Here is a 55,259-nt window from a genome sequence, read left to right as displayed (position 1 = left end):
CCTTGAGCAGGGTCTCGTCGGGGTCGGATTTGGAGAGGCCCATCTCCTTGAAGACGGCCTCGCCCGTGCGGATCATGTCGATGGCAGGGAGGGCGAGTTTCGACTGGGCGTCCTGCAGTTCGGCCAGCGTGGGCGGCTCGTCGAGGTAGCGGCGGATGGTGATGTCGGCGCCGCGCTCTTCGAGCAGGGCGAGGGCCTGGCGCGATTTCGAACAGCGCGGGTTGTGCCAGATGGTTGTCATAGCCAGTCCTTCGTTTTTGTGCCGGTGGCGTCGGCGACGTGGGTGAAGCCGTCCTGTTCGAGCAGGCGGTCGAGGCCGCGGGCGATGTTTTGGACCAGCGAGAGGCCGTCGTAGACCATGGCGGAGTAGAGTTGCACTGCACTCGCGCCGGCGCGGATCTTGGCGTAGGCGTCTTCGGCGGAGCTTATGCCGCCGACCCCGATGAGGGGGATGTCGCCATTGGTGAGCTGGGCGAGTTTCGCCAGCACGCGGGTGGATTTGTCGAAGAGGGGGCGGCCGGAGAGGCCGCCGGTTTCGCCCTTCGCGGGGCTTGTCAGGCCCTCGCGGGAGAGGGTGGTGTTGGTGGCGATGATGGCGCTGAGGCCTGATTGGCGGGCGACGTCGGCAATCTCGGAGAGTTCTGCGTCGGTCAGGTCAGGGGCGATCTTGAGGAAGATCGGGATGGGGGTTGGCAGGGTGTCGCGGGCGGCCATCACCCCGGCGAGGAGGGAGGCCAGCGCCTCGGCGCCTTGCAGGTCGCGCAGCTTCTCGGTGTTGGGGCTGGAGACGTTGACGGTGGCGAAATCGAGATGGGGGCCGCAATGGGCCAGCACGCGGGCGAAATCCTCGGCGCGGTCGGCACTGTCCTTGTTGGCGCCGAGGTTGAGGCCGATGACGGCATCGCGGGGGCGGTTGGCGAGGCGGTGGCCGACTGCTTCCATGCCATCGTTGTTGAAGCCGAAGCGGTTGATGACGGCGCGGTCTTCGGTGAGGCGGAAGAGGCGGGGGCGGGGGTTGCCCGGCTGGGGGCGCGGGGTGACGGCGCCAGCCTCGAGGAAGCCGAACCCGGCACGGGAGAGGGGGCTGAGGGCGGTGGCGTTCTTGTCGTAGCCCGCGGCGAGGCCGATGGGGTTGGGGAGGTGGAGGCCTGCGAGCTGGGTGCGCAGGCGGGGGGAGGTGACGAGGCCGGGGAGGGGCACGGCGCCGAGGCGCAGGGCCTGCAGGCTGAGCCCGTGGGCGGCTTCCGGGTCGAACCGGTGGAGGAATGAGAGGCCCGCGCGCTCGAACAGGTTCATCCGAAGGCCCCGCCTGTCTCGGTGGGTTTGCAGCGGATGAGGCGGGAAGTGCGCACGGCGGCCTGCCGGTGGATCACGGCGTCGCGGTAGGCGGGGTCGGTGACCATTTCGAGGAAGGCGTGGGCCGTGGGGTAGCGGGCGATGAAGGCGTGATCCCACGCTTCCGTGGTGGGGCCGATGAGCATCGTCTGCATCTCGCCCCGCCAGAGGATCGAGGCGCCGAGGCGCTGGATGATGGGGGCGGTTTCGGCGCCGTAGCGGCGGTAGGCCTCGGCGCCGGTGAGGCCTGCGTTTGCGAGGTCGTGGCCCTCGGGGTAGGCGGCGTGGTCGCGCAGGGCCACGAGGTTGAGCATCTCGATCGGGTGGTCGCGGTCGAGATCCTTGAAGAGCTGGAACTGCGGGCGTGTCGGGTCGACATGGCCGGCGAGGTCCTCGGGGAAGACGTGCACGCCACCCGCCAGCGGTAGCGGCTCGACCCGGGCGATATCCGCAAGGTGCAGCTCGCGGTAGAGATGCGGGAAGAGGGCGCCGCCGCGGGAGGGTTCCCATTTCAGGGCATCGCCCAGATCGTCGGCTTCGACCGAAACGAGGACGAGGTCATCGGCATCGGCAAAGTGCTTGGCGGCGGTCTCGGCGGCCTGCTGCGGCGTGGAGAAGTGGATGTACCCGTCGGAGAGGTCGATGGGGGCGCCGGCGGTTTTGCCGTCGCGGCGCAAGACCTGCCATTCGGCGGTGCGGAAAATCTTGAGGATCAGCATGGGGCCGGTGATGCCCCGCCGTCATGCGACGGTCAAGCGGGAAGGCTTTGACGGATGGCGAAAGGGCGGGCAAACTCGGGGACATACCAACAGGAGATTGAAACCATGCTGACCCGTCTTGCCCTTGCGGGCGTTTTCGCAGCAGCCGCCGGGATGGCGCAGGCCGATTACGTGCTGACCATCCTGCACACCAACGATTTCCACGCCCGGTTCGAGCCGATCAACAAATACGATTCGACCTGCGGCGAAGAGGACAACCAGGCCGGCGAATGTTTCGGCGGTTCGGCACGGCTGGCCACGGCGATTGCCGAGTTGAAGGCGGAGGCGGTCAACCCGATCCTTGTCGACGGGGGTGACCAGTTCCAGGGCACGCTGTTCTACACCTATTACAAGGGCCAGTTGGCGGCCGAGATGATGAACCGGCTGGGCTATGACGCGATGACGGTGGGCAACCACGAGTTCGACGACGGGCCGGAGGTGCTGCGCGGGTTCATGAACGCGGTGAAGTTCCCGGTGCTGATGTCGAACGCGGATGTGAGCGGGGAGCCCCTGCTGGCCGACGTGCTGATGAAATCGACGGTGATCGAGCGGGAGGGCGAGAAGCTGGGGCTGATCGGCCTGACGCCGCAGGACACGGACGAGCTGGCGAGCCCGGGGCCGAACATCATCTTCACGCCGCCGGCGGATGCCGTTCAGGCGGAGGTCGACAAGCTGGAGGAGCAGGGGGTCAACAAGATCATCGTGCTCAGCCATTCGGGCTATCGGGTCGATTTGCAGGTGGCCGAGGCCACCACGGGCGTCGACGTGATCGTGGGCGGGCATTCGAACACGTTTTTGGCGAATGACGATGCCTCGGCCGCGGGGCCTTACCCGACGATGGTCGGCGATACGGCGGTGGTGCAGGCCTATGCCTATGGCAAGTACCTGGGCGAGCTGGTGGTGACCTTCGACGACGCGGGCAAGGTTGTCGAGGCGAGCGGTGGTCCGCGGCTGATGGATGCGGGCGTGACCGAGGACGAGGGCGTGAAGGCGCGGATCACCGAGGCCGCGCAGCCGCTCGAGGAGATCCGGAACGAGGTGGTGGCCGAGGCGGCCGCGCCGATCGGGGGCGACCGGGTGAACTGTCGGACCGGGGAGTGCGAAATGGGCAACCTGGTGGCCGACGCGATGCTCGACCGGGTGAAGGGGCAGGGGATCGAGGTGGCCTTCATGAATGGCGGGGGTGTACGGGCCAGCATCGACGCCGGTCCGATCACCATGGGCGAGGTGCTGACGGTGCTGCCGTTCCAGAACACGCTGTCGACCTTCCGGGTGACGGGCTCTGTGCTGAAGGAGGCGCTGGAGAACGGGGTGAGCCAGTTCGAGGAGGGGGCCGGGCGGTTCCCGCAGGTGGCGGGGATGAGCTTTGCCGTGGATCCGACCAAGCCGGTGGGCGAGCGGATCTCCGACGTGATGGTGGGCGGCGCGGCGCTTGACCCGGAGAAGCTCTACGGTGTGGCGTCGAACAACTATATCCGCAATGGCGGGGACGGCTATGCGATGTTCGTCGACGCGCAGGACGCCTATGATTTCGGGCCGGACGTGGCGAACGTGACGGCGGAGTACCTGGCGAAGGTGGGGCCTTACACGGCCTATACGGACGGGCGGATCAAGGTGGGGATGGAGTAGGAGGCTTGCGGCGTTTCCTGGGGGCCAGCCCCCAGACCCCCGGGATACTTGCGGCCAGAAGAAGCAGGGGCTGTGCCTTGCCGTGGCGGGGTGCGCCTTGCGATGATGATTGGGTTGCCATGTGCCGGAGTGAGCGCGTGAAGAAGATACCAATCGACGTTTCCGGGTGCCGGAATGAAGGAGACTTCTATGACCTGCAGTTGTCCGGGCTGAAGGCTCCGGGTTGGCATGGGCGAAACCTGGATGCGCTGTGGGACAGTATCACGAGTGATATCAACGGGGTTTCGCCGCCCTTTCTTGTCGAGGTGACGGGGCACCGACAGGCTTCGGAAGAGGTTGCCTTGCTGGTTTCGCGCGTTCGGTCGGTTTTCGAGGAGGCGCGGGAGGGTCGGCGCGTGGATGTGGGATTCAGGCTGGTCTGACGGCCTGCGCCTATCGCGTGGCTGATGACTTGAGCGGGAACGGTTCCCCAGGTTTGGACGAGAGCATCGGCCACTGAAGAACGCGATTGCGGGAAGCCGTCGCCGCGTTTGAGGCTATGTGGTCAGGTGCGTGACATCGGGGGTCAGCCCCCAAGCCCACGGGAGTATCTTTACCAAAAGAAGCAGGGGGCGGGTGGCTTGTGCCGGGCCGTCAGCCGTCGCGCCAGCGCAGGGTGGCTGCGGCGATGCGGGCGCCGAAGTGGCGGGCGGTTTCGAGGTCGTGCGCGTCGACCATCTGCGTCTTGTCGCGGGAGGAGGTGGCCATCAGGCCGAGGTAGCTGCCCGGGGCGTTGAGGCCGGGTTTGTCGGGGTGGACCGGGGCGCCGATCTCGGCCTGGCCGACCCAGATCATGCCCATCTGCGCCGCGTAGACCGCGAGGCGGATGAGCGTGGAGAGCTTGTCGCCCGAGGGGTAGGTGGCCACCGTCAGGCCGCCCGCGATCTTGTCGCGCCAGGGGAGGTCGGGCCAGCGGTCTGCGGCGTCTTCGAGGAAGCGGTCGAAGCCCGCGGCGGTGGAGCCCATGTAGGTGGGCGACGCGAAGAGGATGGCGTGGGCGTGTCGGAGGGTCTGCCAGTCGGCCTCGGTGATCTGTTCGACGTCGATGAGGGTGGCGCCGCCCGCGCCGTCGGCCACCGCTTCGGCCAGCACGCGGGTGTGGCCGTTGCCGGTGAAATAGGGGATGGCGATCAGGGGCGCGTCTGTCATGGCACGCAGGCTGCGCCGGAACGGGGGCGGGTGCAAGCGCGGGCTTTGCACACTTGTCTTTGCATCCCCGCACGAAACCGGCCTATCCTTCGGCGGGCATTGGATAATCCGGGGGCGGCATGAGCAAGGTCAGGGAGCAGTACGAGGCGTTTCCCTATCCGGAGAGGGACCCGGAGGAGGAGCGCAAGCGGCTGATCACCGGGTCGCCCTCGCTGCCGCAGGAGATCGACCATTTCGTCTTTGGCGGGCAGCGGGTTTGGTCCGAGCCGCTCAGGGTGCTGGTGGCCGGGGGCGGGACGGGTGACGGGCTGATCCAGCTGACGGCATTGCTGACGCAGTACGGCAAGCTCTTTGAGGCGGTCTATGTGGACCTGTCGGAGGCCTCGCGCCGGGTGGCGGAGGCACGGGCCGAAGTGCGGGGGTTGAAGAACATCCGCTTCGTCACCGGGAGCCTGCTGGACGCCGCGGAGTACGGCGAATTCGATTACATCGATTGTTGCGGGGTGCTGCATCACCTGCCGGAGCCCGAGGCCGGGTTCGAGGCGCTGCGGGGCGCACTGGCGCCCGGGGGCGGGATGGGCTTCATGGTCTATGCGCCCTATGGCCGGTCGGGGGTCTACACGTTGCAGGCGGCGTTCGGGACGCTTTATGGCGACCTGCCGCCGGGGGAGCGGATCGCGAAGGCGAGAGAGGTGTATGAGCGGCTGCCGGAGGGGCATCCGTTCAAGGCGAACCGGAACGTCAACGATCACAAGAGCGGGGATGCGGGGTTCTACGACCTGCTGCTGCATACGCAGGACCGGGCCTATGACGTGCCCGCGCTGCTGGACGTGCTGGAGCGGACGGGGTGGGCGTTGAGCGGGTTCACCGTGCCGGCTTTGTATGATCCGAGCCGGTTGGCCGAGGTGCCGGAGGGCTTGAGCGCGCCGGAGCGGATGGCGCTTGCCGAGCAGTTGCTGGGCACGATCCGGACGCATACGGGCTATGCCGTGCCGAAGGCCGAGGCGCGCGGGCCGGCGAGCGGCCGGAACCGCACCCTCGTGCCGCAGATCAAGGGCGTGCAGGCGGCGCAGCTGGCGCGGGCCGTGGCGCAGGGGCAGAAAGTGACGCTGGGCTCGGACGGGCTGAGCGAGGCGCTGGTGCTGCCGAAGGAGGCCGCGCCGCTGATCGGGGCCGTGGACGGGCGGCGGAGCCTGTCCGAGATCGCCGCCGCCTGCCGGGCCGATCCGATCGGGTTCGGAGCGCTGTGGGGAAAGGTCGAGGCGAAGCTTGGGCCCTGGGGCATGCTGCTTTATTCCTCGGTGCTGCGATAGGCGGGTGCGGTCACGCGCTCGTGCGGGGACGTTGATTGATAGGGCCGGGGGTGGGCCCCTAGGCTGAGCGGAGCGACAGAAGGAGAGCCGATGACGGAAGCCGGGGCGCGCAAGGGTTGGATCGACGCGGTCATTTTCGACCTGGGCCGGCAGGTGCGATGGTCGTTCCTGCCGCCGCTGATGGTCTATTTCGCCTACGGGTTCACCGGGCTGACGGCGATCGTGGGCACGTTCTTCGTCAAGGATTACCTCGATCTGTCGGCCGCCTACCTGGCCGGGCTGGCCTTCTGGGCGGGGCTGCCCTGGGCGCTGAAGATGCCGCTGGGGCACCTGGTCGACATCATCTGGAAGTGGAAATGGCTGCTGGTCTGGATCGGCGCCGGGCTTCTGGCGGCGAGCGTCTTCATCATGTACCTCGTGCTGACCGAGCGCGAGATGATGGCGGCGGTGATGCCGCTGAGCTCGTGGTACGTGACGAGCTTCCTGCTGGCGCCCTGTGGCGTGGTACTGCAGGACGCGGTGGCCGATGCCATGTCGGTGGAGGCGGTGCCGAAGGTCGACAGCGCGGGCAACCCGATCTCGGACGAGGACGAGAAGGCGATGCATGTGACCATGCAGACGCTGGGCCGGTTCGCGCTGATTTCCGGCACGGTGGTGGTGGCGGCGCTCAATATCTACATGTTCCGGGGCATCGAGGCGCTGAGCCCGGCGGCGAAGGCGGAGATCTACGCCGATATCTACCTGGCGGCGCTGGCGATCCCGGTGATCTCGGTCTCGGGCGTGGTACTGGCCGGGGTGCAGAAGGCGGTGAAGAAGCGCCGGCTTGAGCGGCAGGGGCTGGCGCGCGAGGAGGTCGAGGCGGCCTTTGCCCGGCCCGACGAGGAGACCAGGCCCAACATGTGGTATTTCATCGGCGGCGGTGCCTTCGTGGCGCTGACGCTGATCTTCGGGCTGGGCCAGGTGCCCTACGGGCAGGAGATCATCTTTGGCGGGTCGCTGATCATCGTGATCCTGCTCATGCGGCAGCTGGTGGCGGTGCTGCCGGAGGCGCAGGCGAGGACGCTGATCGGGACGGCGGTGATCATCTTCGCCTTTCGCGCCGTGCCGCGGCCGGGCGACGGGGTGGCGTGGTTCAACATCGACGTGCTGGGGTTCGACCAGCAGTTCCTGTCGGTGCTGTCGCTGATTACCTCGGTGCTGACGCTGGCAGGGATGGTGGTGCTGCGGCCGCTGATGGCGCATCGGTCGATCGTCTATATCGTGGTGCTGCTGACGCTGGCGGCGGGGGTTCTGACCCTGCCGAATATCGGGTTGTATTACGGGATACAGGATATCACCGCGCCACTGACCGGGGGCGTGGTGGATGCGCGGTTCATCGCGATCCTCGATACCGCGATCGAGTCGCCCTTGGGGCAGATCGCGATGATCCCGATGTTGGCGTGGATCGCGAAGAACGCTCCGGGGGACCTGAAGGCCACGTTCTTCGCGGTGATGGCCTCGTTCACCAACCTGGCGCTGTCGGCGAGCACGCTGGGGACCAAGTATCTCAACCGGGTCTACACCATCCGGCGCGAGGTGACGGACCCGGAAAGCGGGGCGGTGACGATGCAGCAGGACTATTCGGAGCTGGGCTGGCTGCTGATCACGGTGGCGGTGGTGACGGTGGTCGTGCCGCTGGTGGTGGTGGCGGTGATCCAGCGAAGCCGGCTGAAGAGCGTGGATTAGCGCTTGCGGACGGGGCCGTGGTGTCAATACTCCGTCGGCATGATGGGATTGATGAAACGGTACGTGGCCATTGCGCTGGCGGCCCTGCTGGCGGGGCCGGTGGCGGCGGATGAGATCACGGTCTTCGCGGCGGCGAGCCTGAAGAACGCGATGGACGAGGTGGCCGACGGGTTCGAGGCGGCGGCCGGGCACGAGGTGACGGTGTCCTATGCCGGGTCGTCGGCGCTGGCGCGGCAGATCGAGCTGGGGGCGCCGGCGGATGTGTTCATCTCGGCCAATCCCGGCTGGATGGACCGGCTGGAGGAGGCCGGGACGGTCGAGGACGGCACGCGGATCGACCTGCTGGGCAACCGGATCGTTTTGATTGCGCATGGTGCGGCTGACCCGGTGGAGATCGGGCCGCGGATGGACCTTGGCGCGATGCTGGGCGAGGGGCGGCTGGCGATGGCGCTGGTGGATGCGGTGCCGGCGGGGATTTACGGCAAGGCAGCGCTGGAGAGCCTCGGGCAGTGGCAGGCGGTCGAGCCCCGCGTGGTGCAGGCCGACAACGTGCGCGCCGCGCTGAAGCTGGTGGCGATCGGCGAGGCGCCGATGGGCGTGGTCTATGCCACCGATGCGGCCGCCGAGGAGGGCGTGAGCGTGCTGGGCGTGTTCCCCGAGGACAGCCACCCGCCCATCGTCTACCCGGCGGCGGCGATGAGCGGCCGGGTGGGGCCGATGGTGGCGGAATTCCTGGGCTATCTGCAAAGCGGGGCGGCGCGCGAGGTGTTCGAGCGGCACGGGTTCACCGTGCTGGCGGACTAGCCGGCATGGGATGGCTTGGCCCCGAGGAGTGGCAGGCGGTGGCGCTGTCGCTTCGGGTGTCGTTCTGGGCGACGCTGGTGGCGCTGCCGATTGGCATCTTCACCGCCTATGCGCTGGCGAGGTGGCGGTTTCCGGGCAAGCAGGTGGTGAACGGGCTGGTGCACCTGCCGCTGATATTGCCGCCGGTGGTGACGGGGTACCTGCTGTTGCTGACCTTCGGGACGACGGGGCCGGTGGGGGGCTTGCTGGAAAAGGTGGGAATCGTCTTTGCCTTCCGCTGGACCGGGGCGGCGCTGGCGGCCGGGGTGATGGCGTTTCCGCTGATGGTGCGGGCGATACGGCTGTCGATCGAGTCGGTGGACCCGAAGCTCGAGGAGGCGGCGGCGACTTTGGGGGCGTCACGGGCGTGGGTGTTCGTGACGGTGACCTTGCCGCTGATTTTGCCGGGGGTCTTGGCCGGGGCCATATTGGCCTTCGCCAAGGCGATGGGAGAGTTCGGGGCGACGATCACGTTCGTTTCCAACATTCCGGGGCAGACGCAGACGCTGCCCTCGGCGGTCTATGCGTTTTTGCAGGTGCCCGGCGGCGAGGGGCCGGCGATGCGGCTGGTGATCGTGTCGGTGGTGATCGCGATGGGGGCATTGCTGCTGTCCGAGGTCGTGGCGAGGCGGGCGGCCTCAAGGGTGGCGGGCGGATGACGCTGGCGGTGGATATCGGGCATACGCTGGGCGGGTTCCGGCTGGACGTGTCCTTCGACGCGCCGCCGGGGGTGACGGTGCTGTTCGGTCGGTCGGGGTCGGGGAAGACCTCGGTCATCAATGCCGTGGCGGGGTTGTTGAAGCCCGACCGTGGGCGCGTGGCGGTGGACGGCGCGGTGCTGGTCGATACGGACGCGGGCCGGTGGCTGCCGCCGCACCGGCGCAGGCTGGGGTATATCTTCCAGGAGGGGCGGCTCTTCCCGCATATGACGGTGAAGCAGAACCTGTCCTATGGGCGGTGGTTCGCCGGGAATGGCGCGACCGAGAGCATGGATCACGTGATCGACATGCTGGGGATCGGGCATTTGCTGTCGCGGCGGCCGGGTGGCCTCTCGGGCGGTGAGAAGCAGCGGGTGGCAATCGGGCGGGCGTTGCTGGCGGGGCCGCGCTTGTTGCTGGCGGACGAGCCGCTGGCGGCGCTGGACGAGGGGCGGAAGGCGGAGATCCTGCCGTATTTCGAGCGGCTGCGGGACGAGGTGTCGGTGCCGATCCTCTATGTCAGCCATTCTGCGGCGGAGGTGGCAAGGCTGGCAACCACGGTGGTGGTGCTGCAGGACGGCAAGGTCGTCCGGCAGGGGCCGGCGGGCGAGGTGCTGAGCGATCCGGAGGTGATGCCGACGGGGGTGCGGGGCGCCGGGGCGCTGCTGGTGGCCAGGGTGGCGCGGCACCACGACGACGGGCTGACCGAGTTGGAGGCGGGCGGCGCGGCGCTGTTCCTGCCAATGGTGGCGCAGGAGGTCGGGCGCGAGGTGCGGGTGCGCGTGGCGGCGCATGACGTGATATTGGCGCGGGAGAAACCGGTGGGGCTGTCGGCGCTGAACCTGCTGCCGGGGACGGTCTCGGCGATTCGGCCGGGGGACGGGCCGGGCACGCTGGTGTCGCTGGAGACGCCCGCCGGAACCGTTCTGGCGCGGGTGACGCGGCGCTCGGCGCAGGCGCTGGGCCTGGAGGTTGGCGCGGCCTGTCATGCGGTCATCAAGACGGTGGCGATCGCGCCCGAGGATGTGGGCGGGCTTTGACCGGCACGGCGGGCGCCGCACAGTTTTCTTGACGGGTGCCGCCGCGATGACCGACAGTGACAGGACCGAGACTGCCGAAACAGGCGCCGGCCGCAAGGTCAGGCCGTGACCGGCGGGAAGGGCAGATTGCAGGCAAGACAGGGTCGCGGTGGCGATGGTCGCCCCTCCTGTGTTCGGGCAGCGGAACGCTGGCTTGAAACAGGGAGGAACATCATGCGGGTCTTTACGGTTCTCGGACCATCGCAATCCGGTAAATCGACATTGGTGGAGGGGCTGATCGGGCTGGAGGAGCAGCGCGCTCAGGTGCTGGATATTCCCGGCGTGGCGAAGGTGAGCCAGTTCGGTTTCATGGGCGACGACTGGACGGCGGTGGATATTGCCGGTGGTGCGGAAAACCTGTCGACGGCGGGGCCCGCGCTGGCGGGGAGCGATGCGGCGGTGCTCTGCGTCGGGGCCGATCCCGAGGCCGCGGTGCTGGCGGCCCCCTATTTCCGGGTGATCGAAGAAGCAGGGGTTCCCTGCTTTCTTTTTGTGAACCGGGTGGATGCGGCGGCGGGCCGGATGAGCGAGGTGATCGCTTCGTTGCAGGTGTATTGCCGGCACGGGATTGCATTGCGGCAGGTGCCTATTCGCGAGGATGGGCAGATCGTCGGTGCGGTGGACCTGATATCGGAGCGGGCCTGGCAGTACCGGGAGGGGGAGCCGTCGGCGCTGGTCGAGATCCCCGACAGCGTGGCGAGCCGCGAGCAGGAGGCTCGGGAGCACCTGCTGGAGGCGCTGGCGGATTTCGATGACGGGCTGATGGAGCAGCTGATCGAGGACAGGCAGCCGCTGACCGAGGATGTCTATCACACCGCGACGAGCGTGTTGCAGCATCATGACCTCGTGCCCGCGCTGATGGGCTCGGCCGAGCATCGCAACGGGATGCTGCGGCTGATGAAGTCCTTGAGGCACGAGGCGCCGGGGGTCGAGGTGGCCCGCGAGCGGTTGTCTGAAGGGGCGACATCGGTGGCCGTGGGGCTGCTGGCCGATCACGTGAAGCATCTTGGCAAGACGGTGATGGTAAGGGCGCTGGGCGATGGCGTGGGCAATGGCAAGCCGCTGGGCGGCAAGGCGGTGGGGAGCATCACCGGGCTCGATGCGAAGTCGCCCCTGCCGGAGTTGGCGCCGGGGGATGTGGGGCTGACGATGAAGTCGGACCATTTGAAGGCCGGCGAGGTGTACGAGGCCGGGTCGGCTCATCCGCTGCCGGAATGGGCACAGGCGCATGAGCCGGGGTACCGGCGGCTGATCGAGCCGGCGCATGAGCGGGACGAGGCAAGGCTGTCATCGGCGCTGGAGCGGTTGTCGGAGATCGATACCGGGATACGGGTCGAGCAGGATGCGCAGTCGGGTCATGCCGTGTTGTGCGGGCAGGGGCCGCAGCATTTCCGGCGGTTGGCGTCGAAGCTTGCCGACGGGTTCGGGATCGAGGTGACGGAGCATCACGTGCCGCCCGCCTATCGCGAGACGATCCGCAAGCCGGTCACCTGCCATCACCGGCATCGCAAGCAGTCGGGCGGGGCGGGACAGTTCGCCGACGTGGTGATCGACGTGATGCCGTTGGCGCGTGGGACGGGCGTTGCCTTTGACGAGGTGGTGAAAGGGGGCGCCGTGCCGCGCAACTATATCCCGGCGGTCGAGGCCGGGGTGCGGGATGCCCTGACCGAGGGGCCGAACGGCTTTCCGGTGGTCGACGTGAGCGTGACGCTTAAGGACGGCAAGCACCATTCGGTCGACAGTTCCGACTTTGCCTTCCGCACCGCCGGGAAGAACGCGATGAAGGAGGCGATGGCGGAGAGCGGGGCGACGGTGCTGGAGCCGATCGCGCAGGTGCTGATCCATGTGCCGTCGGTTTATGCCGGGGGGCTGGTGCCGACGATCTCGGGGATGAAGGGACAGGTGATGGGGTTCGAGGGCCACCCGACCGCCGCCGGGTGGGACGTGTTCCGCGCCATGCTACCGATGACGGCGCTGGACGAGCTGACGCATACGCTGGCGAGTGCGGCGCGGGGGACGGCGTGGTTCACCGCCGAGTTCGACCATTACACCGAGGTTCGGGCAGAGGAGTTGGCGAAGGCTTGAAGTTGGGCACGAGGCCCCGGCTCGGGGGCCGGGGCGGGTGTTACGGCTTGAGGGCGGCGAGCGCTTCCTTCAGGTCGAGCGCGCCGTCGTAGAGGGCGCGGCCGGAGATGGCGCCGTTGAGCGGCGCGCCGCAATCGCGGAGTGCCAGCAGGTCGTCGAGGCTGGAGACGCCGCCGGAGGCGATGACGGGGATCGAGACGGCGTTGGCCAGCGCCGCCGTGGCCTCGATGTTGGGGCCCTGCATGGCGCCGTCGCGGTTGATGTCGGTGTAGATGATCGCGGCGACGCCGGCGTCTTCGAAGGATTGCGCGAGGTCGGTGACCTGTACGTCGGTTTTCTCGGCCCAGCCGCGGGTGGCGACGAGGCCGTTGCGGGCGTCGATGCCGACGGCCACCTGCCCGGGGAAGGCGGAGGCGGCCTCGCGCACCAGCGCGGGGTTTTCCACTGCCACGGTGCCGAGGATGACGCGCTTGAGGCCCTTTTCGAGCCAGCGTTCGATTGTGGCCATGTCGCGGATGCCGCCGCCAAGCTGGGTGGGGACGGAGACACGCTCTAGGATCGCCTCGACGGCGGCGGCGTTTACCGGCTCGCCCGCGAAGGCGCCGTTCAGGTCGACGAGGTGCAGCCATTCGCAGCCCGCCTCGACGAATTGCGCCGCCTGGCTGGCCGGGTCGTCGTTGAAGACGGTGGCCTTGTCCATCTCGCCCTTGAGCAGGCGGACGGCCTGGCCGTCCTTGAGGTCGATCGCGGGGTAGAGGATCATCGGCACGGGCTCCTTCTGCTGCCGAACGGGGCTTTGGCATGACGCTGCGAAAAATGCAACGCGACCCGACGTCAGACTTGATCGGTTGCGGGAACCCTCGCCAAGCTGCGGCCATGTTTTAAAGGGAGGAGAACCTATGAAACGACTAGCAATGACCATTGCGGCGCTGGGCCTGAGCGCGGGCGCGGCGTTCGCCGATCCGGTGGAAGGCACGTGGAAGACCGAGCCGGGCGACAGCGGCGGCTACCTGCATGTAAGTGTCTACGGCTGTGGTGAGGCGATCTGTGGCGCGATCCGCAAGGCGTTCGACGCGCAGGGCCAGTCGAACGACAGCTACGAGCATCTCAACAAGCGGATGCTGTGGGACATGCAGGCCGAAGGCGGCGGGCAGTACGGCAACGGCAAGATCTGGGCGCCGGACCGGGGCAAGACCTACAATTCGAAGATGTCTCTGAACGGGAACACCCTGACCGTCGAGGGGTGTGTCGCGGTGTTCTGCCGGGGGCAGACCTGGACGCGGGTTCAGTGACCTGACCCGCGGGAGGGCGCGCTGCGCCTAGCGTTGGAATCCATAAGGATTTCAACGACTCCCCCGGGGTACTCCGGCCGGAAGACGCGCAGGCGGCGCGTCGTGTCAGGCGCCGCGCGGCAAGGGGTTCTTTGCCTTGTTGTAGGGCAGCCAGTCGGTGATCTCGGGGTAGTACATCTGCCGCCACTGGCGCACGCGGGGGTTCATCACCCGGCGCCAGACCGGGGGCACCATCGCCGCCATGGTCATGATCGGGTAGCCGTAGGGCAGTTGCGGCGCCTCGTCGACGCCGTAGTTCTGAAGGAGCGGAAAGCGTCGGTCGGGCTTGTAGTGGTGGTCGGAATGGCGCTGGAGGTTGATCAGCAGCCAGTTCGAGGCCTTGTGCGCCGCGTTCCAGCTATGCTGGGGTTTGACGTGTTCGTACTTGCCCTCGCCCAGGTGCTTGCGGGTGAGGCCGTAATGCTCGACATAGTTGACGAGTTCGAGTTGCCAGACCGCGACGAAGGCCTGCCAGAGGAACAGGAAAAGCCCGGCCCAGCCGCCGATCAGGATGGCGAGGAGCAGCATGAAGCCCTGCAGGGCCCAGTAGCGGAAGAACGGGTTGGAGAGGTCCGTCCAGGGCAGGCCCTTGCGGGCAAGCATGGCCTTTTCGGCCTTGAAGGCGGATTTCAGCGAACCGATCAGCACGCGCGGGAAGAAGCGGTGAAACCCCTCGTTGTAGCGCGCCGTCACCGGGTCGCGCGGGGTGCCGACATGGCGGTGATGCACCTGCAGGTGTTCGGAGCGGAAATGGGAGTAGAGCACCATCGACAGCAGCACGTCGCCGAGGAAGCGTTCGCCGCGGTCCTTCTGGTGCATGAGTTCGTGGGAGTAGTTGATGCCCACGGTGCCGGTGATGACCCCCACGCCGAAGAACAGCACGATGGTTTCCAGCGCCGAGAGATGGGCATCGCCCGGGCCGGTGACGTACCAGATCAGCCCGAAGAGCAGGGCGAACTGCACCGGCGGCCAGACCAGCGTGATGGCCTTGTACCATGTCAGGTCGTCCTCGCCCGTCTCGGGGTCGGCATTGTCGAGGTTGAGGCCGAGGATGGCATCGAGGATCGAGAAGAAATACCACGTCACGATGGGCAGGAGGATCACCGTCCAGCCGCCGACGGTGGCGCCGAGAATGGCAACGGGCACGAGCAGCAGCGACATCCAGAATGGGATGGCATTGTGCAGGTTGATGGCCTGTCTGGCAGGGATCATGGCGTGGCTCCTCGGTTCTTGCCCCGCGGTCAGTCTAGCGGGCATTTTCGAAGCTTCCATGAGCCAAGTCAAAAACCTTTCGCATGACGGTGGGTAACGAGGCGGGGCTGAAATCCCTCGGCAGTAGAAAGCTGCCGCGCGCCGGTTGGGTCTCAGTTGGGACGAGCGCCACGTCGATCTTCAGGCGCAGGTGGAAATGGGTGAAGGTGTGGCGGGCTTCCTCGGGGAGGCGGTGCCAGTTGGCCTCGACCGGCGGGGCGGGCCGTGGGTCTTCGTTCCAATCGCTGCCGGGCCAGCCCAGCATCCCGCCCAGAAGCCCGCTGTCGGGCCGGCGTTCCAGCAGCCATGCGCCATCGGTGCGGCGGGCGACATAGGCATAGCCGAAGCGGGTGGGCTTGGTCTTTTTCGGCGCCTTTACGGGTAGGTCGGCTTGCACGCCGGCCCTGCGGGCGAGGCAAGGCTCGCGCCAGGGGCAGATGCCGCAGGCGGGGGAGCGCGGCGTGCAGATGGTGGCGCCGAGGTCCATGACGGCCTGGGCGTAGCAGCCGGGGCGCTCATTCGGGGTCATCCGGGCGGCGGCCGCCGTCATCTCGGGCTTGGCGGCGGGCAGGGGGGTGCGGATGTCGAAAAGCCGGGCCATCACCCGCTCGACATTGCCATCGACCACCACCTCCGGCGCGTCGTAGGCGATGGCCGAGATCGCGGCGGCGGTATAAGGGCCGATTCCTGGAAGGGCCAGCAGCCCCTCGCGCGTATCGGGGAAGCGGCCGTCATGCTCCTCCGCGACGACACGGGCGCATTTCAAAAGGTTGCGAGCGCGGGCGTAATAGCCAAGCCCCGCCCATTCGCCCATCACCACGCCATCCTCGGCGCGGGCGAGGTCTGTCACCGTGGGCCAGAGCGTGGTGAAACGTTCGAAATAGGCCTTCACGGCGGCGACGGTGGTCTGTTGCAGCATCACCTCGGACAGCCACACGCGGTAGGGATCGGGCCGCACGCCCGCCGCCCGCGCCGAAGGCCCCACGCGCCATGGCAGGTCGCGGGCATGCCGGTCGTACCAGTCGAGGAGTTCCTGAACCTGCCCGTCACGCATCTGTTATGCCTCTCCCTCATCTCGGGGGCTGTCATCGCCCGCCACTTGGCCTAAGTTAGGGCAGAAGCGCCGGGAGGTCAGCCATGCCCGCCCACAAGGGCACAACATTCGGTTTCAAGCGCGGTGCGACCCTGCTGGGGCCGCAAATCCGCAAGGCGTCCGAGACGCGGGGCTTTGCCGTGAGCCGCGTGCTGACCCATTGGGCCGAGATCGTCGGCGACGAGATCGCTGCCATCGCCCGCCCCGTCGAGGTCAGTTATGGCCGGCAGGGCTTCGGCGCAACCCTGTCGGTGCTGACCACCGGCGCGCAGGCCCCGATGCTGGAAATGCAGAAGGAAACCCTGCGCGAGCGGGTGAACGCGGCCTATGGCTATAACGCCATCGCCCGCATCCGCATCACCCAGACCGCCCCCACCGGCTTTGCCGAGGGGCAGGTCGCGTTCGAGACACGGCCCAAACAGGCCCCGCCGGCCGCGCCCGACCCCGAGGCCGGCCGGCACGCCGCCGAGATCGCCGCAACGGTCCATGACGAGGGGCTGAGGCAGGCCCTTGAAGCCCTGGGCCGGAACGTTCTATCCAGACGCAAACCCTGACCGAAGGAATTCCGCGATGAACCGCATGATCATCCCCGGGGCCGTGGCCCTTGCCCTTGTTGCCGGCCTGGCGTGGTGGCTGAACTCGCAGCCGACCCCGGCGCAGAGCGACCTGCCCTTTGCCGCCGTCAACGCGCAGCAGACCGATGCCGAAGCGACCGACGGCGCCGAGACGGAAGAGGCGGCCGAAACGGAAGACGGGGCCGCGACCGAAGAGGCCGCCGAGGCCGAAGACGGCGCCGCCACCGACGAGGGGGCCGAGGAAGAGATCGACACCTCCACCATCGTCGAGATGTCGCTGGGCAACCCCGACGCCGACGTCACGATGATCGAATACGCGTCGTTCACCTGCCCGCATTGTGCCAATTTCCACCAGAACCAGTTCAAGCAGCTGAAGGCGGATTACATCGACACCGACAAGATCAACTTCATCTACCGCGATGTCTATTTCGACCGCTACGGCCTGTGGGCCGGGATGGTCGCGCGCTGCGGCGGGGAGGAACGGTTCTTCGGCATCGCCGACATGCTCTACAAGCAGCAGCGTGACTGGATCGGCAACGGTCAGGACCCGGTCGCCATCGCCGACCGGCTGCGCAAGATCGGCAAGGTGGCCGGTCTGGAGGATGACCAGCTCGAGGCCTGCCTGACCGACAACCAGAAGGCCAAGACGCTGGTCGCCTGGTACCAGGAGAATGCCGAGGAAGACGACATCAGCTCGACCCCGACGCTGATGATCAACGGCGAGCAGCATTCGAACATGTCCTATGACGAGCTGAAAGAGGTACTGGACGAGGCGCTCGGCGAATGAAGGCAGCACCGCTGGCCGGGCTGAAGGTCGTCGAACTGGCCCGGATCCTTGCCGGGCCGTGGGCCGGGCAGACGCTCGCCGACCTGGGCGCCGAGGTGATCAAGGTGGAAAGCCCCGCGGGCGACGATACCCGCGCGTGGGGCCCGCCCTTCATCGAGCGGGGCGAGGACCGGACGGCCGCCTATTTCCATTCCTGCAACCGGGGCAAGGCCAGTGTTGCCGTCGATTTCCGCACCGAAGAGGGCCAGGCCCGGGTGCGGGAGCTGGTGGCGGAGGCCGATATCCTGATCGAGAATTTCAAGGTGGGTGGTCTGGCCAAGTACGGGCTGGATTATGCCAGCCTGTCGGAGCTGAACTCGGGGCTGATCTATTGCTCGATCACCGGGTTCGGGCAGGATGGACCTTATGCGCACCGGGCCGGGTATGACTACATCATCCAGGGCATGTCCGGTTTCATGTCGATCACCGGCGACCCCGACGGCCAGCCCCAGCGCGCGGGCGTGGCGGTGACAGACCTGTTCACCGGGCTTTATTCCGTGGCCGGTATCCTGGCCGCGCTGCACCAGCGCGAGCGGACGGGAAAGGGCCAGCATATCGACATGGCGCTGCTCGACTGTGCGGTGGCGGCGACGGCGAACCAGGCGATGAACTACCTCGCCACCGGCACGCCGCCGGGGCGGACGGGGAACTATCACCCCAACCTCGCGCCCTACCAGGTGTTCGATTGCGCAGACGGCTATATTATCATCGCCACCGGCAACGATGCGCAGTACCAGCGGCTGTGCCGGGTGCTGGGCTGCGACGACCTGGCGGAAGCGCCGGACTACCTGCGCAATGCCGACCGGGTGGCGAATCGCGAGGCGCTGATCGCGGCGCTGACGGCGCGGACGGTGACGTTTTCCAAGGCCGACCTGCTGGCCGCCTGCGAGGCCGAGGGCATTCCCGCCGGGCCGATCAATGACCTGTCGGAGGTGTTCGAGGATCCGCAGGTGAAAGCGCGCGGGATGCGGGTGGAGCTTGACGGCGTGCCGGGCGTGCGGGGGCCGTTCCGGTTCTCGGATGCGGAGCTGGCGCTGGAGCGGCCTTCGCCGAAGCTTGGCGAGGACGGGTGAGATTCGGGGCGATGGTGGGTTTCACCCACCCTACGCGACGGTGGCGGGCAACGTGAAGTAGGGTGGGTGCCAACCCACCTTTGGGAAGAGAGCGGTGGGTTTCACCCACCCTACGGCAGCATGTTCAACGCTGTATCAAAAGCCGACCAATCTTCCACCTCCAGCCTTACCGGCAGGGTCAGGACCTTCTGACGGAACGACTGGGGCAGGCGGACGGCGTCTTTCTCTGTCGTGACGAGCTGGGCGTTCAGCAGCTTGGCCTCGGCCTCGAGCCGGGTCATCAGGGCCTGTGTCAGCGGCTGGTGATCCTCCAGCGCCTCGGCGCGGGACAGTTCGGCGCCCTGCGCGCGGAGGGTGGCGAAGAACTTCTCGGGGTGGCCGATGCCGGCGAAGGCGAGGAAGCGGGTGCCGGACCAGTCCATGCCGGTCTGCAGCGGGGCGAGGTGGCCGGTCAGGGCAGGAACGGTGAGGGAGGGGCCCCATGTTTCGCGGAAGGCCGCCTGTGCGTCTGCGGGCCCGATGCTGAGCAGCAGGTCGGCGCGGGAGAGGCCGGTTGCCACCGGTTCGCGCAGGGGGCCCGCCGGTATGCAGAGCCCGTTGCCGAAGCCACGGGCGGCGTCGACCACCACGAGCGAGAGGTCCTTGGCCACCGAGGGGTTCTGGAACCCGTCATCCATCACGATCACGTCGGCCCCGGCCTGTGCCGCCGCCCGCGCCGCTGCCGCCCGGTCGCGGCCGATCCAGACGGGGGTGAAGGCGGCGATCAGGAGCGGTTCGTCGCCGACCTCGGCATAGCCGTGACGTTTCGGGTCAACCTCGACCGGGCCGGTCAGCGTGCCGCCATAGCCGCGCGAGACGACGATGGGCTTCAGCCCCTTGGCCTGCAGCCGCTGTACCAGCGCGATGACGGTCGGAGTCTTGCCGGTGCCCCCGGCGTTCAGGTTGCCGACGCAGATCACCGGCACGCCGGGCCGGATACCCTCGGCTCCGGCCAGCCGCCGCGCCGTGGCCCGCGCGTAGAGCGCGCCGAGGGGCGACAGCAGCCGCGCCGCAAGGCCCGGCGCCACGGGCGGCCTGTCCCAGAAGGCGGGCGCGCGCATCAGGCCACCGTGCGTTCGTCTAGGGCGAGGAGGATGGCGTCGACAAGCTGATCCATCACCGCCGCGCTCTGGGTGGCCACGTCCCATGCCGCGTGGGCCATGGCCGCCGACTGGTCGGGCGGGATGATCCGCTGTACCGCCTCGGCGAGCGTATGCGCGTCGCGCACGATGCGGGCCGCGCCGGCCTCGGCAAAGCGGGAATAGGCGGCGAGGTAGGTGCGGATATTGGGCCCGTAGAGGATGGCCGAGCCATGCGCCGCCGGCTCGTTCGGATCGCTGCCATGGGCGCCGGCGATGAGCGACGAGCCCATGAAGCAAATCGGCGAGATCCGGTACCACAGCCCCAGCTCGCCCCGCGTGTCGGCGAGGATCACCTGCGTCGTTTCGTCGGGCAGGGCGCCGTCGGACCACGTGATATACCGCATCCCGCTGGCCTTCAGCGCTGCGTGATACGGGGCGCTGTTTTCCGGCTCGGCGGGGGCGATCACCAGAAGCACGCGGTGCGACATGCCGATGACCGCCTCGTTCGCCTCGAGCACGGTGGCCAGTTCGTCGACATGCAGCCGGGCCGCCAGCCAGATCGGCCGCCCGCGCAGGAGGCCCGTCAGCTCTTCGTGGTCGCTTTCGTTATACGGAAGCGGCTTCGATTCCTCGCGCAGCGCGCCCGTCACGCGGATGGTGGCATCGCGCAGCCCGACACGGCGGCGGAGGAAAGTCTCGGTGCCCGGCGAGCGGGCCATGATGAACGAGAACCGCCGCAACGCGCCCCGGCTGGAATTGGGCAACAGGCGCCAGCCCGGCTGTGTCAGCCGCGATTCGTCCGCATCGACGAGGTAGAGCGGAATGCCCGTCCGGTGCGCGGCGGCCAGGATCGCCGGTCTCAGGTCGCCGGCCGTCCAGACGCAGATATCGGGGCGCCAGTGGTTCACGAAGGCCTGCGCCGGGCCCGAGCTGTCGGCCGGGATGGGATGGACGTAGACGCTGCCGGGCTCGTCGGGAAGGATGTCGGGTGCGCCTGTCAGCAGCACGTGGATGTCGGGCCGGGCATGGGCCAGCCGGTCGGCGAGGTGCAGCGCCACGTCGGAATGGGTGCGGGTGGTGGCATGGCACCAGACGACCTCGCCCTCGGGCCGCGAGGCCGGGGCGGAGACCTTGCCCGCGCCCGGCGGGGTGGGGGTGTCTGTTGCCGGTTTGCGCCCGTCCACGGCCGGTCAGCCCAGTTCCTCGGTCGACGAGGCCGGGGTTTCCTCGTCGCGCAGGCGGTGCAGGTGGGCGATGTAGTAGCGCATATGCGCGTTGTCGACGGTGCGGTGCGCCTCGGATTTCCACGCGTTGTAGGCGCTCTCGTAATCGGGGAAGATGCCGACGATATGCAGGTCGTCGACATTCTTGAAGACATTGCGCGAGGGGTCTTCCAGCTCGCCGCCGAAAACGAGGTGCAGGCGTTGGGTCATGGCGTGTCCTCCCGCTTGGGTCAAATCGGGCGCAGGGTAGTCCTTTGCCCGGCAGGGTCAAGCGCGCCGCCTTGACGGGGGGCGGGAAAGCGGCCAGTCAGAGGGAGGTTTCCAGCGGGATCGTTCCACCATGCCCAAGCCCTTTCTTATCCTGCAACTGCGCCCCGAACAGGAGGCCTCCGACGACGAGTTCGCGGCGATCCTGCGCAAGGGCGGGCTGGAGGAGGGGCAGGCGCGGCGGGTGCGGCTGGACCGCGAGGATCTGCCCGGCGATCTGCGGCTTGACGCGTTTTCCGGGGTGATCGTGGGCGGCGGTCCCGGCTGTGTCAGCGACGCGCCAGAGGAGAAGACCGAGGCCGAGGCGCGGATCGAACGGCAGGTTCTGTCGCTGATGCCCGAGATCACGGCGCGCGATTTTCCCTTTCTCGGCTGCTGCTACGGGATCGGCATTCTCGGCAAGCACCTGGCCGGCGATGTCAGCAAGCGGGCGCATGGCGAGGCGGTGGGCACCTCGGCCTGCGAGGTGACGGCCGAGGGCAAGGACGACCCGCTGCTCGATGGCGTGCCGACGGCGTTCGACGCCTTCGTCGGCCACAAGGAGGCCTTGCAGGCGCTGCCGCAGGGCTGTGTGCACCTCGTGCGGTCGGAGGCCTGCCCCTTCCAGATGGTCCGCCACGGCGCGCATGTCTATGCCACGCAGTTCCACCCCGAGGCCGATGCGGACGGGTTCGAAACCCGCATCCGCATCTACCGCAACAAGGGGTATTTCCCGCCCGAGACGGCGGATGACCTGATCGCCATGTGCCGCGCGGCTGAGGTGTTCGCGCCGGAGATGATCCTGCGGAATTTCGTGGCGCGCTACGGCTGAGGGCTTAGCCCTCGATCATGTCGACCCGCGTGGCGTGGCGGCCGCCCTCGAACTCGGCTTCGAGGAACGCGTCGACGATGTCGAGCGCCAGCCCTTCGCCCACAACCCGCGCCCCGAGCGACAGGATGTTGGCATCGTTGTGCTGGCGGATCATCCGGGCCGAGAACGTGTCGGAGCAGACGCCGCAGCGGATGCCCTTCACCTTGTTGGCGGCCATCATGATGCCCTGCCCGGTGCCGCAGAGGATGATGCCCAGCGCGCAATCGCCCGAGGCAACCTTGTCCGCCGCCGCCTGTCCGTGCTTGGGGTAGTGGGTGCTTTCGGGCGTCATCGGCCCGATATCCACGGCCTCCCACCCGGCGGCGGTGATGTGCGCGGCGATCGCCTTGCGAAGGTCGATGGCGGCGTGGTCGCTGGAGAGGACGATGCGCTTGGCTTCTGTCATGGCAGGGGTGCCCCGATCTGGAGTGTCGTGAATGGGAGGTGGGGACTGCCTAGCAAACCCGGCCGGCTTTCGGAAGCCCGAAAGGGCGTCGCCGCGGGCGGTATCTTGCCGCGGATCGGGTGGGGGCTTGCGGTGCCGGGCGAATCGTAACATATGAAGTTACATGAAACGGGACAGCCGCCTTTCCTCGGTCCTCCACGCGCTCCTGCACATGGCCGAGCGGGACGCGCCGATGACCTCGGAACAGCTTTCGCGCTGCCTCGGGACCAACCCGGTGGTGGTAAGGCGCACCATGGGGTTCCTGCGCCGGGCCGGGATCGTGGCGTCGGACCGCGGGCAGGCCGGGGGCTGGCGGATCGCGGCGGACCTGTCGGCGATCACCCTGCGCGACCTGCATGTCGCGCTGGAAGAACCGGGTTTCTTCGCCATCGGCCACCGCAACGATACGCCCGACTGCCTTGTCGAGCAGTCGGTGAATGCCGCGCTGGACCAGACCCTGGCCGAGGCCGAGGCGCTGCTTCTTCGGCGCATGGGAGAGATCACGCTGGCCGATCTCGCCAAGGATTTCGCAACACGCTTCGCCGCCCGGCGGCAGCAGGTCGAGGATTGGAAGAATGGTGCATGATGTTGTTATCATTGGCGGCGGCTATGCCGGTATGGCAGCGGCGCTTCAGTTGCTGCGCGCCCGGCGGTCGGTGGCCGTGATCGATGCCGGGCTGCGTCGGAACCGGTTTGCCAGCCATGCCCATGGGTTCCTGTCGCAGGACGGCGTGCCGCCCGACCAGATTGCCGCGCAGTCGCGGGCCCAGTTGGAGCGCTATCCCGACCTGACATGGATCGAGGGGGAGGCGATATCGCTCGACGGGCCGCGGGATGCCTTCGTGGTCGGGCTGAACGACGGGGCGCCCCTCACCGGGCGCCGGATCCTGATGGCCGCCGGGGTGCGGGACGCATTGCCGGAGATCGAGGGGATCGAGGAACGCTGGGGCCGGTCGGTGTTTCATTGTCCCTATTGCCACGGCTACGAGCTTGACCGGGGCCGGATCGGCGTGATCGGCAGCGGGCCGATGTCGGTGCATCAGGCGGAATTGCTGACGGAATGGGGAAGTGTCACCTTTTTTCCCAATGGCGCTGTCGAGCTTGAGGCCGACCTACGCGAGGCGCTGGAGACGCGCGGGGTGACGGTCGAGGAGGCGGTCATCGAGAGGATCGAAGGCACCGCCGACATTTGCCTTGCCGATGGCCGCCGGCTTGCCTTTGCGGGGCTCTTCGCCGCGCCGACCGTCTCGCCCGCCAGCCCGCTGGCGGAACGGGCCGGCTGCGCGCTGGAGGACACGCCGATGGGGGTGATCCTTCGCACCGATGCTGCCAAGCAGACCTCGGTGCCCGGCATTTATGCCTGTGGCGACGTGGCCTCCATGCCGCATTCCGTCTCGCTGGCGGTGGGCGATGGCGCGATGGCCGGGGCGCAGGTGCACCGCTCGCTGGTCTGGCCGGAGGCATGAGCGGGACAACGATGCCGCAGGCCCCGGCGATGCGCCCATCCATGCCGAGAGGGTGGCGCGGCAGGTGCCCGGGCTACCTGATCTGCATGTGATGACCGGCCTGCTTCCGGCCGAGCGGGTGCCGGCGCCCGCCAAAACGAAAAGGCCGCGGGCAATGCCGCGGCCTTTCCGGTGTCTGTGAGGCGGGCTCAGTTCGCGCCGTTCAGCGCCGTCAGCCCCTTGAGGATGTCGATGGCATAGGCCAACTGGTAATCCTCGTCGCGCAGCTTGGCGGCCTCTTCGGCGCGCTCCTGCTCTTCCTCGATCTGGCGGATTTCGTCCTCGGACAGGCTGTCATTGTCCAGCCGGCCGCGCAGGTCCGCCTCGGAGCGCGAGCGGGGGCGGGTGGTGTCTTCCGCCTCGTCCTCTTCCTCGCTCGCGGGGGTGGTGCGGGGCTGGGCCACGACGATGTCGGGCGACACGCCCAGCGCCTGGATCGAGCGGCCTGACGGGGTGTAGTAGCGCGCGGTGGTCAGGCGCATCGCGCCATCGCCCCGCAGCGGCATCACCGTCTGGACCGAGCCCTTGCCGAAGCTCTTGGTGCCGACCACGATGGCGCGGCGGTGATCCTTGAGGGCACCGGCGACGATTTCCGACGCGCTGGCCGAGCCGCCATTGATCAGCACCACCATCGGCAGGCCGTTGGCGAGGTCGCCCTCGGTCGCGTTGAAGCGCTCGCCATCCTCGGGGTTGCGGCCCCGGGTGCTGACGATCTCGCCCTCGTCGAGGAAGGCGTCGGCCACCTTGATCGCCTGGGTCAGCAGCCCGCCGGGGTTGTTGCGCAGGTCGAGCACGATGCCGGTGACCTTGTCCATCCCGCCGGCTTCCTCGATCTGTTCGTTGAGGCCGCTTTCGAGGTTCTTGAATGTCTGGTCGTTGAAGGTGGTCACGCGGAGGACGACCGAGTTCCGTTCGGTCCGGGCGCGCACGGCGGTCAGCTTGATGGTGTCGCGGATGATCGAGACGTCGAACGGCTCGGCCTCGCCCTCGCGCACCACGGTGATCACGATTTCCGAGCCGACCGGCCCGCGCATCATGTCGACCGCCTCGTCGAGGGTCAGGCCCAGCACGCTTTCGCCGTCGACATGGGTGATGAAGTCGCCCGCCTCGACGCCCGCGCTGTCGGCCGGGGTGCCGTCGATCGGCGAGACGACCTTCACGAAGCCTTCTTCCTGCGTCACCTCGATGCCGAGGCCGCCGAATTCGCCGCGCGTCTGCACGCGCATGTCGGCGGCGTCGTTGGGCGAGAGGTAGCTGGAATGCGGGTCGAGCGAGGTCAGCATGCCGTTGATCGCGGCCTCGATCAGCTCGCCCTCGTCCACTTCCTCGACATATTGCGAGCGGATGCGTTCGAAGATGTCGCCGAACAGGTCGAGCTGTTCGTAGACATTCGTCGTCTTGGCGGCTTCCTGCGCCAGAAGCGGCGCGGCGACCTGTGTTGTCACGACCACGCTGGCCAGCGTTCCGGCCACTGCAGCCATAAGGAATTTCTTCATGGGTTCGTCATCCTCTGTCTGTCTTGAACCACGCCTCTGGATCGACCGGCGTGTTGTCCTGCCTGACCTCTACATAAAGCGTTTCCGTCTGTCCGGCGCCGTTGCCCTCCCGGGTCAGAAGGTCGTCGGCGCCGGTATCCGGCCCGCCCATAAGGCCGACCGGGCTGCCGCCGGGCAGCACTTCGCCTGTTTTCCCATAGACCACATCAAGCCCCGCGATCACAAGTAAAATGCCCGCCTGCGGCTCGAGAATGATCACATTGCCGTAATCCAGAAGTGAGCCGCGATAGCGCACCGTGGCGGGCGCCGGGGTGGTCACCAATGCACGCGGGCGGGTGGCCATGACGATGCCGGGGCGGGTGATGCCGGCGGCGTCGGCCTCTCCGGCGCGACGCAGGATCGTGCCCTTGACCGGCAGAGGCAATTCGCCCTTGCGGTCGGAGATGCCGGGCAGGCTTCCCGGGGCCTCGTCCACCGCGATCTGGCTGAGGCCGCTGGCGAAACCTTCCAGCGTTTCGGTCGAAGCCACCAGCAGGGCGGTCTGCACCGGGTCCTCGGTAAAGCGTTTCGGCAGGTCCGTGCGGTCGGCAATGGCCTGGCTGAGGGCGGCGCGGGCGCTCTGGGCGCCTTCCAGCCCGTCCTGAAGCTTGTCGGCGGCGCTTTGCTGCAACGCGCGCAGCACGGTCACCTCCTGCAGATCCTTGCGCAGGCTGCGGGCACGCTCGTTGAGCGCCGGGGCGACCTCGGCCAGGATCATGCCCGAGCGTGCGGTGCCCACGGGGCCCGAGGGGTGGACGAGCTGCACCGGGGTGGGCGAGGCGCCGATGCCCTGCAGAACGCCCAGCAATTGAGCGATCTCGCCCTCGCGGGCCTGCAGGTCGCGCGACAGCACTTCCTCGCGGATGGCGGCGCGGCGCAGGCCCTCGCGCATGGCTTCCAGCCCGTCCTCGTAGGCGCGGATCGCCTCGGTCAGGGCGCGGACACGGTTGCGGGCGCCATCGGCCTCGTCGAGCAGGGCGCCGGCCTCGGCCAATCGCGTGGCGGCGGCGCGGGCGGCCTCGGCGGGCTGGGCCGCTTCCTGCGCGGTGGCCGCGCCGGCAAGGCACAGGACTATGAGCGCGGCCGCCAGCCTCATGAAAGCAGGCTCTCCCCGGTCATTTCGCGGGGTTTGTCGAGCCCCATCAGCGCCAGCACCGTCGGCGCCAGGTCGGCCAGCCGACCGGAGCGCAACGTCGCACCCTCGGGCCCGCCGGCCAGGATGACGGGCACCGGGTTCAGCGTGTGGGCGGTGTGGGGCTTGCCGGTCTTCGGGTCGATCATGGTTTCGCAATTGCCGTGGTCCGCCGTCACGATCATCGCGCCGCCGGCCTTGTCAAGCGCTTCCAGCACGCGGCCCAGCCCCTGGTCGACCGCCTCGCAGGCAGCGATGGCGGCCGTCAGGTCGCCGGTATGGCCCACCATGTCGGGGTTGGCGTAGTTCACCACGATCAGGTCGAAGCCCTTCTCGATGGCGCCGACGAAGTGATCGGTCACCTCTGCCGCCGACATCTCGGGCTGCAGATCATAGGTCGCGACCTTGGGGGAGGGGGCCATGTAGCGCTCTTCGCCGTCTTCGGGGGCTTCCTTGCCGCCGTTCAGGAAGAAGGTGACATGGGGATATTTCTCGGTCTCGGCGGCGTGGAACTGTGTCTTGCCCTTGTTGGCGACCCATTCGCTGAGCGTGTTGGCGGGACGCTCGTCGGGGAAGATGCAATCCATGTAGGTGGAGTGGCGCCGCGAATACTCGGTAAACCCGCTGACGATGGCGAAGCGCGGGCGCTTGCCGGTGTCGAAACTGTCGAAATCGGGGTCGGCGAAGGCGGCGAGGATCTCTCGCGCGCGGTCGGCCCGGAAGTTGAGGCAGAGGATGCCGTCGCCATCGGCCATGCCCGCGTAATCGCCCAGCACGCGCGGCTTGATGAACTCGTCGGTGCGGCCCTTGTCATAGGCGTTGGCGATGCCCTCGGCGGCGGTGGTGGCGGTGTACCCCTTGCCCTGTGCCAGCGCCTCGTAGGCCAGTTGCACCCGCTCCCACCGGTTGTCGCGGTCCATGGCGTAATACCGGCCGGAAACGGTGGCGATATAGGCCCCTTCGGGCAGCGACCGGCGCAGCGCCTCGAGATAGGACTTGGCCGAGACCGGCGCCACGTCGCGCCCGTCGGTGAAGGCGTGGATGGCGACGGGGATGCCGTGGCCGGTCAGGGCGTTGGCGGCGGCGATCATGTGGGTGATATGCGAATGCACCCCGCCATCCGACAGCACGCCGAGGATATGCGCGGTGCCGCCCGTCTCCTTCATCTTCTCGACGAAGCGCAGGACGCCGGGCAGGGTGGCAAAGGCGCCGGTCTCGATCGCCTGGTCGATGCGGCGCAGGTCCATCTCGACCACGCGGCCGGCGCCGATGTTCATGTGTCCCACTTCCGAATTGCCCATCTGCCCCTCGGGCAGGCCCACGTCGGGGCCGTGGGTGATCAGCGTGGAATTCGGGCAGGTCGCCATCAGCCGGTCGAAATGCGGGGTATCGGCCAGCACCGGCGCGTTGGCCTCGGTCCGGTCGGACAGCCCCCAGCCATCGAGAATGCACAGCACAACGGGTTTGGGTACGCTCATGGTCACTCCTGCCTGCCTGCGCGCCTTCTAGCGCGGTCGCAAGGCCGGGGAAACCGGTTTGCGTTAACAGGCGGGGATATGCCGCGCATTCGGGCAGTCACGGCGGCTCATTGCCGGTGATAGGGCGCCCCGGCAAGGATCGAGGCGGCGCGGTAAAGCTGTTCGGCCAGCATCACCCGGGCCAGCATGTGGGGCCAGACCATCTTGCCGAAGGAGAGCTTGAAATCGGCTTTGTCCCGGAGCCCCGGCTCGATCCCGTCCGCCCCGCCGATGACGAAGGCCGCGTCGCCCCGCCCCTCGTCGCGCCAGCGGCCGAGGAGGTCGGCGAAATCGGGGGATGACAGGAGTTTGCCGCGCTCGTCCAGCGCCACGGTCAGCGCGCCCTTGGGGATCGCCCGGTCAAGCAGCTCGGCCTCGGCGCCCATGCCGCCGCCCTTGCGGTCCTCGACCTCGGCCATGGCAGCGGGGCCAAGCCCCAGCGCCCGCCCCGTCCGGTCGAACCGGGTCAGGTAATCATCGAGCAAATCGCGCTCAGGGCCGGAACGCAGCCGGCCCACGGCACAGATATGAACGCGCATTCAGCTTGGTGTGGCGGCGGCCTGGTGGGTCGGCAGCCACATTTTTTCCAGCTGGTAGAACTCGCGCACTTCCGGGCGGAAGACATGGACGATGACGTCGCCCGTGTCGATCAGCACCCAGTCTCCGGTATCCTTGCCCTCGATCTTGCTGGCGACGCCAAGCTCGGTCTTCAGGCGCTCGGCCAGTTTCTCCGAGATCGACGAGACCTGACGGCTCGACCGACCGGAGCAGATCACCATGTAATCGCCGATCGCGGTTTTCCCGCGCAGGTCGATCTGCACGATGTCTTCGGCCTTGTCGTCGTCAAGTGAGGTCAGGATACGCTCAAGCTGCGTTTCGCTCGTTGCGTTCATTGCGGGCAAGCCTTGCGCCGCAGGGTCAGCGGCCATTGCCGCGTCAGCCGTAAAAGACAGGACATTGTCCTCCTTCATTGCACACCGACCAAAGCCCCGGTGCCGGGCATAGGCTAAAGGTAGCAAGCGCAAGGTGACATTTCAATGAATGCTGATGGGCCCCGCGCGCGGCGTGGCGCTTTTGCGCCATGTGTTTCGACTCAGTCCCTGACCTCGGGCGCGGTGGGCAGCTCCGATCCCGGCGGTTCGGGGTCGTTGCCCAGCAGCCTGACCTCGCGCTGCGGGAAGGGGATGGAGATGCCGTTCTCCTTAAAGGCGTCCCAGAGCGCCAGGTAGACGTTGCCCCGGATATTGGTGAGCCCCCCGGTCGGGTCGGAGATCCAGAACCGCAGGATATAGTCGACCGAGCTGTCGCCGAAGCCCACGATATGGCAGACCGGCTTCTTGAAGCTCAGCACCCGCTCGACCTTCTGCGAGGCCTCGATGGCGATGCGCCGCACCTCGTGGGGGTCGTCGGCATAGGCGGTGCCGAAATAGATGTCCAGCCGCACGTAATCGTTGGAATGCGACCAGTTCACCACCTGGCCGGTGATCAGGTCCTCGTTCGGGATCAGGTATTCCTTGCCGTCCCGCGTGGTGATCGAGACGTAGCGTGCGCCAAGGCTGTTGATCCAGCCGAAGGTTTCGCCAAGGCTGATCACGTCGCCCGGCTTGATCGACCGGTCCAGCAGCAGGATCACCCCCGAGACGAGGTTCGACACCACCTTCTGCAGGCCGAAGCCAAGGCCCACGCCGATCGCCCCCGACAGCACCGCAAGCCCGGTCAGGTCGACGCCCACCGCCTTCAGCCCGATGAAGAAGGCCGCACCGTACAGGACCACCTGCAGCAGCTTGATTGCCAGCACCTGCATCGAGGGCGAGATTTCCTTGTTCGACCGGATCCGCGCCGACGTCGTGCCAGAGATGAACCGCGCGCCGTACATCAGCAGGATGATCACGGCGATGGCCTGCAGGATCACCCAGAGCGACAGGCGCATCTCGCCGAATTCGATCGCCGCGCTTTCCAGCAGCGATTGCGCCTCGTCGGTCAGGTCGAGAATGCTCAGCGTCACCCATGTCCAGCCGACGTAACGCACCGCCGAGCGGATCACGCCATTGGCGATCAGCCGGGTGACGATGGCGATGATCAGCCATGCCAGCGCAAGCTGGGCCACGATGAAGATCAGGTACGACCGGCTTGGCCACGTCACCTCTCGCATGATCCAGACGGCGGGCCAGCTCAACAGCACGAAGAAGATCAACCGCAGCCGCCGGTGGATCAGCACCAGGAAGCGCATCCGCCATTTCGGCCAGCCCTCGCGCGTGCGCATCCAGTTATGCAGGCGCGGCCCGAACAGGCGCGACAGGATATGCGCCACCACCACCAGTCCGACGATGATCGCCACCTGGTAGGCGTTCCACGGCCGGAGCAGGTTCAGCGCGAAGACGTGAACCTGGTCCCAGACGCCGAGGGCGATCTGTTGTGCATCCTCGAGGGAATTGATTTCCTCATCCATGGACAAAGAGTTACATGCGGCGCCGCACCCGGCAAGTCTGCACTGGACATGGGCGGCATCTGGCGTAGGCTCGGCATCCGCGGCAACCGGAGACCATGATGACCACCCTTCTCGTGACCCATGACGATTGTAGCCACCACCTGACGCCCGCGGGCCACCCCGAGCGCGTCGCCCGGCTGGAGCACCTGTTGCCGGCGCTGGAGGGCAAGGCCCTGACCCGGATCGAGGCGCCCGAGGCCAGCGACGACGATGTCTGCCTTGTCCATCCGCAGGCCTATATCGACCGCATCCGCGCCGCGGAACCGAAAGAGGGGATCGTCGCGCTCGACGCCGATACGCACATGTCGCCCGGCTCCTTCGCGGCGGCGATGCGCGCGGTGGGCGGCGCGATGGCGGCCGTCGACATGGTGATGGCGGGCGAGGCCGCGAACGCCTTCGTCGCCACCCGCCCGCCGGGGCACCACGCCGAAACCGAGACGCCGATGGGCTTCTGCATCTTCGGCAACGTGGCCATCGCCGCCAAGCACGCGCTCGACCGGCACGGGCTGTCGCGGGTGGCCATCGTCGATTTCGACGTGCACCACGGCAACGGCACGCAGGACCTGCTGTGGTCCGAGGCGCGCACGCTGTTCGTCTCGTCCCACCAGATGCCGCTCTGGCCCGGCTCTGGCGCGGCCGAGGAACGCGGCGCGCATGACAACATCATCAACGTCCCCCTCGCCCCGCAGACCGCCGGCGACGGGTTCCGCAAGGCCTACGAGGCCCAGGTCTTCCCGGCGCTGGAGGAGTTTAAGCCGGAGCTCCTGATCATCTCGGCGGGGTTCGATGCCCACAAGGCCGATCCGCTGGCCAACCTGATGCTGGACGAGGATGATTTCGCATGGGTCACCCGCAAGCTGTGCGAGATCGCCGCCCGGCATGGCGAGGGGCGCGTCGTCTCCTGCCTGGAAGGGGGGTATGACCTTGGCGGCCTGTCGCGCAGCGGCGCGGCCCATGTCGACGAGCTGATCCGCGCGGGAAGTTGAGGCCCTATCCGCTGGCGTAGCGCTTGCGCGCGGCGCTTTCGCTCATCAGCCATTCGGCGACGACGTCGCTTTCCGCGTGCTGCTTCGCGCGGGTCCGGCGCAGCAGGTAATAGCCCGATTCCGTGCGCACATGCGTGTCGCCCAGCGGCTTAACCAGCGTGCCGGCCTGCAAATGCCGGTCGACCAGGTGCCCCCAGCCCAGCGCGATGCCCAGCCCGTCGATCGCCGCCTGTATCGCCAGCGGGTAGGTGTTCACGAAGGTCGACAGCCGCACACTGGCCGGGTCGATGCCGTGATGGCCCAGCCACGTCTTCCAGTTCAGCCATTCGGTGTGGTTGTTCGTCACCTCGATCAGCGATTGCGCCGGCAGTTGCTCGACCTTCTCGACCCGCGGCTCGCAGAGCAGGTAACCGGGCGCGCAGACCGGGAAGACCGTCTCGCCGAACAGCCTGTCGGCGGTGTAGCCGGGCCAGTCGCCGTCGCCGCGCAGGATCGTCAGGTCGAAATGCTCGGCCAGGCACTCGCTGTCGATATCCGAGGACACGAGGCTGATGGTGATATTGGCATTCGACTGGTGGAAATTGTGCAGCCGGGGCATGAGCCACAGCGACGAGACCGAGTTGGTCGCGGCCATCCGCACGGTACTGCGCTGGCGCTCGCTCAGCATGTTCTCGGAGGCGCGTTCCAGCGTCTTCAGCGCCGGCACGATTCCATTCAGAAGCTTGCGCCCGTGATCGGTGAGGCGCACCGAACGGTGCCCCCGGACGAAGAGCGCACAGTTGAAATGATGCTCCAGCAGGCGGATCTTTCGGCTGACCGCCGTTTCGCTGACGTGAAGCTCTTTCGCGGCCGCGGCAAAGCTTTCCAGCTCCGCCGCCGCCTCGAAGGTCAGCAGGTAGTCGAGCCGTGGCAGGGCCGCCCTGTTTTTAAGCATCTTTGTCTGGCCTCCCCGGCTGGGCAGGTGGAGAATGCAGTCGCAGCAAAAGCTACAGGGCCGCACCGGGATTTGCCAAACTTTTTTTGGGGCCAACCACAACCAATTTAGAATCAGAACCGGCCCGGATGTTTGCGATACTGCCCCTGCTGAAAGAAGCGGCCCGGACAAACCGGGCGCTCGAACCGCAATGGGGAGTTAACATGAAACTAACGAAAATCGTGTCGGTGGCGGCCCTTGGCCTTGCCACGGCGACCGCCTCGATGGCGCAGGAAGACAGTTCCGAGCCGATCGTCATCCCGATTCACAACTGGTCGAGCCAGATCGTGATGTCGCACGTGGTCGGCCAGATGTACGAGATGATGGGCAACAACGTCGAATTCGTCACCACCGACAGCCAGGCGGTGTACGAATCGGTCCGCCTCGGCGACGTGGCGCTCGAGCTCGAGGTCTGGGAAGGCGCGTTCGGCGCCTCGTTCCGCACGGCGCTGGAAAAGGGCGGCCTGCACGACGCGGGCGACCATGATGCCGTAACGCGCGAAGACTGGTGGTACCCGATGTGGACCAAGGATGCCTGCCCGGGCCTGCCCGACTGGAAGGCGCTCAACGACTGTGCCGACATCTTTGCCACCGCCGAGACGGGCGACAAGGGGCTGTTCCTCGACGGTCCGGTCGACTGGCTCAAGCACGGCAAGGAACGGGCAGAGGCGCTCGACCTGAACTACGTGGTGAAGAACGCGGGCTCCGCCGCCGCCCTCTGGGCGCATATCGGCGCGGCCGAGTCGGACAAGACGCCGGTGCTGGTCTTCAACTGGACGCCCAACTTCGCCGAAGCGGTCTGGCCCGGCGAATTCGTCGAGTTCCCCGAATGGGAAGACGGCTGCGACACCGATCCGGCGAAGGGCCCGAACCCCGACGCGCTCTATGATTGCGGCAACCCCGCCGACGGCTACCTGAAGAAGGCCGCCTGGGACGGGATGAAGGACAAGTGGCCGAACGCCTACGAGGTGCTGACCAAGATCTCCTTCACCAACGCCCAGATCGCCGAGATGGCCAAGCTGGTCGATATCGACGAGTACGAGCCGGAAGAAGCCGCCCAGATCTGGCTGGAAGAGAACGAGGACGTCTGGAAAGCGTGGATGCCGGAAGGCGCCACCTGACCCGCCTCTCCGACCCCTGTCCGGCCGCTGCGCCGGGCAGGGGCGTTTCCATCGCTCCAGTCGCCCGGTTCGCACATGCCGCACGGGCGATTTGGTCACTTCGCGGGCATGCCGTACCATCGGCCTGCACCAGCCAGGGATAAACCGAACATGACCAGCGAACCCCCCGTCATTTCCTGCCGCAACGCCTGGAAGATCTTCGGCCCCGATCCGAAGGGGTACCTGCGAACCATGCCCGAGGGGCACAGCTACGACCAGATCCGCGCCGATGGCTATATCGCAGGGGTCAAGGATGTCTCGGTCGACGTGGCCAAGGGCGAGATGCTCGTGATCATGGGCCTGTCGGGCTCGGGCAAATCCACCCTCGTGCGCTGTTTCTCGCGCCTGCATGACATCACCGGCGGCACGATCGAGGTCGAGGGGCAGGACATCATGGCCCTGTCCGAGAACGACCTGATCGAGCTGCGGCGGTCCAAGATGGGCATGGTGTTCCAGTCCTTCGGCCTGCTGCCGCACCGCACCGTGCTGGAAAACGTGGCCTTCCCGCTGGAAATGCGCGGGCAGGACAGGCACGCGCGGCGCGAACGCGCGCTCGAGGTGATCAAGCTGGTGGGGCTCGAAGGGCGCGAGGATTACTTCCCGCGCGAGCTTTCGGGCGGCCAGCAACAGCGCGTGGGCATCGCCCGCTCGCTCGCCATCGAGCCCGATATCTGGTTTCTCGACGAGCCCTTCTCGGCGCTCGATCCGCTGATCCGCCGCGAGATGCAGGACGAATTCCTGCGCCTGCAGGACATGCTGGGCAAGACCATCGTCTTCATCACCCACGATTTCGACGAGGCGCTGCGCCTTGCCGACCGTATCGCGATCATGAAGGACGGCGCGATCGAGCAATGCGACACGCCCGACCAGATCGTGCTGAACCCCCAGACGGCCTATGTCCGCAAGTTCACCGAGGATATCGACAAGGCCCGCGTGGTGCATGCCGGCGTGCTGGCCGCCCCGGTCAACGGCCAGGCGCCCGAGGGCGAGCCGGTACAGGGCGACATGACCATCCTGCAACTGGCCCGGCAACTGGTGAACGACACGCGCGATCATCTGCCGGTGACGGCGAAGGACGGCACGTTGATGGGCGTTCTGGAACGGCGCAAGGCGCTCGACGTGCTGCTGGGGGACCAGTGAGATGGCCGACCTCGCCGTCAGCACACCCGCCCGCGACACCGCCGCCACGCAGGACAGGGTTCTCCAGGTCCTGCTTGGCGCCGCCCTCGTGCTGTGCCTCGCCAAGCCGGTGCTGCCCGACTTCCTGGTCCGCCTGCCCGAGGCGTGGATTCCGCCGCTGGCCCAGTGGCTCGACTATTTCTTCAACGTCATCGTCATCGACACGCTGCATATCAACCAGCTCACCCGCTGGTTCGCCGAAGGCCCGCTGGAGTTCCTGCTGGGCGCCACGGCCAACCTGCTCGAGGGGAAATACCGCTGGCCCTACCTCGACGACCCGCTGCCGTGGTCGTCGATCGCCGCCGTGGCGGCGGTGATCGGCTATTACCTCGGCGGCTGGAAGATGTCGCTTCTCGCGGGCGGCACCTTTGTCTGGACTGCCGTGATGGGACAGTGGGAAATCACCATGGAAACCCTCTCGGTGCTGGCCGTCGCCGCGCCGCTGGGCTTCGCGATCGGCCTTGTCACCGGCATCGCCGCGTGGAAGTGGAAGTCGTTCGACAACGCGATCAAGCCGCTGCTGGCGGTGATGCAGACCCTGCCGTTCTACACCTACCTTTTGCCCGCGGTGATCTTCTTCAAGGTGGGGCCGACGGCGGGCGCCATCGCCACCACGATCTATGCCACCCCGCCGATGATCCTGATGACCACCATCGGCCTGAAGAAAGTGCCGCCCGAGATCGTCGAGGCCGGCAAGATGGCCGGCAGCACCCGCTGGCAGATGCTGACGCGTGTCTTCATCCCCTCGGCCCGGACCGAGATCCTCGTGGGCGTGAACCAGGTGATCATGCTCTGCCTCGCCATGGTGGTTCTCACCGCCTTCATCGGCATGCCCGGCCTTGGCGGCAAGTTGTTGGCGATGATGAACAGCTTCAAGCTGGGCCGCTCCTTCGAGATCGGCATCACCATCGTGCTGGTCGCCATCATGCTCGACCAGTTGTCGAAAGCCTGGGTCGTCAAGCTGCCTGAACATCACGAGCGGGGCACGCCATGGTACATCCGGCACAAGTACATCCTGCTGGCCGTGGTGGTTTTCGTGGGTTTCTTCGGGCTTGCGCAGGTGGTCGAGTATTTCGACGAGGTCGGCCGCCGCCAGTCGCTCTCGGTCGGGCGCGAAATGGACAAGGTCATCAAGTGGGTCCTCGATATCGACCTGATCCAGGCGATCACCGGGGGCATCCGCTACGTGCTCAACGTCTGGGTGCTCATCCCCTTCCGCAACGCGCTTCTGTGGATCCCGACCTCGGCCTTCATCCTGCTGATGGTGGCCTTTGCCTGGGGCGTGGGCGGCAAGCGGCCGGCGATCTATGCCGCCGTCTTCTTCACCATCATCGCCTTCACCGGCTGGTGGGACCGGTCGGTCATAACGCTTTACTCGGTCATCTCGGCGGTGATCCTGTCGATGTTCATCGGCATCCCGCTGGGCATCTTCGCCGCACGCTCGGCCAAGTGGTCGCGGCGGATGCTGATCATCTGCGACACCGCCCAGACCTTTCCCAGCTTCATCTACCTGCTGCCCGCCATCATGCTGTTCGGCGTCTCGGACGTGACGGTGGTGCTGTCGATCGTGATCTTCACCACCGTGCCGCTGACCCGCTATACCATCGAGGGCCTCCGCGGCGTGCCGCCGGAAATGACCGAGGCCGCCGACATGTCCGGCGCGACGAAACGCCAGAAGCTGCTCAGCGTGCAACTGCCGCTGGCGATGCCGACGATGGCGGTGGGCTTCAACCAGGCGATCATGTTCGCCTTCTTCATGGTGATCATCGCCGCCTTCATCGGCACGCAGGATTTGGGGCAAGAGCTTCAGCGCACGCTGGCGGGCACCGACCTCGGCAAGAACTTCGTCCTCGGGATCAACGTCTCGCTGATGGCGTTGACTTTTGACATGGCGCTCACCCGCTGGGCCGCGAAACGCAAGGAAGCATTGGGACTGGGCTGATGGGAACACTCGCAGATCACCGCAACGTCATCAATTTCGAGCGCACCGGTTTCGTCAAGATGCCGATGCCCGGCTTGCCGGACGAGGATGTCTGGTGGAAGAACATCTCCTATGACGAGGCCGCGGGGCAGGGCAGCTACCTGATGATCATGGCGCCCGGCACCCGCTGCAACCCGCACCGCCACAACGGGCCGGAGGAGTTCTACGTGGTGGAGGGCGATCTTGAAGATTGCGACGGCCACATGTACCGGGCAGGCGATTTCGTCTCGCTCTCGGGCGGGTCGGCACATTTCTCGGTCTCGCATTCGGGCTGTCGGCTGGTGGTCACCCATCGCGGCACGATCGACGATCTGGATCAGGACTAACTGGAGGAGACCTGATGACCGTAACCCCGGTGTTCGAAACCCCGTACGAGCGGGCGGGCGTCATCACGCCCGGCCTGCCGATATTGCCCCACGGCACGGAACGCCACCCGGTGCCCGGCGGCGGCTCTCGCGCCGTGCCGGTCTACAAGGGCGACGAGATTTCCGTGCTCGACCGCGAGGGGCTTCAGAAGGGCGAGTTGGTGTTCTTCAAGCCTGACGGTGTGTCAGACGCCGCGATGCTGGGCGCCACCAGCCACGGCCGCCCCGATGGCGTGATCTCGGTGCTGGCCAATGGCTCGCGCTCTGGTGCGAAGGTGGCAAAGGCGCTCGACAAGGCGGGCTTCGACCTCGGCAAGGGGCAGGCGATCCGCGTCTTTTCCGACGGCTCGAACCCCGGCGACATGGCGACCTTCCATGCCGAGTGCGACGGGCTGCTGATCGTGGCGTCGCCCGGCGGCCCGATGGCGCCGGAGACGCAGAACCCGCCGACCGAGCTGATCCTCTATATCCGCCGCGCCAACCCCGGCGAGGGCAAGGGCGGCATGGCCCCGCCCGACCCGCTGGCCGACCCGATCCACGATATCAACATCCAGCCGGGCAACGCCAAAAGCTACGAGGTGAAGAAGGGCGAGTACATCCAGGTACTCGACGTGCAGGGCCGCGAGTGCTCGGATTTCCAGGCCTTCGCCCTGCGCGACCTCGACAAGGGGCTCGAGCGGGAAATCGACCCGACCACCACCCGCACGCTGATGGGCCTCGTCTACCCCACCCCCGGCATCTTCTCGAAATACTGGAATGTCGATCAGCAGCCGCTGGTCGAGATCGTTCAGGATACCTGCGGCCGGCACGACACGTTCGGCTTGGCCTGCACGGCGCGGTATTACGAGGAGCTGGGCTATCCCGGCCACGTCAACTGTTCCGACAACATCAACAAGGACCTCGCGCAATACAATGTCCGCCCGCGCGCCGGCTGGCCCGCGATCAACTTCTTCTTCAACACCATGCTCGACGAGACCAACGCCATCGGCATGGACGACCCGTGGTCGCGCCCCGGCGACTACGTGCTGCTGAAGGCGCTGACCGACCTCGTCTGCGTCTCGACGGCCTGCCCCTGCGACGTGGACCAGGCCAACGGGTGGAACCCCACCGACATCCAGGTGCGCACCTACGGCGCATCGGAAACCTTCAGCCGCTCCGTCGGCTACCGGAAATCTGCGGAGTCAGAATTGGAACAGACCAAGGAAACCGGCTTTCACGCCTGCTTTGCCCGCCACACGCGCGATTTCGTCGAATATAACGGCTACTGGCTGCCCAACAGCTTCACCAACCACGGGCCGGTCGCCGAATACTGGGCCTGCCGCGAGAAGGCGGCGATCATGGACCTCTCGCCGCTGCGCAAGTACGAGGTCACGGGGCCCGACGCCGAGAAGCTGATGCAGTATTGCGTGACCCGCAACGTCAAGAAGCTGGCGGTGGGGCAACTGGTCTATACCGCCATCTGCTACGACCACGGCGGGATGATCGACGACGGCACCCTGTTCCGGCTGGGCGAGTACAATTTCCGCTGGGTCGGCGGCAACGACACCTCCGGCCTGTGGCTGCGCGAGCAGGCGCAGAAGCTGGGGCTGAACGCCTGGGTGCGCAGTTCGACGGACCAGTTGCACAACGTCGCGGTACAGGGGCCGAAGTCGCGCGATATCCTGAAGGACATCCTCTGGACCGCGCCCGACAAGCCGACGGTGGAGGAGTTGGGCATGTTCCGCTTCACCCCGGCGCGGCTGCATGATTTCGACGGCACGTCGATCGTGCTGGGCCGCGCCGGTTATTCCGGTGAGCTGGGCTACGAGATATTCTGCCACCCGAAGGATGCGGAGGAGGTGTTCGACACGATCTGGAAGGCGGGCGAGCCGCATGGGCTGACGCCCCTCGGCCTTGCCGCGCTCGACATGGTGCGGATCGAGGCGGGGCTGATCTTTGCCGGGTCCGAGTTCGACGACCAGACCGACCCGTTCGAGGCCGGGATCGGCTTCACCGTGCCGCTCAAGTCGAAGAACGACGATTTCATCGGCCGCGCCGCGCTGGAGGAACGCAAGGCCCACCCGCAGCGCAAGATGGTGGGCCTCGAAGTCGAGGCGGGGCTGGTGCCGTCGCCCGGCGACTGCCTTCGCATCGGCAAGGCGCAGGTGGGCGAGGTCACGAGCGCCCTCAAGTCGCCCATTCTCGGCAAGAACATCGCGCTGGCGCGGGTCGACGTGACCCATGCCGAGCACGGCACCGAGATCGAGGTGGGCCAGCTCGACGGCCAGCAGAAGCGGCTGAAAGCGAAAGTCGTGCCCTACCCGCATTTCGACCCGACCAAGGAGCGGGTGAAGGGGAACTACGCGTGAGCTGATAGGGGCCGGCGCTCTCGGGAGGGCCGGCCTTTCTTTCCGCCTAATTGACAACATATTGTCAATATGGTTGTGTGTTGACATGAATCAGTCACACACAGATGCCGGCGCCCGCCTGACCGACCTGATCCTCCAGGTGTTCGAACTGAACGGCGCCCTGCTCGAGGCCGGCAACACGCTGGTGCGCGATATCGGCCTCACCTCGGCCCGCTGGCAGGTGCTTGGCGCCGTGGCGATGACCGGCACGCCGCTCTCCGTCGCCCAGATCGCCCGCCGCATGGGCCTCTCGCGGCAGGCGGTGCAGCGTGTCATCAACGACCTGTACAACGCCGGTTTGGTCGATTTCGCCGACAACCCGGACCACAAACGCGCCGTGCTGGTCGTGCTGACCGAAACCGGGCAGGCCGCTTACCAACAGGCCGAGGCGCGGCAGATCGACTGGTCCAACCGCCTGTCCGAAGGGCTGGCGCCGGATCAGCTGACCCGGCTCACGGCCCTGCTTTCCGACATCACCCACCGCTGCAAATCCACCAGCCCCACGGAGTAACCGCCATGGCGAAACTCGCCCCGCTCGACGGCATCACCCGCCTTCCCGACCAGCTCGACAGCGACGCGGCGCCGGTCGTCCTCGTCAATCTCTTCACCGCGGACCCGCGCGACGAGGAGGCCCTCATCGCCGCATGGTCGCACGACGCCGAGTTCATGAAGCGCCAGCCCGGCTATATCTCGACCCAGCTGCACCGCGCCGTCGGCCCCGCCGCGACCTTCCTGAACTACGCCGTCTGGGAAAGCGTCGCCCATTTCCGCGCGGCCTTCGAAAACCCGGAATTCCAGGGCCGCATCGCCCGCTACCCCGACAGCGTCACCGTTCACCCGCAGCTTTTCCACAAGCTCGCCGTGCCCGGCCATTGCGTCGCCTGACGCCCTCAGCCGCGGCCGATATAGGGCATCTTCGTTGCCATCACCGTCATGAACTGCACGTTCGCCTCGGGCGGCATCTCGGCCATGTGCAGCACCGAGCGGGCGGCCTCGCCCACCTCCATCATCGGCATCAGCACCACGTTCGGGTCGGCTTCCAGCGCGCGGGCGTTCAGCTCCTCCACCAGCTCCGACCGGGCATTGCCGATATCGATCTGCCCGCAGGCGATGTCGAACGCCCGCCCATCCAGCGACAGGCTTCGCGTCAGCCCGGTGATCGCGTGTTTCGACAGCGTGTAGCAGACCGAACCGGGCCGCGGGTTATGCGCCGAGAGCGAGCCGTTGTTGATGATCCGCCCGCCTTGCGGGCTTTGCCGCCGCATATGGCCGAAGGCCAGCCGGGCGGCGATGAACATGCCGCGGATATTGACGTTCATCACCTGCTCGAACCCGTCGAGCGGGATCTCGTCTATCGGCCCCGCCGGCCCGAACATCCCGGCATTGTTGAACAGCACGTCGAGCCGCCCGGCCTGTTGCACGAAACGGTCGAACGCCGCCTCCATCCCCGCCGCATCCGTCACGTCGACGGGCAGGGGGATGGCGTTCGGATACTGCCCGGCCATCTCCTCCAGCCGGTCGGCGCGCCTTGCGATCAGCCCGACCTGCCAGCCTGCCTCGAGGAACACCTCCGCCGTCGCCCGGCCGATGCCCGAGCTTGCGCCGGTGATCACGATCGTCTTCATGTCTCCGTCTCTCCCTCCAGTGTCAGCGGCACCGGCGCGGTGCGCAGGTCATCCACCCGAAGCGGCCCGGTGGGCTTCGAGAGCCGGTTGCGCACCACCCAGTGCAGCCGCTCCTCGGCCCGCGTGATGGCGACATAGGCCAGCCGTTTCCACAAGGGTTGCCCGGCCTCGCTCCGCCCCATGCGGGCGGCGGCGTAGATATCCGGCGCGAACACCTGCACATCGGGCCATTGCGACCCTTGCGCCTTGTGGATCGTCACCGCCGCACCGTGCAGGAAAGTGGCGCCGAGATTGGCGGCGAAGGGGATGAAGGGCTCCTCCTCGTCCGGCTTCTCGACCTTGATGATCGACGCGGCGCTGAGCTGCGGGTCCTCGGCGCCGATCACGTGAAGCCGCGAGAAGCCGGGCTTGCGGCCGGGGCCGAGATAGATCACCTGCGCCCCCTTGATAAGGCCGCGCGCCTCGAGATCCAACCGCTTCTTGCGGTGCTTGAGCGGCAGTTCGATCCCGTCGCAGATGAGCGGTTCGCCTTCCAGCAGCTCCGTCTCCGGTGCGCCATGCACCGCGCGGAAGGCGTTGATCAGCCGGATGCGCGTGGCGTTGCGCCAGACCAGTACGGGCGAGCGCGCCATCAGGTCGACCTCGACCCGCTGCGCCCAGCTTACCCGCTCGTCGCGCTGCGCCTTCTCCTGCACCAGCCGCTCGAAATCCTCGAAGCCGACCTCCGGATCGCCCAGCGCATGGGCCAGGTCGAGGATCGGGTTGTCGGCATCCTGCCGGTGGATGCGGTGCAGCTCAAGCTTGGCGGGCGCGGCGAGCGTGTCGAACACCATGCCGCCGCCCTCGCCCTTCACAGGGGGCAACTGCGCCGGGTCGCCGAACAGCAGCAGCGTCGGGAAGATCTCCTGCAAATCCTCGAACTGCTTGGTATCGAGCATCGAGGCCTCGTCGACGAAGCCGATATCCAGCGGCTCCTCCCGCCGTTTCCAGCCGGTGATGAAATCCGAGCCCCGCAGCCCCGCCGCCGCCAATGCGCCGGGAATCGACTTGTTGGTCTGGAAGAAGGCATGCGCCCGGTCGAGCGCCTGTTCGGTCAGCCCCTCGATCTCGGGCTTGTCGCCGTTGCCGGCCAACCATTCGGCGATCTTCTCGTATTCCGGGTCATAGACGGGGGTGTAGAGGATGCGGTGAATGGTCGTCGCGGGCACGCCGCGCATCCGCAGGACGCTCGCCGCCTTGTTGGTCGGCGCGAGAATGGCCAGCGTCCGCCGGTCACGCCGGCGCCGGCCCTCGTAATCGCCCGAGACCACCTCGACGCCCGCCTCCTCCAGCGCGTGGTAGAGCGCGGCCAGCAACAGCGTCTTGCCCGAGCCGGCCTTGCCGATCACGGCCATCACGTTCTGCTTGCCCTCGCGTGGTGGGGTCAGCAGCCCCTCTTCGAGGTCCACGCCCGCGCCCTGCAGCATGGCGGTGATGCGGTCATGGGCCTCGGCCTGGTCTTCGGAATATGTGAGTGCGGTCGCGGTCATGGCGCGACCCTAACGGCGCGCCCGAAGCCATGCCAGCGAAAGCGACAGTCCGAACGCCGCCCCGCCCCCCTCACACGAAGATCAGCCCCCGGCTGAGCGCCCGGGCCACGGCATGCACGGTGTTGATCGCCCCAAGCTTGAAGCGTGCACTTTCGATATAGACCCGCAGCGTGTGTTCCGAGATCGCCAGCGTCTCGGCCACCTGTGCCCGGCCGTATCCCAGCGCCAGCAGCGTCAGCGCATCCACCTCCCGCGGGCTGAGCGCCAGGGTCTTGCCCGCCGCGGCGCGCTCGGGCTCGAATTCCAGCGCCTTGCGGTTGAAATCATGCGCAATCAGGATCAGTTCGCGGCAATGCGCCTGGGTGAAGGCGCGCCATGCCTCGTCGTCGCAGTCGTGGTTGGCGGTGAACAGCGCGAACTGCCCGTTCGGCCCCCTGAGCGGGACCGAGAAGCCCTGATTGCCGACGCCGTGCTTGCGCGCCTCGGCGAAGAAGGCGCGCACCGCCTTGCCGGACCAGTCGAGCCGCTTCCAGTCGACCGGGTGAAAGCGCTGGTAACAGCCCAGCACCACCGGGTCGATGCGCAGGTAATCCCGCTCGAGGTAGCGGCGGAGCCATTCGGGCGGGTAGGTGCCCACCGAGAACGTGGCGCCATCGGCGCTCAGCCAGTGATAGGCGAGGTGATCGACGCGGAAGTGATCGCGCAGCGCGACGATGGCCTCCTGAAGCTCGCCCGGGTCAGACGCTTTCTCCAAGCAGGTCAGCAGCCGTTCCATCCTTGCCGGCGGTGCCACGTTCATGACCGGGCAATCCTTCCGCAGTCGATGCAATCTCGACCGCCGCCAGCAGGCATGTTTCGTCAATCTGCTCCGCCAGGGCCGGAAGGCCGTTCTGGTGGGCGAAAGTCCTGAGGTCGGCGAGTACGTCGAGTATCCATTCGGTTTCCATGCCGAACCTCCACGATGAGCCTTAAAGAACGATTAACCAAACCCTAGCACGGTCAGGGCTTTCACCATACTCACCGCTTCGCCCTCCCCCGAAATAGCGGGGTGCCCCTCTCCAAGCCGTTGATTCCGCCCAACCGGCGCCCCCGAAACGCACGACGCCCGCGAACCGGGAAGCCGATTCGCGGGCGTCTGCCTTTGCGGAAAGGGGCCGCTTACTTGCCCGCTTCCAGCACGTCCTCGACGGTGCGCAGCCCGGTCTTGGGCGCCTGCACCAGCACGGCCATGTTGCCCGGCTTGTGCTCGTTGCGCTTCATCTTCATGTGCGCGTGCGGGATCTCGGCCCACGGGAACACTTCCGACATGCACGGGTCGAGCCGCCGCTCGATCATCAGGCGGTTGGCGGCCGCGGCCTGTTTCAGGTGGGCGAAGTGGCTGCCCTGCAGGCGCTTCTGGTGCATCCACATGTAGCGCACGTCGAACGTGGTGTTGAAGCCGCTGGTCCCGGCACAGATCACCACCATGCCGCCCTTCTTCACCACCAGCGTCGACACCGGGAAGGTCGCCTCGCCAGGGTGTTCGAAGACCATGTCCACGTTCACGCCCTTGCCGGTGATGTCCCAGATCGCCTTGCCGAACTTGCGCGCCTCTTTCAGCCAGGCGCCGTATTCCGGGCTGTTGACGATGGGCAATTGCCCCCAGCAGTCGAAATCCTTGCGGTTGATGACGCCCTTGGCGCCCATCGACATCACGAATTCGCGCTTGTCCTCGTCGGAGATCACGCCGATGGCGTTCGCGCCCGCCGTATTGGCAAGCTGGATCGCGTAGGACCCCAGGCCCCCCGACGCGCCCCAGACCAGCACGTTCTGCCCGGGCTTCAGCTCATGCGGGTGATGGCCGAACAGCATCCGGTAGGCGGTGGCCAGCGTCAGCGTGTAACAGGCGCTTTCCTCCCATGTCAGGTGCTTGGGCCGCGGCATGAGCTGCTGCGCCTGCACCTTGGTGAACTGCGCGAAAGAGCCGTCACCGGTCTCGTAGCCCCAGATCCGCTGGGTCGGCGAGAGCATCGGGTCGCCGCCGTTGCAATCCTCGTCGTCGCCATCGTCCTGGTTGCAGTGGATCACGACCTCGTCGCCCACTTTCCAGTTCTTCACCTTGTCACCGACTTTCCAGACGATGCCAGAGGCGTCGGACCCGGCGATGTGGTAATCTTGGCCGTGCACGTCGAACGGGCTGATCGGCTGGCCAAGGCCCGCCCAGACGCCGTTGTAGTTGACGCCCGCGGCCATCACCAGCACCAGCACTTCGTGGCTGTCGATCTCCCAGGTGTCGACCACCTCGACCTGGAACGACTTGTCGGGCTCGCCATGACGCTCGCGCCGAATGGCCCAGGCGTACATCTGCTTGGGCACGTATCCCAGCGGCGGCATTTCCCCCACCTCGTAAAGGTCCTTCTCGGGCGCGTCGTAGGGCGCGATGCCGGTCTCGGTGTCCAGGGCCATCCTCAGCCTCCTTGAGTCAAGAATTTGCCGCAATGCAGAATCACGGCCTTCGAGGGTGGAATATAATCCTCCGCGCAACAATGCAATGCCTCGAACGCAAATTCGGTAACTTTATAACCTCGCAGTTGCAGAAAGTTGCGCGTCAGTCGCTGCGCCCGCAAAGTAGATGCGCGATCGAGTTCGCGTAATAGGCGACGATCGGCCGGTCTTCCTCGGTCACCGTAATCCCCGCCTCGGTCTCCACCAGCATGCCGCGCTTGCGCAGGTTGCGCAGGCCCACCTCCACGGCATAGGCCGCATCGTCGCGCGGCAGGTGCACATGCGCCTGCGGCAGTTGCACGGCCATCTCGCCCAGTTGCCGCTCCAGCTCGGCCCGGCTCACCGGCCCCTCCGCCTGCGTCAGCACATGCGCCACCGCGGGCACCGGCAGCACCGGCACTTCCTCGCCGATCCGGGTCATCAGGCGGCGGCCGAGATCCTCGATCGTGGCGCCCGGCGTCTCGGCCTCGAACGCCTCCAGCGACAGCGGCGCGCCGAAACTGGCCGAGGCATAGCCGTGCCGGTGATACCGCCCCGTCAGCCGCAGCCAGAACTGCCTGACGATGAACTTCGCCACCACGCTGATCCGCGCCCGGAACCGCCGGTCGCCCCTCTGCCCGGCGGCCACCAGCACCCGGTCCTCGAACACCCGGTCGTAATTCACCGCCACCGGCACGAAGACCACGTCGCGCCCGCCGCTCTCGTGCCCTTCCACGATGTATTTCAGCAACCCCAGCCGCGGCGGCGCCAGCGCCCCGTCAAGCGACAGGCCCCCTTCGGGAAAGATCGCCTGCGTCACGCCGCCCGCCGTCGCCATACCGACATAGCGCGCCAGCACCCGGCGATAGAGCTCGTTGCGCGGCCGGCGTCGGATGAAATACGCCCCCATCGCCTTGATCAGCCGGCTCAGCGGCCAGACCCTTGCCCATTCCCCAACCGCGTAGGTCAGCGCCGTCCGCTCGGCCGCCAGCCACGTGACCAGCACGTAATCCATGTTCGAGCGGTGATTCATCACGAAGACCACCGTCGCCTCGCGGTCGACATGGCGGAACTCCTCCTCGTCGTAATGCCCCAGCCGCACACGGTAGAGCGACTGGCTCAACCACCGCGCGGCCTTGATGGCAAAGCCGAAATAGGCGGTCGCGGAAAAGCTCGGCACGATCTCGCGCGCATAGCGTTTGGCCTGCTCGAAGGCGACGTTCTCGGGAATCCCCTGTTCGGCGGCATGATCGGCAATCGCGCGGGCGACCTCGGGGTCATAGATCAGCCGCTGGATCATGTCATAGCGCCGGGCCAGCTTGAACGGCTCGATCGGCCGCGCCAGCCGCTCGTTCAGCCGTGCCACCACCCGCTCCATCCGCCGGCGGAAGAACCACCGCACCGACGGAAAGAGGAAATGCGAGGCGAAGGTGACCGCGGCGAACAGCACGATCAGGACAAACAGCCAGAGGGGCAGTTCGACGGTCGAAGTCATGCCTGATCCTTGCACTTCACTTGCCGACAAGCTTTATCAGGGCCATGGCCGATGGACCAGACACCGTGACACCGATCCTGACACCCGGTTTCGACCGGGCCGAGCGCCCCCATGCCGCCCGTCTCTTCTGGCAGGCCTTCAGCGGCAAGCTGGGCCCGGTGCTGGCGCCCGAGGACAAGGCGCTCCGTTTCCTCTCCGCCGCCCTTCACCCCGATTTCGCCATTTCCGCCCGCGACCGCGACGGGCGGCTCCTGGGGCTGGCGGGGCTCAAGACGGCGCGGGGCGGGCTGGTCGGCGGCGGCTGGCGCGACCTCGCCCGGGTCTACGGCTGGCCCGGCGCGCTGTGGCGGGGCGGGGCGCTGTCGTTTCTCGAGCGCCGCGTCGCCCCGGATACCCTGTTGATGGATGGCATCTTCGTCGATGAACAGGCCCGCAGCCGCGGCGTCGGCTCGGCGCTTCTGGGGGCGGTCAAGGCGCGGGCGGCGGCAGACGGGCTCTCCTCCATCCGCCTCGACGTGATCGACAGCAACCCGCGCGCCCGCGCGCTTTACGAACGGCACGGCTTCGTCGCCGGGGATGTCACCCATATCGGCCCCCTGCACCATCTCTTCGGCTTCCGCAGCAGCACGGAAATGCGGTGCAGCATCCCGGCGCCGAAGCCGGATTGCCGCAACGCAGCGAATTGACACGCTCATAATCTTCCAGCTATCTAGGGCCCGACGTAACAAAATTGCGCAATCCGATTCACGAGGCCGCCCCATGTCGCAGACGCAGCAAGACGCCAAGACCGCCCCGGAGAAAGACCGCCCCTGGCTAATCCGCACCTATGCCGGTCACTCCACGGCCGAAGCCTCGAACGCGCTCTACCGCTCGAACCTCGCCCGCGGGCAGACGGGGCTTTCCGTGGCCTTCGACCTGCCCACCCAGACGGGATACGACAGCGATCACGTGCTCGCCCGCGGCGAGGTCGGCAAGGTCGGCGTGCCGATCTGCCACCTCGGCGACATGCGCACGCTCTTCGACCAGATCCCGCTCGAGGAGATGAACACCTCGATGACGATCAACGCCACCGCGCCGTGGCTCCTGTCGCTCTACATCGCCGTGGCCGAGGAGCAGGGGGCGGATGTCTCGAAGCTGACCGGCACGGTGCAGAACGACCTGATCAAGGAATACCTCTCGCGCGGGACATATATCTGCCCGCCCAAGCCCTCGCTGAAGATGATCGGCGACGTGGCCGAGTATTGCTACAAGGCCGTCCCCAAGTGGAACCCGATGAACGTCTGCTCCTACCACCTGCAGGAGGCCGGCGCGACGCCGGAGCAGGAGTTGGCCTATGCTTTGGGCACCGCCATCGCCGTTTTGGACGAGTTGAAACCTCGTGTCCCGGCGGAAGACTTCCCCGTGCTCGCCGGCCGCATTTCCTTCTTCGTCAACGCCGGCATCCGCTTCGTCACCGAGATGTGCAAGATGCGCGCCTTCGTCGACCTCTGGGACGAGATCCTCGAAACCCGCTACGGCGTCGACAACCCGAAATTCCGCCGCTTCCGTTATGGCGTGCAGGTCAACTCCCTCGGCTTGACCGAGCAGCAGCCGGAAAACAACGTCTATCGCATCCTGATCGAGATGCTGGCGGTGACGCTGTCCAAGAAAGCCCGCGCCCGCGCCGTACAGCTTCCGGCGTGGAACGAGGCCCTCGGCCTGCCTCGCCCGTGGGATCAGCAATGGTCGATGCGGATGCAGCAAATCCTCGCCTACGAGACCGACCTGCTGGAATTCGACGACCTCTTCGATCACAACCCGGCGGTCGATGCCAAGGTCGAGGCGCTCAAGGACGGCGCCCGCCACGAGCTCGCCAATCTCGACAGCATGGGCGGCGCGATCAATTCCATCGAGTACATGAAATCCCGCCTCGTCGACAGCAACGCCGACCGCCTCAATAGGATCGAGCGGAACGAGACCGTCGTCGTCGGCGTCAACAAGTGGACCGAGGGCGAACCCTCGCCCCTGCAATCGGAAGACGGCGGCATTCTCGTGGTCGACCCGGGCGTCGAGGCCGACCAGATCAAAAGCCTCAACCAGTGGCGGGAGCAGCGTGACGAGGACGCGGTGAAAGCCGCACTGTCCGCCCTGCGCGAAGCCGCGGCGATGGGCCAGAACGTGATGCCCGCCTCGATCAACGCGGCCAAGGCGGGCGTTACCACCGGCGAATGGGCCGAGCAGATGCGCGCCGTCTACGGCGAATACCGTGGCCCCACCGGCGTTTCCGGCAGCCCGTCGAACAAGACCGAAGGGCTCGACGACCTGCGCACCGCCGTCGACGCGGTGTCGGACCGGCTTGGCCGGCGGCTCTCCTTCCTCGTCGGCAAGCCCGGTCTCGACGGCCATTCCAACGGCGCCGAGCAGATCGCCTATCGTGCCCGCGACTGCGGGATGGCCATCAACTACGAGGGCATCCGCCTGACGCCCGAGGAAATCGTCACCGCCGCACAGGAACAGCAGGCCCACGTTGTGGGCCTCTCGATCCTGTCGGGTTCGCATATTCCGCTGGTGGAAGACCTGATGACCCGAATGAAAGAGGCGGGGCTGGGCGACATTCCCGTCATCGTCGGCGGCATCATCCCCGAGGAAGATGCCAGGCGCCTTCGGGAAATGGGCGTCGCGCGGGTCTACACGCCCAAGGATTTCGAGCTCAACACCATCATGATGGATATCGTGACCCTCGCCGACCCGCAGGCGGTGGCGGCGGAGTAACCCGCCGCCGGCCCGGGTCTTACTGGGTGACCGTCTCGCCCTCGCTCGAACCGTCTTCGCTCGAGTTGGGCTGCTGCAGCGGCTTGCGCTTTTGCTGCTGCTTCTCGCGCAGTTCCACGATCCGGGTATTGATCTTCTCGCCCAGCTCCTGGTTGCCCTGCGCGGCGCGGCCGATGGCAAGGTACTCGCCCGGCGTGATGCCCTTGGTCTTGGTCACGGCGGCCTTGGCGGCCTCGTCCGCCTCGGCGGCCAGCGCCTGCCGCTCGTCGTCGGTCTCGGCGGCCTGGATCTGGGGCAGGTATTCCGCCCGGATACGCTCCAGCGCGATCATCGCGTTGACGAAGCTGGCGATCTGCCCTTGCGTGACGTCCTCGGCGGCGATCTCCGGCACCTCCGGCACGGCCGCGTCGGTGGCCTGATCGGTGGCCTGGCTCTGCGCCTGGTCCTGCGTCTCCTCCTGCGACTGATCCTGCGCCAGCGCCGGCCCGCTCAGGCCGATGCTCGCCGCGGCGATCACCATCGTCAGCGTCGATCCGAATTTCATGGGTGTCTCCCTTTTCTGCCTCGCGGGTCAGGGCCTCTCCCCGCACCGCTTCGTGGCACATGGCGATGATACCCCATATTCGCAAACCCCTCGGCGAAAAAATGCCTCTCGCCGGGCCTATCGGGCCTGTCGAACATGGTCTAGAACCGGGAGAAACCCCTTTCGCGAAGGCACGCCCATGACCCAGACCGTCACCATCCGCCCGCTCGAACCCGCAGACAAGCCGCACTGGGCACCGCTCTGGAAAGCCTATCTAGAATTCTACGAAACCGCCGTCGCGCAGGAGGTCTACGACACCACCTTCGACCGGCTCTGCTCGCCCGACCACCCCGATCAGAACGGGCTGCTGGCCCTGGTCGACGGCACGCCCGCGGGCATCGTCCACTACATCTACCATCCCCATAACTGGCGGATCGAGAAGGTCTGCTACCTGCAGGACCTCTACGCCGACCCGTCCGTGCGCGGCACCGGCGTCGGCCGCAAGCTGATCGAGGCGGTCTATGCCGAAGCCGATGCCGCCGGCCGCCCCGCCGTCTACTGGATGACGCAGGATTTCAACACCACCGCCCGCCAGCTCTACGACCGGATCGGCGTGCTGACCCCCTTCATCAAGTACAACCGCTCTTAAGGGGCCGGGGATGAGCATCCATATCGGCGCCTCCGCGGGCGATATCGCCGAATGCGTCCTGATGCCGGGCGACCCGCTGCGGGCGAAATGGGCGGCGGAAACCTTCCTGTCGGACGTGCGACAGGTCAACGCCACCCGCGGCATGCTGGGCTTCACCGGTACATGGCAGGGCCATCCCGTCACCGTCCAGGGCTCCGGCATGGGCATGCCCAGCCTGTCGATCTACGCCAACGAGCTGATCCGCGACTACGGCGCCAGGCGCCTGATCCGCATCGGTTCCTGCGGGGCGATGCAGGCGCATGTGCAGCTCAACGACGTGATCGTCGCGATGACCGCCAGCAGCACCACCACGCCTTCCTCGACCCTGCTGCGCGAGGTCAACTTCGCCCCTTCCGCCGATTACACCCTCCTGCGCGCCGCCGTCGACGCGGCCGGGGCCAAGGGCACCCGCACCCATGTCGGCAGCCTCTATTCCTCCGACACGTTCTATGACGAGCGCCCCGACCTGACCGAGCAGATGACCCGCCACGGCATCCTCGCGGTCGAGATGGAAGCGGCCGAGCTCTACACCGTCGCCGCCCGCCACGGGGCCGCCGCGCTGGCCGTCTGCACCGTCTCCGACCACCTCCAGACGGGCGAGGCGCTTTCGGCCGAGGCGCGCGAGCAAAGCTTCTCCGACATGGTCGAGATCGCCCTCGCTGCCGCCTTCCCGCGCTGACCCCGGCTTTCCCCTGTCCAAGAATACCCGAATCGCCATGGCTGCCACCGGCGCGCCGTTCGAGGCCCTTGCCCCCGTATGAACCTTGCGCTTATGTGCAAAAGCTTGCGGGAGACGGGACATGCCCAAACCACTCGACATCATCGTGATCGGCGCCGGGATCTGCGGCCTCAGCGCCGCGATCTGGCTGCGCCGCGCGGGGCACACCGTCACCCTGATCGACAAGGACCATCCCGGCGCCGGGGCCTCCTACGGAAATGCCGGGCTGCTGGCGCAATGGGCGATCGTGCCGATGAACACGCCCGATCTGCGCAAGAGTGCCTTCAAGTACCTTACCAGCTCCGACTCGCCCCTGTTCTTCCAGTGGAGCGCGTGGCCCGCCCTCGCGCCGTGGCTCTGGCAGTTCTTCCGCAACGCCACGCCCGAGCGCAACGTTCACATGAGCGGCGCGCTCGCCAATATCCTTACCGACAGCGTCGCCCAGCACCGCGCCCTGACGAAAGGCACGCAGGCCGAGGACTGGATCGCCGACAGCGCGCTGACCTACGCCTATGCCAGCCGCGCGGCCTTCGAGGCCGACGCCGCAAGCTGGGAGACCAAGCGCCGCGCCGGGTTCACGCCCGAGATCATCGAAGGCCCGGCCGTGCAGGAGGCCGAGCCGATCCTCGGGCCGGAAACCGGCCTTCTCGCGGTGCTCAAGGATCACGGCCACATCCTCAACCCCGGCGCCTACATGGAGGCGCTGGCCAAGGTGCTGGAGGACGAGGGCGGCACCTACCGCCAGGCCGAGGCACAGGATATCGAGCTCCAGGGCGGCAAGGTCACGGCCATCCTCACCAGTGCGGGCCGTCTGCCCTGCGACCGCGCGGTGCTGGCGGCCGGGATCTGGTCGAAACCGCTGATGCGCAAGCTGGGCCTGCGGGTGCCGCTGGTGGCCGAACGCGGCTACCACCTGCATTTCAAAGGCCCGTCGCAGATGCCGAAGAACCCGATGATGCTGACGCAGGGCAAGTTCGCGGCGAACCCGATGGCCTCGGGCCTGCGCTGCGCCGGGACGGTCGAGCTGGGCGATACCACGCGCGGCCCCTCCAGCGGCCCGCGCGACCTGATCGCGCGCAAGGTCAAACGCCTGTTTCCGGCGCTGGAATACGAGGGTGTCGAGGAATGGATGGGGTTCCGTCCCTCCACCCCCGACAGCCTGCCCTTGATCGGCGAGATCAATGGCAGCGGCGTCCATGCCGCTTTCGGGCATCAGCATGTCGGCCTTACCGCCGGGCCCAAGACAGGCCGCATCGTCGCCGCCCTGATCGACGGCCAGCCGCCCAATATCGACCTTGCGCCCTACGACGCCAACCGGTTCTGAGGGGCCGGGCGCTACCGCCCGGCCATCAGCTGCACCATCGTCGCCTGCGAGATGAACCCGGTCACCGGCAGGTTGCGCGAGCGCTGGAACTGCCGGATCGCCCGGCGCGTCTGGCGGGTGAAATTGCCATCCGCCGCGCCGGGGTTGGTGCCAAGGCTGCCCAGCCGCCGCTCGATCAGAACCCGCGCGATCAGGGTCGAGGTGAACTGCCGCTCCTGCGCCCGGGCCGCCTCGATCTCGGCGGCGTTCTCCTGCCGGTCGGTCAGCTCGTTCAGCCGCGCCCGCGCGGCGCTGGCGAAGGTGCTGTCGGGATAGGTGTTCAGGAAGGCGCTGTAACTTTCGGCGCTGTCGGCATTGCGCGCCGCGTCCCACGCCTCGCGTTCCTCGCGCTCCGCCTCCTCGCGTTTCACCGCCTCGATCTCGTCCAGCCGGGCCTGCGCCTCGTCGGCGAACAGCCCGTCGGGATAGCGGTCGAGATAGGCGCGCAAGCCCTCCTCGCCGCCCGCTTCGCCGGTGTCCTGCCAATAGGCCCGGTCGCGGCGCTCCTCTTGCTCGCGGCGCTGGCGGGCTTCCTCTTCCTGCCGCCGCGCCTCGGCCTGGGCCTGGTCGCGCAGCCGCAAAAGCTGGTTGCCGGTCAGGTAGCCGGTCTTGCCGAACCCGTTCTCGGCCTGCCAGTCGCCGATCGCGGCGCGGCTTCCGGGGCCGAAAATCCCGTCGATGCCCTTGGGATCGAACCCGATCAGGGCGAGGTTCCGCTGGATCTCGCGCCGGTCCTCCCGCGACAGGCCCAGCCCCTCCTCGATCGACTTCGCCTCGCGCTCGGGCTCGTCGGTGAGATAGGCGATCCGCTCCTCGGCCTCGGCCACGTACGTGCCCTCGGGGAACTCGCCCAGGTAGGTCCGGTAGGCCGATATCGTGTCGAAGGTCTGCACCGCCTGCCAGAACCCGGTCTCCACCGCCTCTTCCGAGGGCGGCATCGTGGCAGGGCCCATGAGCCCGGCATCGCTGGCCAGGTTGCCGTCCACCCGCACGCCATCGGGCGCGGTCTGCGCCAGCTCGGCGAACGACACGCCCTCCAGCAGAACCGAGCCTGCCAGCATGTCGGCCAGCGCGGGCGACGGGCCGGTGATATAGGTCAGCCCCTCCGCCTTCCGGAAGGCCCGCGGCCGCGGCCGAAGCCCCGGCGCCAGCCCATCGGGCGACATGCCCGGCGCCACCATGATGACGGTCGGCACCCCCTGCTGCTCGGCGATCGCGCTCAGCGCGTTGAGCGATATGCCCATCGCCCCGGCCATCACCCGCTTCATGCCCTGCGCGTTGTTCGACAGGATCCAGCTGTCCAGCCCGTCGGTGGCGAACGGGCCCATGGCCACGATCACCAGCCGGTCGACCTCGCCCTCGGCCAGCGCGGTTTCGACATTCACCGCGGCCAGCCGCATCGAGCGGATATCCCGGTCCGGCGGCTCGACCACCCGGAACCCGGCCTGGGTCAGCGCATCGCGGAAATCCCCGGCCCCCGCACCATCGTCATCGCGATAGGCGCTGGCCTGTCCCCGGTCACCAAGCAGAAGCGCAAGATCCTCGGCCTGCGCGGCAGACGCGGCAAGACATAGGGCCGTTACCAGCCCGGAACACAATCGAAACATGCGACGACACCTCCCTGTCGTGGCTCACTCGTAGCTGCGCTGATCCTCTATGACTTTGCCGTCGTTTGGAAGACTGCCCTTGGCGACAATCTCGATCCGCCCCTTCAGCTTGAGCGTATCGGCCACCGCCCCGGCATAGGTTTCCGGCTCTCCGCCATCGGCCTCGATCTGCACCGTCATGACGTCCATCTCGCCCTCGCGGCTGGCGATGACCCGGGCGCGGGAAATCCCGTCATGGCGCGACACCAGCGCCGCCACCTGCTCGGGGCGCACGAACATGCCCTTGATCTTGGTGGTCTGGTCGGCCCGGCCCATCCAGCCCTTGATCCGAATATTCGTGCGACCACAAGGGCTTGCACCCTCCATGATCGCCGAAAGATCACCCGTGGCAAAGCGGATCAGCGGATAGTCGGGGTTCAGCGTGGTCACCACCACCTCGCCGACTTCGCCGGGGGCCACGGGCGTGCCGGTGCCGGGCGTCACGATCTCGACGATCACGCCCTCGTCGACGATCATCCCGTCGGCGGCCTCGCTTTCATAGGCGATATTGCCCAGGTCGGCGGTGGCATAACATTGCAGAC

Annotated in this window: 54 protein-coding genes and 2 pseudogenes (1 of these 56 running past the window's edge); 28 read left to right on the top strand and 28 right to left on the bottom strand. The window is 67.2% G+C overall.

The window, feature by feature from the left end; genetic code table 11:
- From arsC to QUV18_RS22500, 4 genes and pseudogenes are all read right to left on the bottom strand, one after another.
- Positions 1-241, bottom strand: partial view of an arsenate reductase (glutaredoxin) gene (gene arsC, locus QUV18_RS22515; protein ID WP_300896408.1) — the 5' portion only. Its footprint begins 101 nt before the window's first position; the window shows 241 of its 342 coding nt (coding positions 1-241); it begins with the start codon at positions 239-241; the stop codon falls past the left edge of the window.
- Positions 238-1,296, bottom strand: coding sequence for a quinone-dependent dihydroorotate dehydrogenase (locus QUV18_RS22510; protein WP_300896407.1), 1,059 nt, complete (start codon positions 1,294-1,296; stop codon positions 238-240). Before QUV18_RS22510 ends, arsC begins: the two co-directional genes overlap by 4 nt.
- Complete coding sequence (locus QUV18_RS22505) at positions 1,293-1,745, bottom strand: DUF1330 domain-containing protein (RefSeq protein ID WP_300896476.1); 453 nt, start codon at positions 1,743-1,745, stop codon at positions 1,293-1,295. Before QUV18_RS22505 ends, QUV18_RS22510 begins: the two co-directional genes overlap by 4 nt.
- A gap of 84 nt (positions 1,746-1,829) precedes the next feature.
- Positions 1,830-2,054 (bottom strand): annotated as a pseudogene (locus QUV18_RS22500) (DUF952 domain-containing protein); the annotation flags it as partial.
- Positions 2,055-2,159: 105 nt separating this feature from the next.
- On the opposite strand from QUV18_RS22500, the gene QUV18_RS22495 reads away from it, so the two are divergent.
- Both QUV18_RS22495 and QUV18_RS22490 read left to right on the top strand, forming a co-directional pair.
- Positions 2,160-3,722: a bifunctional metallophosphatase/5'-nucleotidase gene (locus tag QUV18_RS22495; protein WP_300896406.1), complete on the top strand. Its 1,563-nt coding sequence runs from the start codon at positions 2,160-2,162 to the stop codon at positions 3,720-3,722.
- Positions 3,723-3,859: 137 nt separating this feature from the next.
- Entirely contained in the window at positions 3,860-4,144 is a 285-nt protein-coding gene (locus QUV18_RS22490) for a barstar family protein (RefSeq protein WP_300896405.1), read from the top strand.
- A gap of 211 nt (positions 4,145-4,355) precedes the next feature.
- Here the strand turns inward: QUV18_RS22490 and QUV18_RS22485 are convergent, their stop codons facing one another.
- Positions 4,356-4,910: a flavodoxin family protein gene (locus tag QUV18_RS22485; protein ID WP_300896404.1), complete on the bottom strand. Its 555-nt coding sequence runs from the start codon at positions 4,908-4,910 to the stop codon at positions 4,356-4,358.
- Positions 4,911-5,029: 119 nt separating this feature from the next.
- Here QUV18_RS22485 and QUV18_RS22480 point away from each other — a divergent pair, with 119 nt between their 5' ends.
- The 6 genes from QUV18_RS22480 to QUV18_RS22455 all read left to right on the top strand — a co-directional run bounded on the left by QUV18_RS22480 (position 5,030) and on the right by QUV18_RS22455 (position 12,653).
- Entirely contained in the window at positions 5,030-6,223 is a 1,194-nt protein-coding gene (locus QUV18_RS22480) for a class I SAM-dependent methyltransferase (protein ID WP_300896403.1), read from the top strand.
- A gap of 90 nt (positions 6,224-6,313) precedes the next feature.
- Positions 6,314-7,948 (top strand): hypothetical protein, encoded by a 1,635-nt coding sequence (locus QUV18_RS22475; protein ID WP_300896402.1) that lies wholly within the window; start codon positions 6,314-6,316, stop codon positions 7,946-7,948.
- A 42-nt stretch (positions 7,949-7,990) separates the two neighbouring features.
- On the top strand, positions 7,991-8,752 hold the full coding sequence (gene modA / locus QUV18_RS22470) for a molybdate ABC transporter substrate-binding protein (protein ID WP_300896475.1): 762 nt from the start codon (positions 7,991-7,993) through the stop codon (positions 8,750-8,752).
- A gap of 5 nt (positions 8,753-8,757) precedes the next feature.
- Positions 8,758-9,450, top strand: a complete 693-nt coding sequence (modB, locus tag QUV18_RS22465) for a molybdate ABC transporter permease subunit (protein WP_300896401.1) — start codon at positions 8,758-8,760, stop codon at positions 9,448-9,450.
- Entirely contained in the window at positions 9,447-10,529 is a 1,083-nt protein-coding gene (modC, locus tag QUV18_RS22460) for a molybdenum ABC transporter ATP-binding protein (RefSeq protein WP_300896400.1), read from the top strand. The genes modB and modC overlap by 4 nt, the downstream gene beginning before the upstream one ends.
- A 213-nt stretch (positions 10,530-10,742) precedes the next feature.
- Positions 10,743-12,653: an elongation factor G gene (locus QUV18_RS22455; RefSeq protein WP_300896399.1), complete on the top strand. Its 1,911-nt coding sequence runs from the start codon at positions 10,743-10,745 to the stop codon at positions 12,651-12,653.
- 40 nt (positions 12,654-12,693) lie between these two features.
- Here QUV18_RS22455 and hisA read toward each other — a convergent pair whose 3' ends face one another.
- Positions 12,694-13,416 (bottom strand): 1-(5-phosphoribosyl)-5-[(5-phosphoribosylamino)methylideneamino]imidazole-4-carboxamide isomerase, encoded by a 723-nt coding sequence (gene hisA, locus QUV18_RS22450; RefSeq protein ID WP_300896398.1) that lies wholly within the window; start codon positions 13,414-13,416, stop codon positions 12,694-12,696.
- Between the two features lie 136 nt (positions 13,417-13,552).
- Here hisA and QUV18_RS22445 point away from each other — a divergent pair, with 136 nt between their 5' ends.
- Positions 13,553-13,945, top strand: a complete 393-nt coding sequence (locus tag QUV18_RS22445) for a DUF2147 domain-containing protein (RefSeq protein WP_300896397.1) — start codon at positions 13,553-13,555, stop codon at positions 13,943-13,945.
- A gap of 105 nt (positions 13,946-14,050) precedes the next feature.
- On the opposite strand, the gene QUV18_RS22440 is transcribed toward QUV18_RS22445, so the two are convergent.
- Positions 14,051-15,196, bottom strand: coding sequence for an alkane 1-monooxygenase (locus QUV18_RS22440; protein WP_300896396.1), 1,146 nt, complete (start codon positions 15,194-15,196; stop codon positions 14,051-14,053).
- 34 nt (positions 15,197-15,230) lie between these two features.
- Positions 15,231-16,289 (bottom strand): A/G-specific adenine glycosylase, encoded by a 1,059-nt coding sequence (gene mutY, locus QUV18_RS22435; protein WP_300896395.1) that lies wholly within the window; start codon positions 16,287-16,289, stop codon positions 15,231-15,233.
- Between the two features lie 83 nt (positions 16,290-16,372).
- Between mutY and QUV18_RS22430 the strand changes: the two genes are divergently transcribed.
- The 3 genes from QUV18_RS22430 to QUV18_RS22420 are packed head-to-tail and all read left to right on the top strand — an operon-like array spanning position 16,373 to position 18,802.
- A complete protein-coding gene (locus QUV18_RS22430; protein WP_300896394.1) occupies positions 16,373-16,882 on the top strand; it encodes a DciA family protein in 510 nt (169 codons plus the stop codon).
- A 16-nt stretch (positions 16,883-16,898) separates the two neighbouring features.
- The gene (locus QUV18_RS22425) at positions 16,899-17,690 is read left to right on the top strand and encodes a DsbA family protein (RefSeq protein WP_366914698.1); all 792 of its coding nucleotides are present in this window, start codon (positions 16,899-16,901) and stop codon (positions 17,688-17,690) included.
- Positions 17,687-18,802: a CaiB/BaiF CoA-transferase family protein gene (locus QUV18_RS22420; protein ID WP_300896393.1), complete on the top strand. Its 1,116-nt coding sequence runs from the start codon at positions 17,687-17,689 to the stop codon at positions 18,800-18,802. Before QUV18_RS22425 ends, QUV18_RS22420 begins: the two co-directional genes overlap by 4 nt.
- A gap of 110 nt (positions 18,803-18,912) precedes the next feature.
- Here the strand turns inward: QUV18_RS22420 and lpxK are convergent, their stop codons facing one another.
- Genes lpxK through QUV18_RS22405 form a run of 3 tightly spaced genes read right to left on the bottom strand, consistent with a single transcriptional unit; the run spans position 18,913 to position 21,356 of the window.
- A complete protein-coding gene (lpxK, locus tag QUV18_RS22415) occupies positions 18,913-19,902 on the bottom strand; it encodes a tetraacyldisaccharide 4'-kinase (protein ID WP_300896392.1) in 990 nt (329 codons plus the stop codon).
- Positions 19,902-21,107, bottom strand: a complete 1,206-nt coding sequence (locus tag QUV18_RS22410; RefSeq protein ID WP_300896391.1) for a glycosyltransferase N-terminal domain-containing protein — start codon at positions 21,105-21,107, stop codon at positions 19,902-19,904. Before QUV18_RS22410 ends, lpxK begins: the two co-directional genes overlap by 1 nt.
- Before the next feature lie 6 nt (positions 21,108-21,113).
- Positions 21,114-21,356 carry a DUF4170 domain-containing protein gene (locus QUV18_RS22405; RefSeq protein ID WP_300896390.1) on the bottom strand — a complete coding sequence of 81 codons (243 nt, stop codon included), beginning with the start codon at positions 21,354-21,356 and terminating at the stop codon, positions 21,114-21,116.
- A 130-nt stretch (positions 21,357-21,486) separates the two neighbouring features.
- Between QUV18_RS22405 and QUV18_RS22400 the strand changes: the two genes are divergently transcribed.
- Positions 21,487-22,224 carry a glutamine amidotransferase gene (locus QUV18_RS22400; RefSeq protein WP_300896389.1) on the top strand — a complete coding sequence of 246 codons (738 nt, stop codon included), beginning with the start codon at positions 21,487-21,489 and terminating at the stop codon, positions 22,222-22,224.
- 4 nt (positions 22,225-22,228) lie between these two features.
- Here the strand turns inward: QUV18_RS22400 and rpiB are convergent, their stop codons facing one another.
- A complete protein-coding gene (gene rpiB / locus QUV18_RS22395; protein ID WP_300896388.1) occupies positions 22,229-22,669 on the bottom strand; it encodes a ribose 5-phosphate isomerase B in 441 nt (146 codons plus the stop codon).
- Between the two features lie 163 nt (positions 22,670-22,832).
- Between rpiB and QUV18_RS22390 the strand changes: the two genes are divergently transcribed.
- Entirely contained in the window at positions 22,833-23,294 is a 462-nt protein-coding gene (locus tag QUV18_RS22390; RefSeq protein WP_300896387.1) for an Rrf2 family transcriptional regulator, read from the top strand.
- The gene (locus QUV18_RS22385) at positions 23,284-24,174 is read left to right on the top strand and encodes an NAD(P)/FAD-dependent oxidoreductase (protein ID WP_300896386.1); all 891 of its coding nucleotides are present in this window, start codon (positions 23,284-23,286) and stop codon (positions 24,172-24,174) included. Before QUV18_RS22390 ends, QUV18_RS22385 begins: the two co-directional genes overlap by 11 nt.
- 188 nt (positions 24,175-24,362) lie before the next feature.
- Here the strand turns inward: QUV18_RS22385 and QUV18_RS22380 are convergent, their stop codons facing one another.
- From QUV18_RS22380 to QUV18_RS22355, 6 genes are all read right to left on the bottom strand, one after another.
- A complete protein-coding gene (locus QUV18_RS22380) occupies positions 24,363-25,709 on the bottom strand; it encodes a S41 family peptidase (protein ID WP_300896385.1) in 1,347 nt (448 codons plus the stop codon).
- A 7-nt stretch (positions 25,710-25,716) separates the two neighbouring features.
- Positions 25,717-26,844 carry a peptidoglycan DD-metalloendopeptidase family protein gene (locus QUV18_RS22375; protein WP_300896384.1) on the bottom strand — a complete coding sequence of 376 codons (1,128 nt, stop codon included), beginning with the start codon at positions 26,842-26,844 and terminating at the stop codon, positions 25,717-25,719.
- Positions 26,841-28,358 carry a 2,3-bisphosphoglycerate-independent phosphoglycerate mutase gene (gene gpmI / locus QUV18_RS22370; protein WP_300896383.1) on the bottom strand — a complete coding sequence of 506 codons (1,518 nt, stop codon included), beginning with the start codon at positions 28,356-28,358 and terminating at the stop codon, positions 26,841-26,843. The genes QUV18_RS22375 and gpmI overlap by 4 nt, the downstream gene beginning before the upstream one ends.
- Before the next feature lie 107 nt (positions 28,359-28,465).
- Positions 28,466-28,936 carry a 23S rRNA (pseudouridine(1915)-N(3))-methyltransferase RlmH gene (rlmH, locus tag QUV18_RS22365; protein ID WP_300896382.1) on the bottom strand — a complete coding sequence of 157 codons (471 nt, stop codon included), beginning with the start codon at positions 28,934-28,936 and terminating at the stop codon, positions 28,466-28,468.
- Positions 28,937-29,290 carry a ribosome silencing factor gene (rsfS, locus tag QUV18_RS22360; protein ID WP_366914697.1) on the bottom strand — a complete coding sequence of 118 codons (354 nt, stop codon included), beginning with the start codon at positions 29,288-29,290 and terminating at the stop codon, positions 28,937-28,939.
- A gap of 200 nt (positions 29,291-29,490) precedes the next feature.
- Complete coding sequence (locus tag QUV18_RS22355) at positions 29,491-30,846, bottom strand: mechanosensitive ion channel domain-containing protein (protein ID WP_300896380.1); 1,356 nt, start codon at positions 30,844-30,846, stop codon at positions 29,491-29,493.
- A 98-nt stretch (positions 30,847-30,944) separates the two neighbouring features.
- On the opposite strand from QUV18_RS22355, the gene QUV18_RS22350 reads away from it, so the two are divergent.
- On the top strand, positions 30,945-31,871 hold the full coding sequence (locus QUV18_RS22350) for a histone deacetylase family protein (protein WP_300896379.1): 927 nt from the start codon (positions 30,945-30,947) through the stop codon (positions 31,869-31,871).
- A gap of 4 nt (positions 31,872-31,875) precedes the next feature.
- On the opposite strand, the gene QUV18_RS22345 is transcribed toward QUV18_RS22350, so the two are convergent.
- A complete protein-coding gene (locus tag QUV18_RS22345) occupies positions 31,876-32,805 on the bottom strand; it encodes a LysR substrate-binding domain-containing protein (protein ID WP_300896378.1) in 930 nt (309 codons plus the stop codon).
- Between the two features lie 263 nt (positions 32,806-33,068).
- Here QUV18_RS22345 and QUV18_RS22340 point away from each other — a divergent pair, with 263 nt between their 5' ends.
- The 7 genes from QUV18_RS22340 to QUV18_RS22310 all read left to right on the top strand — a co-directional run bounded on the left by QUV18_RS22340 (position 33,069) and on the right by QUV18_RS22310 (position 40,801).
- Positions 33,069-33,965: an ABC transporter substrate-binding protein gene (locus QUV18_RS22340; RefSeq protein ID WP_300896473.1), complete on the top strand. Its 897-nt coding sequence runs from the start codon at positions 33,069-33,071 to the stop codon at positions 33,963-33,965.
- 150 nt (positions 33,966-34,115) lie between these two features.
- A complete protein-coding gene (locus QUV18_RS22335; RefSeq protein ID WP_300896377.1) occupies positions 34,116-35,144 on the top strand; it encodes a betaine/proline/choline family ABC transporter ATP-binding protein in 1,029 nt (342 codons plus the stop codon).
- A 1-nt stretch (position 35,145) separates the two neighbouring features.
- On the top strand, positions 35,146-37,125 hold the full coding sequence (locus QUV18_RS22330; protein ID WP_300896376.1) for an ABC transporter permease subunit: 1,980 nt from the start codon (positions 35,146-35,148) through the stop codon (positions 37,123-37,125).
- Positions 37,125-37,490: a cupin domain-containing protein gene (locus QUV18_RS22325; RefSeq protein WP_300896375.1), complete on the top strand. Its 366-nt coding sequence runs from the start codon at positions 37,125-37,127 to the stop codon at positions 37,488-37,490. Before QUV18_RS22330 ends, QUV18_RS22325 begins: the two co-directional genes overlap by 1 nt.
- Positions 37,491-37,504: 14 nt before the next feature.
- A complete protein-coding gene (locus tag QUV18_RS22320) occupies positions 37,505-39,877 on the top strand; it encodes an aminomethyltransferase family protein (protein WP_300896374.1) in 2,373 nt (790 codons plus the stop codon).
- Positions 39,878-39,962: 85 nt separating this feature from the next.
- On the top strand, positions 39,963-40,427 hold the full coding sequence (locus QUV18_RS22315; RefSeq protein WP_300896373.1) for a MarR family transcriptional regulator: 465 nt from the start codon (positions 39,963-39,965) through the stop codon (positions 40,425-40,427).
- Between the two features lie 5 nt (positions 40,428-40,432).
- Positions 40,433-40,801, top strand: coding sequence for an antibiotic biosynthesis monooxygenase family protein (locus QUV18_RS22310; protein WP_300896372.1), 369 nt, complete (start codon positions 40,433-40,435; stop codon positions 40,799-40,801).
- A gap of 5 nt (positions 40,802-40,806) precedes the next feature.
- Here the strand turns inward: QUV18_RS22310 and QUV18_RS22305 are convergent, their stop codons facing one another.
- The 6 genes from QUV18_RS22305 to QUV18_RS22280 all read right to left on the bottom strand — a co-directional run bounded on the left by QUV18_RS22305 (position 40,807) and on the right by QUV18_RS22280 (position 47,028).
- Entirely contained in the window at positions 40,807-41,541 is a 735-nt protein-coding gene (locus QUV18_RS22305) for an SDR family oxidoreductase (RefSeq protein WP_300896371.1), read from the bottom strand.
- Positions 41,538-43,070 (bottom strand): AAA family ATPase, encoded by a 1,533-nt coding sequence (locus QUV18_RS22300; RefSeq protein ID WP_300896370.1) that lies wholly within the window; start codon positions 43,068-43,070, stop codon positions 41,538-41,540. Before QUV18_RS22300 ends, QUV18_RS22305 begins: the two co-directional genes overlap by 4 nt.
- Before the next feature lie 70 nt (positions 43,071-43,140).
- Positions 43,141-43,869 (bottom strand): autoinducer binding domain-containing protein, encoded by a 729-nt coding sequence (locus QUV18_RS22295; protein WP_300896369.1) that lies wholly within the window; start codon positions 43,867-43,869, stop codon positions 43,141-43,143.
- Positions 43,808-44,017 carry a hypothetical protein gene (locus QUV18_RS22290; RefSeq protein ID WP_300896368.1) on the bottom strand — a complete coding sequence of 70 codons (210 nt, stop codon included), beginning with the start codon at positions 44,015-44,017 and terminating at the stop codon, positions 43,808-43,810. Before QUV18_RS22290 ends, QUV18_RS22295 begins: the two co-directional genes overlap by 62 nt.
- Positions 44,018-44,228: 211 nt before the next feature.
- Positions 44,229-45,515: a crotonyl-CoA carboxylase/reductase gene (ccrA, locus tag QUV18_RS22285; RefSeq protein WP_300896367.1), complete on the bottom strand. Its 1,287-nt coding sequence runs from the start codon at positions 45,513-45,515 to the stop codon at positions 44,229-44,231.
- A gap of 142 nt (positions 45,516-45,657) precedes the next feature.
- Positions 45,658-47,028 carry a 1-acyl-sn-glycerol-3-phosphate acyltransferase gene (locus QUV18_RS22280; RefSeq protein ID WP_300896366.1) on the bottom strand — a complete coding sequence of 457 codons (1,371 nt, stop codon included), beginning with the start codon at positions 47,026-47,028 and terminating at the stop codon, positions 45,658-45,660.
- 44 nt (positions 47,029-47,072) lie between these two features.
- Here QUV18_RS22280 and QUV18_RS22275 point away from each other — a divergent pair, with 44 nt between their 5' ends.
- Positions 47,073-47,714, top strand: a complete 642-nt coding sequence (locus tag QUV18_RS22275; protein ID WP_300896365.1) for a GNAT family N-acetyltransferase — start codon at positions 47,073-47,075, stop codon at positions 47,712-47,714.
- Between the two features lie 73 nt (positions 47,715-47,787).
- On the top strand, positions 47,788-49,779 hold the full coding sequence (locus tag QUV18_RS22270; protein ID WP_300896364.1) for a protein meaA: 1,992 nt from the start codon (positions 47,788-47,790) through the stop codon (positions 49,777-49,779).
- 19 nt (positions 49,780-49,798) lie between these two features.
- On the opposite strand, the gene QUV18_RS22265 is transcribed toward QUV18_RS22270, so the two are convergent.
- Positions 49,799-50,323 carry a DUF4168 domain-containing protein gene (locus QUV18_RS22265; protein ID WP_300896363.1) on the bottom strand — a complete coding sequence of 175 codons (525 nt, stop codon included), beginning with the start codon at positions 50,321-50,323 and terminating at the stop codon, positions 49,799-49,801.
- A gap of 178 nt (positions 50,324-50,501) precedes the next feature.
- On the opposite strand from QUV18_RS22265, the gene QUV18_RS22260 reads away from it, so the two are divergent.
- From QUV18_RS22260 to QUV18_RS22250, 3 genes are all read left to right on the top strand, one after another.
- Positions 50,502-50,951, top strand: coding sequence for a GNAT family N-acetyltransferase (locus QUV18_RS22260; RefSeq protein WP_300896362.1), 450 nt, complete (start codon positions 50,502-50,504; stop codon positions 50,949-50,951).
- A 10-nt stretch (positions 50,952-50,961) separates the two neighbouring features.
- The gene (gene deoD, locus QUV18_RS22255) at positions 50,962-51,669 is read left to right on the top strand and encodes a purine-nucleoside phosphorylase (protein WP_300896361.1); all 708 of its coding nucleotides are present in this window, start codon (positions 50,962-50,964) and stop codon (positions 51,667-51,669) included.
- Between the two features lie 121 nt (positions 51,670-51,790).
- Entirely contained in the window at positions 51,791-53,032 is a 1,242-nt protein-coding gene (locus tag QUV18_RS22250; RefSeq protein ID WP_300896360.1) for an FAD-binding oxidoreductase, read from the top strand.
- Between the two features lie 11 nt (positions 53,033-53,043).
- On the opposite strand, the gene QUV18_RS22245 is transcribed toward QUV18_RS22250, so the two are convergent.
- Both QUV18_RS22245 and QUV18_RS22240 read right to left on the bottom strand, forming a co-directional pair.
- A complete protein-coding gene (locus tag QUV18_RS22245; protein ID WP_300896359.1) occupies positions 53,044-54,678 on the bottom strand; it encodes a peptidoglycan-binding domain-containing protein in 1,635 nt (544 codons plus the stop codon).
- Between the two features lie 24 nt (positions 54,679-54,702).
- Positions 54,703-55,259: pseudogene (locus QUV18_RS22240) on the bottom strand (phenylacetate--CoA ligase family protein); the annotation flags it as partial.

Origin of the sequence: Roseovarius sp. (assembly GCF_030373445.1) — a bacterium.
In the GTDB taxonomy this organism is placed as follows: domain Bacteria; phylum Pseudomonadota; class Alphaproteobacteria; order Rhodobacterales; family Rhodobacteraceae; genus Roseovarius.
The sequence above is the reverse complement of the archived record's forward strand: the minus strand, read 5'-3'. Positions and strand labels throughout refer to the sequence as shown.

Coding starts and splice junctions, on each gene's coding strand:
- QUV18_RS22510 (WP_300896407.1), bottom strand. CDS start 1,296: ATGAACCTGTTCGAGCGCGCGGGCCTCTCATTCCTCCACCGGTTCGAC.
- QUV18_RS22495 (WP_300896406.1), top strand. CDS start 2,160: ATGCTGACCCGTCTTGCCCTTGCGGGCGTTTTCGCAGCAGCCGCCGGG.
- QUV18_RS22485 (WP_300896404.1), bottom strand. CDS start 4,910: ATGACAGACGCGCCCCTGATCGCCATCCCCTATTTCACCGGCAACGGC.
- QUV18_RS22480 (WP_300896403.1), top strand. CDS start 5,030: ATGAGCAAGGTCAGGGAGCAGTACGAGGCGTTTCCCTATCCGGAGAGG.
- QUV18_RS22475 (WP_300896402.1), top strand. CDS start 6,314: ATGACGGAAGCCGGGGCGCGCAAGGGTTGGATCGACGCGGTCATTTTC.
- modA (WP_300896475.1), top strand. CDS start 7,991: ATGGGATTGATGAAACGGTACGTGGCCATTGCGCTGGCGGCCCTGCTG.
- modB (WP_300896401.1), top strand. CDS start 8,758: ATGGGATGGCTTGGCCCCGAGGAGTGGCAGGCGGTGGCGCTGTCGCTT.
- modC (WP_300896400.1), top strand. CDS start 9,447: ATGACGCTGGCGGTGGATATCGGGCATACGCTGGGCGGGTTCCGGCTG.
- QUV18_RS22455 (WP_300896399.1), top strand. CDS start 10,743: ATGCGGGTCTTTACGGTTCTCGGACCATCGCAATCCGGTAAATCGACA.
- hisA (WP_300896398.1), bottom strand. CDS start 13,416: ATGATCCTCTACCCCGCGATCGACCTCAAGGACGGCCAGGCCGTCCGC.
- QUV18_RS22445 (WP_300896397.1), top strand. CDS start 13,553: ATGAAACGACTAGCAATGACCATTGCGGCGCTGGGCCTGAGCGCGGGC.
- QUV18_RS22440 (WP_300896396.1), bottom strand. CDS start 15,196: ATGATCCCTGCCAGACAGGCCATCAACCTGCACAATGCCATCCCATTC.
- mutY (WP_300896395.1), bottom strand. CDS start 16,289: ATGCGTGACGGGCAGGTTCAGGAACTCCTCGACTGGTACGACCGGCAT.
- QUV18_RS22430 (WP_300896394.1), top strand. CDS start 16,373: ATGCCCGCCCACAAGGGCACAACATTCGGTTTCAAGCGCGGTGCGACC.
- QUV18_RS22425 (WP_366914698.1), top strand. CDS start 16,899: ATGAACCGCATGATCATCCCCGGGGCCGTGGCCCTTGCCCTTGTTGCC.
- QUV18_RS22420 (WP_300896393.1), top strand. CDS start 17,687: ATGAAGGCAGCACCGCTGGCCGGGCTGAAGGTCGTCGAACTGGCCCGG.
- lpxK (WP_300896392.1), bottom strand. CDS start 19,902: ATGCGCGCGCCCGCCTTCTGGGACAGGCCGCCCGTGGCGCCGGGCCTT.
- QUV18_RS22405 (WP_300896390.1), bottom strand. CDS start 21,356: ATGACCCAACGCCTGCACCTCGTTTTCGGCGGCGAGCTGGAAGACCCC.
- QUV18_RS22400 (WP_300896389.1), top strand. CDS start 21,487: ATGCCCAAGCCCTTTCTTATCCTGCAACTGCGCCCCGAACAGGAGGCC.
- rpiB (WP_300896388.1), bottom strand. CDS start 22,669: ATGACAGAAGCCAAGCGCATCGTCCTCTCCAGCGACCACGCCGCCATC.
- QUV18_RS22390 (WP_300896387.1), top strand. CDS start 22,833: ATGAAACGGGACAGCCGCCTTTCCTCGGTCCTCCACGCGCTCCTGCAC.
- QUV18_RS22385 (WP_300896386.1), top strand. CDS start 23,284: ATGGTGCATGATGTTGTTATCATTGGCGGCGGCTATGCCGGTATGGCA.
- QUV18_RS22380 (WP_300896385.1), bottom strand. CDS start 25,709: ATGAAGAAATTCCTTATGGCTGCAGTGGCCGGAACGCTGGCCAGCGTG.
- QUV18_RS22375 (WP_300896384.1), bottom strand. CDS start 26,844: ATGAGGCTGGCGGCCGCGCTCATAGTCCTGTGCCTTGCCGGCGCGGCC.
- gpmI (WP_300896383.1), bottom strand. CDS start 28,358: ATGAGCGTACCCAAACCCGTTGTGCTGTGCATTCTCGATGGCTGGGGG.
- rlmH (WP_300896382.1), bottom strand. CDS start 28,936: ATGCGCGTTCATATCTGTGCCGTGGGCCGGCTGCGTTCCGGCCCTGAG.
- rsfS (WP_366914697.1), bottom strand. CDS start 29,290: ATGAACGCAACGAGCGAAACGCAGCTTGAGCGTATCCTGACCTCACTT.
- QUV18_RS22355 (WP_300896380.1), bottom strand. CDS start 30,846: ATGGATGAGGAAATCAATTCCCTCGAGGATGCACAACAGATCGCCCTC.
- QUV18_RS22350 (WP_300896379.1), top strand. CDS start 30,945: ATGACCACCCTTCTCGTGACCCATGACGATTGTAGCCACCACCTGACG.
- QUV18_RS22345 (WP_300896378.1), bottom strand. CDS start 32,805: ATGCTTAAAAACAGGGCGGCCCTGCCACGGCTCGACTACCTGCTGACC.
- QUV18_RS22340 (WP_300896473.1), top strand. CDS start 33,069: ATGGCGCAGGAAGACAGTTCCGAGCCGATCGTCATCCCGATTCACAAC.
- QUV18_RS22335 (WP_300896377.1), top strand. CDS start 34,116: ATGACCAGCGAACCCCCCGTCATTTCCTGCCGCAACGCCTGGAAGATC.
- QUV18_RS22330 (WP_300896376.1), top strand. CDS start 35,146: ATGGCCGACCTCGCCGTCAGCACACCCGCCCGCGACACCGCCGCCACG.
- QUV18_RS22325 (WP_300896375.1), top strand. CDS start 37,125: ATGGGAACACTCGCAGATCACCGCAACGTCATCAATTTCGAGCGCACC.
- QUV18_RS22320 (WP_300896374.1), top strand. CDS start 37,505: ATGACCGTAACCCCGGTGTTCGAAACCCCGTACGAGCGGGCGGGCGTC.
- QUV18_RS22315 (WP_300896373.1), top strand. CDS start 39,963: ATGAATCAGTCACACACAGATGCCGGCGCCCGCCTGACCGACCTGATC.
- QUV18_RS22310 (WP_300896372.1), top strand. CDS start 40,433: ATGGCGAAACTCGCCCCGCTCGACGGCATCACCCGCCTTCCCGACCAG.
- QUV18_RS22305 (WP_300896371.1), bottom strand. CDS start 41,541: ATGAAGACGATCGTGATCACCGGCGCAAGCTCGGGCATCGGCCGGGCG.
- QUV18_RS22300 (WP_300896370.1), bottom strand. CDS start 43,070: ATGACCGCGACCGCACTCACATATTCCGAAGACCAGGCCGAGGCCCAT.
- QUV18_RS22295 (WP_300896369.1), bottom strand. CDS start 43,869: ATGAACGTGGCACCGCCGGCAAGGATGGAACGGCTGCTGACCTGCTTG.
- QUV18_RS22290 (WP_300896368.1), bottom strand. CDS start 44,017: ATGGAAACCGAATGGATACTCGACGTACTCGCCGACCTCAGGACTTTC.
- ccrA (WP_300896367.1), bottom strand. CDS start 45,515: ATGGCCCTGGACACCGAGACCGGCATCGCGCCCTACGACGCGCCCGAG.
- QUV18_RS22280 (WP_300896366.1), bottom strand. CDS start 47,028: ATGACTTCGACCGTCGAACTGCCCCTCTGGCTGTTTGTCCTGATCGTG.
- QUV18_RS22275 (WP_300896365.1), top strand. CDS start 47,073: ATGGCCGATGGACCAGACACCGTGACACCGATCCTGACACCCGGTTTC.
- QUV18_RS22270 (WP_300896364.1), top strand. CDS start 47,788: ATGTCGCAGACGCAGCAAGACGCCAAGACCGCCCCGGAGAAAGACCGC.
- QUV18_RS22265 (WP_300896363.1), bottom strand. CDS start 50,323: ATGAAATTCGGATCGACGCTGACGATGGTGATCGCCGCGGCGAGCATC.
- QUV18_RS22260 (WP_300896362.1), top strand. CDS start 50,502: ATGACCCAGACCGTCACCATCCGCCCGCTCGAACCCGCAGACAAGCCG.
- deoD (WP_300896361.1), top strand. CDS start 50,962: ATGAGCATCCATATCGGCGCCTCCGCGGGCGATATCGCCGAATGCGTC.
- QUV18_RS22250 (WP_300896360.1), top strand. CDS start 51,791: ATGCCCAAACCACTCGACATCATCGTGATCGGCGCCGGGATCTGCGGC.
- QUV18_RS22245 (WP_300896359.1), bottom strand. CDS start 54,678: ATGTTTCGATTGTGTTCCGGGCTGGTAACGGCCCTATGTCTTGCCGCG.